50 protein-coding genes (2 of these 50 cut by a window edge) are annotated in these 57,671 nt (G+C 63.4%); 18 read left to right on the forward strand and 32 right to left on the reverse strand.

Going from position 1 to position 57,671, the window contains the following annotated elements; all coding sequences use genetic code 11:
• The 14 genes from ureC to BMX61_RS18545 form a co-directional block, all read right to left on the reverse strand.
• On the reverse strand, positions 1-110 hold the start of the coding sequence (gene ureC, locus BMX61_RS18480; protein WP_075625641.1) for an urease subunit alpha. The gene continues 1,603 nt to the left of window position 1, outside the view; 110 of the gene's 1,713 nt are visible here — the first part of the coding sequence; it begins with the start codon at positions 108-110; the stop codon falls past the left edge of the window.
• Between the two features lie 8 nt (positions 111-118).
• Positions 119-529 carry a PIN domain-containing protein gene (locus BMX61_RS18485; RefSeq protein ID WP_075625642.1) on the reverse strand — a complete coding sequence of 137 codons (411 nt, stop codon included), beginning with the start codon at positions 527-529 and terminating at the stop codon, positions 119-121.
• On the reverse strand, positions 526-783 hold the full coding sequence (locus BMX61_RS18490; RefSeq protein ID WP_075625643.1) for an AbrB/MazE/SpoVT family DNA-binding domain-containing protein: 258 nt from the start codon (positions 781-783) through the stop codon (positions 526-528). Before BMX61_RS18490 ends, BMX61_RS18485 begins: the two co-directional genes overlap by 4 nt.
• A 145-nt stretch (positions 784-928) precedes the next feature.
• Positions 929-1,315, reverse strand: coding sequence for a lysozyme inhibitor LprI family protein (locus tag BMX61_RS18495; protein ID WP_075625701.1), 387 nt, complete (start codon positions 1,313-1,315; stop codon positions 929-931).
• A gap of 89 nt (positions 1,316-1,404) precedes the next feature.
• Positions 1,405-1,710, reverse strand: a complete 306-nt coding sequence (locus BMX61_RS18500; protein ID WP_075625644.1) for an urease subunit beta — start codon at positions 1,708-1,710, stop codon at positions 1,405-1,407.
• Between the two features lie 96 nt (positions 1,711-1,806).
• The gene (locus BMX61_RS18505; protein ID WP_075625645.1) at positions 1,807-2,055 is read right to left on the reverse strand and encodes a DUF1272 domain-containing protein; all 249 of its coding nucleotides are present in this window, start codon (positions 2,053-2,055) and stop codon (positions 1,807-1,809) included.
• Positions 2,056-2,063: 8 nt separating this feature from the next.
• Positions 2,064-2,366 carry an urease subunit gamma gene (locus BMX61_RS18510; protein WP_075625646.1) on the reverse strand — a complete coding sequence of 101 codons (303 nt, stop codon included), beginning with the start codon at positions 2,364-2,366 and terminating at the stop codon, positions 2,064-2,066.
• 24 nt (positions 2,367-2,390) lie between these two features.
• Complete coding sequence (locus BMX61_RS18515) at positions 2,391-3,290, reverse strand: urease accessory protein UreD (RefSeq protein WP_083639201.1); 900 nt, start codon at positions 3,288-3,290, stop codon at positions 2,391-2,393.
• 23 nt (positions 3,291-3,313) lie between these two features.
• The gene (gene urtE / locus BMX61_RS18520) at positions 3,314-4,009 is read right to left on the reverse strand and encodes an urea ABC transporter ATP-binding subunit UrtE (protein ID WP_075625647.1); all 696 of its coding nucleotides are present in this window, start codon (positions 4,007-4,009) and stop codon (positions 3,314-3,316) included.
• Between the two features lie 41 nt (positions 4,010-4,050).
• Positions 4,051-4,803, reverse strand: a complete 753-nt coding sequence (urtD, locus tag BMX61_RS18525) for an urea ABC transporter ATP-binding protein UrtD (RefSeq protein WP_075625648.1) — start codon at positions 4,801-4,803, stop codon at positions 4,051-4,053.
• 5 nt (positions 4,804-4,808) lie between these two features.
• Positions 4,809-5,993: an urea ABC transporter permease subunit UrtC gene (gene urtC / locus BMX61_RS18530; RefSeq protein WP_075625649.1), complete on the reverse strand. Its 1,185-nt coding sequence runs from the start codon at positions 5,991-5,993 to the stop codon at positions 4,809-4,811.
• Positions 5,990-7,558 carry an urea ABC transporter permease subunit UrtB gene (gene urtB / locus BMX61_RS18535; protein WP_092742921.1) on the reverse strand — a complete coding sequence of 523 codons (1,569 nt, stop codon included), beginning with the start codon at positions 7,556-7,558 and terminating at the stop codon, positions 5,990-5,992. The genes urtC and urtB overlap by 4 nt, the downstream gene beginning before the upstream one ends.
• Positions 7,559-7,962: 404 nt before the next feature.
• A complete protein-coding gene (gene urtA / locus BMX61_RS18540; protein WP_075625650.1) occupies positions 7,963-9,252 on the reverse strand; it encodes an urea ABC transporter substrate-binding protein in 1,290 nt (429 codons plus the stop codon).
• A gap of 232 nt (positions 9,253-9,484) precedes the next feature.
• Positions 9,485-10,822, reverse strand: coding sequence for an MFS transporter (locus BMX61_RS18545; protein ID WP_075625651.1), 1,338 nt, complete (start codon positions 10,820-10,822; stop codon positions 9,485-9,487).
• Between the two features lie 184 nt (positions 10,823-11,006).
• On the opposite strand from BMX61_RS18545, the gene BMX61_RS18550 reads away from it, so the two are divergent.
• The 3 genes from BMX61_RS18550 (at position 11,007) to BMX61_RS18560 (ending at position 16,305) form a co-directional block, all read left to right on the forward strand.
• Positions 11,007-11,894, forward strand: a complete 888-nt coding sequence (locus BMX61_RS18550; RefSeq protein WP_075625652.1) for a LysR substrate-binding domain-containing protein — start codon at positions 11,007-11,009, stop codon at positions 11,892-11,894.
• A gap of 81 nt (positions 11,895-11,975) precedes the next feature.
• Entirely contained in the window at positions 11,976-15,392 is a 3,417-nt protein-coding gene (locus BMX61_RS18555; RefSeq protein ID WP_075625653.1) for a hybrid sensor histidine kinase/response regulator, read from the forward strand.
• Complete coding sequence (locus tag BMX61_RS18560) at positions 15,385-16,305, forward strand: response regulator transcription factor (RefSeq protein WP_075625654.1); 921 nt, start codon at positions 15,385-15,387, stop codon at positions 16,303-16,305. The genes BMX61_RS18555 and BMX61_RS18560 overlap by 8 nt, the downstream gene beginning before the upstream one ends.
• Before the next feature lie 89 nt (positions 16,306-16,394).
• Here BMX61_RS18560 and BMX61_RS18565 read toward each other — a convergent pair whose 3' ends face one another.
• The 12 genes from BMX61_RS18565 to BMX61_RS18620 form a co-directional block, all read right to left on the reverse strand.
• Positions 16,395-16,934 carry an MOSC domain-containing protein gene (locus BMX61_RS18565; RefSeq protein ID WP_075625655.1) on the reverse strand — a complete coding sequence of 180 codons (540 nt, stop codon included), beginning with the start codon at positions 16,932-16,934 and terminating at the stop codon, positions 16,395-16,397.
• Between the two features lie 229 nt (positions 16,935-17,163).
• Positions 17,164-19,488 (reverse strand): nidogen-like domain-containing protein, encoded by a 2,325-nt coding sequence (locus tag BMX61_RS18570; RefSeq protein WP_075625656.1) that lies wholly within the window; start codon positions 19,486-19,488, stop codon positions 17,164-17,166.
• Positions 19,489-19,872: 384 nt separating this feature from the next.
• Entirely contained in the window at positions 19,873-20,991 is a 1,119-nt protein-coding gene (locus BMX61_RS18575) for a branched-chain amino acid ABC transporter substrate-binding protein (protein WP_075625657.1), read from the reverse strand.
• A gap of 126 nt (positions 20,992-21,117) precedes the next feature.
• A complete protein-coding gene (locus BMX61_RS18580; protein ID WP_075625658.1) occupies positions 21,118-21,462 on the reverse strand; it encodes a DUF6867 family protein in 345 nt (114 codons plus the stop codon).
• Between the two features lie 34 nt (positions 21,463-21,496).
• Positions 21,497-22,219 (reverse strand): ABC transporter ATP-binding protein, encoded by a 723-nt coding sequence (locus BMX61_RS18585; RefSeq protein ID WP_075625659.1) that lies wholly within the window; start codon positions 22,217-22,219, stop codon positions 21,497-21,499.
• Entirely contained in the window at positions 22,216-23,121 is a 906-nt protein-coding gene (locus BMX61_RS18590; RefSeq protein WP_075625660.1) for an ABC transporter ATP-binding protein, read from the reverse strand. The genes BMX61_RS18585 and BMX61_RS18590 overlap by 4 nt, the downstream gene beginning before the upstream one ends.
• Entirely contained in the window at positions 23,121-24,512 is a 1,392-nt protein-coding gene (gene livM / locus BMX61_RS18595) for a high-affinity branched-chain amino acid ABC transporter permease LivM (protein WP_075625661.1), read from the reverse strand. The genes BMX61_RS18590 and livM overlap by 1 nt, the downstream gene beginning before the upstream one ends.
• A gap of 4 nt (positions 24,513-24,516) precedes the next feature.
• Positions 24,517-25,419: a branched-chain amino acid ABC transporter permease gene (locus BMX61_RS18600; protein WP_075625662.1), complete on the reverse strand. Its 903-nt coding sequence runs from the start codon at positions 25,417-25,419 to the stop codon at positions 24,517-24,519.
• Between the two features lie 324 nt (positions 25,420-25,743).
• On the reverse strand, positions 25,744-26,295 hold the full coding sequence (locus BMX61_RS18605; protein ID WP_075625663.1) for a sarcosine oxidase subunit gamma: 552 nt from the start codon (positions 26,293-26,295) through the stop codon (positions 25,744-25,746).
• On the reverse strand, positions 26,292-29,279 hold the full coding sequence (locus BMX61_RS18610) for a sarcosine oxidase subunit alpha family protein (RefSeq protein ID WP_075625664.1): 2,988 nt from the start codon (positions 29,277-29,279) through the stop codon (positions 26,292-26,294). Before BMX61_RS18610 ends, BMX61_RS18605 begins: the two co-directional genes overlap by 4 nt.
• Positions 29,276-29,554, reverse strand: a complete 279-nt coding sequence (locus BMX61_RS18615; protein WP_075625665.1) for a sarcosine oxidase subunit delta — start codon at positions 29,552-29,554, stop codon at positions 29,276-29,278. Before BMX61_RS18615 ends, BMX61_RS18610 begins: the two co-directional genes overlap by 4 nt.
• A 57-nt stretch (positions 29,555-29,611) precedes the next feature.
• Entirely contained in the window at positions 29,612-30,862 is a 1,251-nt protein-coding gene (locus BMX61_RS18620; protein WP_075625666.1) for a sarcosine oxidase subunit beta family protein, read from the reverse strand.
• A 370-nt stretch (positions 30,863-31,232) separates the two neighbouring features.
• Between BMX61_RS18620 and BMX61_RS18625 the strand changes: the two genes are divergently transcribed.
• Entirely contained in the window at positions 31,233-32,261 is a 1,029-nt protein-coding gene (locus tag BMX61_RS18625; protein WP_075625667.1) for a DUF2793 domain-containing protein, read from the forward strand.
• A 55-nt stretch (positions 32,262-32,316) separates the two neighbouring features.
• On the opposite strand, the gene BMX61_RS18630 is transcribed toward BMX61_RS18625, so the two are convergent.
• Both BMX61_RS18630 and BMX61_RS18635 read right to left on the reverse strand, forming a co-directional pair.
• Positions 32,317-32,697, reverse strand: a complete 381-nt coding sequence (locus BMX61_RS18630) for a response regulator (protein WP_170854975.1) — start codon at positions 32,695-32,697, stop codon at positions 32,317-32,319.
• A 380-nt stretch (positions 32,698-33,077) separates the two neighbouring features.
• Positions 33,078-33,833, reverse strand: a complete 756-nt coding sequence (locus BMX61_RS18635) for a Crp/Fnr family transcriptional regulator (protein WP_075625669.1) — start codon at positions 33,831-33,833, stop codon at positions 33,078-33,080.
• 299 nt (positions 33,834-34,132) lie between these two features.
• On the opposite strand from BMX61_RS18635, the gene BMX61_RS18640 reads away from it, so the two are divergent.
• Both BMX61_RS18640 and BMX61_RS18645 read left to right on the forward strand, forming a co-directional pair.
• Positions 34,133-34,999, forward strand: a complete 867-nt coding sequence (locus BMX61_RS18640) for an SDR family NAD(P)-dependent oxidoreductase (protein WP_075625704.1) — start codon at positions 34,133-34,135, stop codon at positions 34,997-34,999.
• A gap of 14 nt (positions 35,000-35,013) precedes the next feature.
• On the forward strand, positions 35,014-36,621 hold the full coding sequence (locus tag BMX61_RS18645) for a VOC family protein (protein WP_075625705.1): 1,608 nt from the start codon (positions 35,014-35,016) through the stop codon (positions 36,619-36,621).
• 6 nt (positions 36,622-36,627) lie between these two features.
• Here the strand turns inward: BMX61_RS18645 and BMX61_RS18650 are convergent, their stop codons facing one another.
• The gene (locus tag BMX61_RS18650; RefSeq protein ID WP_075625670.1) at positions 36,628-37,146 is read right to left on the reverse strand and encodes a DUF3833 family protein; all 519 of its coding nucleotides are present in this window, start codon (positions 37,144-37,146) and stop codon (positions 36,628-36,630) included.
• 277 nt (positions 37,147-37,423) lie between these two features.
• On the opposite strand from BMX61_RS18650, the gene BMX61_RS18655 reads away from it, so the two are divergent.
• Both BMX61_RS18655 and BMX61_RS18660 read left to right on the forward strand, forming a co-directional pair.
• On the forward strand, positions 37,424-38,602 hold the full coding sequence (locus tag BMX61_RS18655) for an aminotransferase (protein WP_075625671.1): 1,179 nt from the start codon (positions 37,424-37,426) through the stop codon (positions 38,600-38,602).
• Positions 38,603-39,359: 757 nt separating this feature from the next.
• Positions 39,360-41,207, forward strand: a complete 1,848-nt coding sequence (locus tag BMX61_RS18660; RefSeq protein ID WP_075625672.1) for a sensor histidine kinase — start codon at positions 39,360-39,362, stop codon at positions 41,205-41,207.
• Between the two features lie 70 nt (positions 41,208-41,277).
• On the opposite strand, the gene BMX61_RS18665 is transcribed toward BMX61_RS18660, so the two are convergent.
• Entirely contained in the window at positions 41,278-41,724 is a 447-nt protein-coding gene (locus BMX61_RS18665; protein WP_234794738.1) for a response regulator, read from the reverse strand.
• A gap of 245 nt (positions 41,725-41,969) precedes the next feature.
• On the opposite strand from BMX61_RS18665, the gene BMX61_RS18670 reads away from it, so the two are divergent.
• Positions 41,970-42,827 (forward strand): FkbM family methyltransferase, encoded by an 858-nt coding sequence (locus BMX61_RS18670; RefSeq protein WP_075625706.1) that lies wholly within the window; start codon positions 41,970-41,972, stop codon positions 42,825-42,827.
• A gap of 65 nt (positions 42,828-42,892) precedes the next feature.
• On the opposite strand, the gene BMX61_RS18675 is transcribed toward BMX61_RS18670, so the two are convergent.
• Positions 42,893-43,375: a class I SAM-dependent methyltransferase gene (locus tag BMX61_RS18675; protein WP_075625674.1), complete on the reverse strand. Its 483-nt coding sequence runs from the start codon at positions 43,373-43,375 to the stop codon at positions 42,893-42,895.
• Positions 43,376-43,659: 284 nt separating this feature from the next.
• Between BMX61_RS18675 and BMX61_RS18680 the strand changes: the two genes are divergently transcribed.
• Positions 43,660-44,823 carry a DUF3095 domain-containing protein gene (locus tag BMX61_RS18680; RefSeq protein ID WP_075625675.1) on the forward strand — a complete coding sequence of 388 codons (1,164 nt, stop codon included), beginning with the start codon at positions 43,660-43,662 and terminating at the stop codon, positions 44,821-44,823.
• A 41-nt stretch (positions 44,824-44,864) separates the two neighbouring features.
• Here the strand turns inward: BMX61_RS18680 and BMX61_RS18685 are convergent, their stop codons facing one another.
• The gene (locus BMX61_RS18685; RefSeq protein ID WP_075625707.1) at positions 44,865-46,172 is read right to left on the reverse strand and encodes a nucleotide sugar dehydrogenase; all 1,308 of its coding nucleotides are present in this window, start codon (positions 46,170-46,172) and stop codon (positions 44,865-44,867) included.
• A 514-nt stretch (positions 46,173-46,686) separates the two neighbouring features.
• Here BMX61_RS18685 and BMX61_RS18690 point away from each other — a divergent pair.
• The 8 genes from BMX61_RS18690 to BMX61_RS18725 all read left to right on the forward strand — a co-directional run.
• A complete protein-coding gene (locus tag BMX61_RS18690) occupies positions 46,687-48,033 on the forward strand; it encodes an adenylate/guanylate cyclase domain-containing protein (RefSeq protein ID WP_075625676.1) in 1,347 nt (448 codons plus the stop codon).
• Between the two features lie 126 nt (positions 48,034-48,159).
• Entirely contained in the window at positions 48,160-50,079 is a 1,920-nt protein-coding gene (locus BMX61_RS18695; protein ID WP_075625677.1) for an ABC transporter ATP-binding protein, read from the forward strand.
• Complete coding sequence (locus BMX61_RS18700) at positions 50,076-52,001, forward strand: ABC transporter substrate-binding protein (RefSeq protein WP_075625678.1); 1,926 nt, start codon at positions 50,076-50,078, stop codon at positions 51,999-52,001. The genes BMX61_RS18695 and BMX61_RS18700 overlap by 4 nt, the downstream gene beginning before the upstream one ends.
• A 3-nt stretch (positions 52,002-52,004) precedes the next feature.
• Positions 52,005-53,003: an ABC transporter permease gene (locus tag BMX61_RS18705; RefSeq protein ID WP_075625679.1), complete on the forward strand. Its 999-nt coding sequence runs from the start codon at positions 52,005-52,007 to the stop codon at positions 53,001-53,003.
• Positions 53,000-54,175: an ABC transporter permease gene (locus tag BMX61_RS18710; RefSeq protein ID WP_075625680.1), complete on the forward strand. Its 1,176-nt coding sequence runs from the start codon at positions 53,000-53,002 to the stop codon at positions 54,173-54,175. The genes BMX61_RS18705 and BMX61_RS18710 overlap by 4 nt, the downstream gene beginning before the upstream one ends.
• A gap of 98 nt (positions 54,176-54,273) precedes the next feature.
• Complete coding sequence (locus BMX61_RS18715; protein ID WP_075625681.1) at positions 54,274-55,485, forward strand: glycosyltransferase family protein; 1,212 nt, start codon at positions 54,274-54,276, stop codon at positions 55,483-55,485.
• A gap of 7 nt (positions 55,486-55,492) precedes the next feature.
• The gene (locus BMX61_RS18720) at positions 55,493-56,737 is read left to right on the forward strand and encodes a glycosyltransferase (protein ID WP_075625682.1); all 1,245 of its coding nucleotides are present in this window, start codon (positions 55,493-55,495) and stop codon (positions 56,735-56,737) included.
• Positions 56,734-57,671, forward strand: the 5' portion of a protein-coding gene (locus tag BMX61_RS18725; RefSeq protein WP_075625683.1) for a glycosyltransferase family protein. It continues 271 nt past the right edge of the window; 938 of the gene's 1,209 nt are visible here — the first part of the coding sequence; it begins with the start codon at positions 56,734-56,736; its stop codon lies off the right edge, out of view. Before BMX61_RS18720 ends, BMX61_RS18725 begins: the two co-directional genes overlap by 4 nt.

The following is a 57,671-nucleotide window of genomic DNA, read 5'->3' on the forward strand; positions in this document are numbered from 1 at the left end:
AAATCCTTTTCCACCTCAATGAACAGCTCGGTATCGGCCAGGCGCACCTTGTCGCCGGTGGTCGGGCCAAACATGCCGGCATAGGCCGCGCGGGACATTTTATAGGGCATAAGGCTGTCTACCTTCCGAGCTCTGTAAAGTAGGGGGACTTGGCGGCCGCGCGGTCGAAAGTCAAAGTCGTTCGGCATCCGGATCGCCGATTGATTTCACCGATCAGATGATCCGCGAAACCACCCGGCGAATGCACGTAGCTGTTGACGGCGGTTAGCAGCGCATCACGTTCTTCAACGATCACGCCGGATGCATGAAGCAACCGCAACACCACCTCAGCCACACGTTCCTTGGCGAGCTTGGCACGCTGACTCAGCACCAAAACCAATTCGACAACGACGATGCGGTTGACAAAGATATCTTCGCCGGCATGGGCAACATGCTGCTCGATCAACGCCACCTGCTCACGAGCTTCTTCACCGGCAAGCACATCCATGGCAATCCAGCGAAGGAGCACATTGGTATCAATGCCGATCATGACGTTTCGTCCTGATAGGCAGCATCACGTGCCTCCGCCACCCATCGGTCGAGATCATCGACGGAGACGTGTCGGTCGAGCTTCACCATGCCCCGCAAGGCCGAAAAGTTTTCCCGGCGCGCCCTCACCTCGAAGACACCAGCCGAGGTCTCTATGATGTCGATCTCATCGCCAGCAGTGACGCCGAGACCATGACGCACTTCAGGCGGCAGGGTGATCTGATTTTTCGAGGTGATGCGAACAGTGCTCGACATGACACCATCTCCCAATTCCTCAGTAGGCTAGCGCAAGAGAAAGCGACGCACACCAGCCTTGCGTAGTCCACCGTTCATCGCTCGACGCGACAATCTGCATTCTGGCAATCGCACATGGATCAGCAGCCTTAGTTTGGCGTCGCGCTCACTGATCCAGTGCGCGTATCGTCGCCTTGAGCTCTTCCGTCCGCTTGCGCGTCAGATCAGCCTGACAACCGGCCACCAGCATAGGCTCCAACGTGCCGCCGCGCACAGGAAAGCCGGCGAGAACGCATTGGCCGTCGCGATAGCTTATCCAGGCGCGCTGGGCCGTCTTCAAGGCCTCTACAGCGCCGGGCGGATAGCCCGGCATATCCGCGAGGTCGGCGTCGGCCTTGCGCATCCGTGTCATCGCCTGACGATAGGTGGCGTTCAGCGCGTCATCGGCCTCCTGATAGTCGCGCTGGGCGCAAATGGTCATATCGGTCTGCTGCTCGGCCTTGGCGCAGTCGATCTCAGGCTGATCCTGCGCCAAGACCGACTGAAAGGTCATGACGACGGCCGATAGCGCCGACAGCAAAGCACCGCGCCATAAAGAGCTCAAACGGGCTGCATACCCTCTTCGACGCATCCGACATCCGATCAAAGCGCGCCCATCACCTTCTGGCGGAAGCCATAGATCGCGCGCTTGCCCTGGAAGGGGATCAGCGTCACCTCGCGCGTCTGGCCCGGCTCGAAGCGCACGGCGGTGCCGGCCGGAATGTCCAGCCGCCGCCCATGCGCGGCCTGCCGGTCGAAGGAGAGGCCGGCATTGGTTTCGGCGAAATGGTAATGGCTGCCGACCTGCACAGGGCGGTCGCCCGTGTTCGACACGGTGACGGTCACCGTATCCAGGCCTTGGTTCAGCTCGATTTCGCCAGGTGCGGCAATGATTTCACCGGGGATCATGGCGCGTTCCTCCTTGTTGTTCCTCGACCGGCTGGCAAGGACCGGCCAGGCATGTCTCTTGCCTGCACATTCATTCCGGCCTCTGCCGGGGTCTGGTCAGGCGGCAGGCGAACATGGCACCTTGCGTCGCACCCGCAGAGTCGATGCCGGATGGGCCGCGAGCTTCGCGGCTGGGCGCACGGGCCGTCGCACCAGCTCGCCGCCGCAATTCGGGCAGCAGCCCCTCAGCACGGCCTCCGCGCAATCGGCGCAAAAGGTGCACTCGAAGCTGCAGATCATCGCCCCCGCGCTCTCACCCGGCAGATCCCGGTCGCAGCACTCACAATTGGGTCTCAAGGCCAGCATCGCAGACCTCAGCGGATGGGTTCGTGAACGGTCACCAGCTTTGTGCCATCCGGGAAGGTCGCTTCGATCTGGATGTCATGGATCATCTCGGCAATCCCCTCCATCACCTGATCGCGGGTCAGCACATGGGCGCCGGCCTCCATCAGTTCGGCGACCGAGCGTCCGTCACGCGCGCCTTCGACGACGAAATCGCTGATCAGGGCGATGGCTTCGGGATGGTTGAGCTTGACGCCGCGCTCCAGACGACGGCGCGCCACCATCGCAGCCATCGAGATCAGCAGCTTGTCTTTTTCCCTGGGCGTGAGGTTCATGCGGTCCCCGTCTTCATGATGCGGTCACAGGTTCCAGACTTTCGGCAGGCTGGCGCCCAGACGCAAGTGCGAAATCACCGGAACCAGGGTTTTTCTCAGCGAAAAGCCGTCCTTGGCGATCAGCCGGATCACCAGCTTCTCCATTCCACCGACCGTGACATGGCTGACACCGCCCTGTGTGCCCGCCAAAAGCCGGCGCAACGGCGCGAGATGATGGGCGCAATCCCCGGCACAAAAGACCAGGCTGGCAAAGGCAACGCCGCCGCCCAACACCGCAGATCGACTGGCAAGCGCGGCGATCTCCCCTTCCAGCGCCAGGTGATCGGCATGGAGAAGTCGGCCCGCGCGTCGGATGCGCCAGCGATCACGGAAGGAACCCGATAGTACCGTCTCACCCATGGCCTTGCGGCCCAGCAGCACGGCTTCGACGGCCAGAAAGGTGGCATCGTCTGCCAGCTCCACCTCCAGCGAGCGGCGAAGCGCGGCGCGGTCGAAGAGAATGGTTTCCTGCGGCAGCCAGTCGAGCCGCGCGCCTGCGCCCACCGTAAGGCGCGTATCGATCTCCGCCACACCGGCGCTCGCCTTGTATATACGCTCGCAGGCCTGCGTGGTCAGCGTCAGGGCGGTTTGCGGCCCGGCGGAAAAACGCCATTCCATTCGGTCGCCGCCCGTCAGCCCGCCGGAACTGTTGATCAGAACGGCCTCCATCGTGCCGTCGAACATCTCGGGCAGGCGCAGCTTGGCGCAGCCTTCCTGATAGAAGGTGTCGAGCCGGGTGCGTCCCTGCCCGGGCTTGGTGGAAAGCCGGCCCGAGCCCCAGGCGCGCTGCGCCCGTCCGCCCGGAGGCGAAAAGCCTTGCGCGCGTGGCGTCACGTCCGCAGCGAGGATCGGTTCCGGTTGCACCGCAGCCAAGGCGTCAGCCATGCAGGCACTCCATAGCCTTAGCATCAGACCGTAAGGTGACGGCGCGCCTCCGGCGTATCCAGCGTCTCGGCCGGTCCTTCATGCACGATCTCCCCACGGTCCATGATATAGACATGGTCGGCAAGCTCACGGCAGAAGTCAAGATATTGTTCCACAAGCAAAATTGCCATGCCGGTCGAATCCCGCAGATAGCGGATCGCCCGGCCGATATCCTTGATGATCGACGGCTGGATGCCCTCGGTCGGCTCGTCCAGCACCAAAATCTTCGGTCGTGTCACCAGCGCCCGGCCGATGGCGAGCTGCTGCTGCTGGCCGCCCGAAAGATCGCCGCCGCGCCGGCCGAGCATGGTCTGCAGGATCGGGAACAGCGAGAAGATGTCGTCGGGAATGAAGCGGTCTTTGCGGGCCACAGGCGCATAGCCGGTTTCCAGGTTTTCCTTCACCGTGAGCAAGGGAAAGATCTCGCGCCCCTGCGGCACGAAGCCGACACCGAGCTTGGCGCGCCTGTAGGGCGCCAGCCCGCCGAGGTCGGCACCGTTGAAGGCGATCGACCCGGCACTGGTTGCCTGCTGGCCGGTGATCGCCCGCAGCAGGCTGGTCTTGCCGACGCCATTGCGGCCGAGCACGCAGGTGATTTTGCCCATCGGCGCGGCAATCGAAACCCCGCGCAGCGCCTGGGCGGCGCCATAATGCAGATTGACCTTATCGACGGTCAGCATGGCCAAGTCCTTTTCGAACCGAATTGCGCAAGGTTTATCCCTCACCGCCCCAGATAGTTCTCGATGACCTTAGGGTCGTTCGAGACGAAATCGATCGAGCCTTCGGCCAGGACGGAGCCTTCCGCGAGGCAGGTGACCTTGACGCCGAGATCACGGATGAAGCCCATATCGTGTTCGACCACGACGACGGAGCGGGTCTTGGCGATGTCTTTCAAGAGCAGCGCCGTCTCGCTGGTTTCGGCATCGGTCATGCCGGCCACGGGCTCGTCCACCAGCAGGAGTTTGGGCTCCTGGGCAAGCAGCATGCCGATCTCAAGCCACTGCTTCTGGCCGTGGGAGAGATTGGCGGCATAGTCGTCCTTGCGCGCGGTCAGCCTGACAGTGGCGAGAATCTCCTCGATGCGGGCCTTGTCCTCAGCCGTCAGCCGATAGAACAGGGTGGAGAAGACGCCGCGCTTGCGGTTCAGCGCCAGTTCCAGATTGTCCCAGACCGTGTGGCTTTCGAACACGGTCGGCTTCTGGAATTTGCGGCCGATGCCGAGCTGGGCGATCTCAGCCTCGTCCTTGCGTGTCAGATCGACGGCGCCGTCGAAATAGACCTCGCCCTGGTCCGGCCGGGTCTTGCCGGTGATGATGTCCATCATCGTCGTCTTGCCGGCGCCATTCGGGCCGATGATGGCGCGCAGTTCGCCCGGCTCCACCACGAAGGACAACGCATTCAGCGCCCTGAAACCGTCGAAGGAGACGGAGACATTGTCGAGATAGAGAATGCTGTTGGTGATCTTGGCATCCATGATGGCTACTCCGCGGCCTGAGGTTCTGGCGTGCCGACGGTGGCGGGCGCCGGGGATACAGCGCGGCCTTTTTCGGCCGCCACAGCCTTCTGCCGTTCCGCCCGGTTCTTGGCGCCCTGCATCACCGTGCCGACGATGCCCTTTGGCAGGAACAGCGTGGTGGCGATGAACAGCGCGCCAAGCGCGAAGAGCCAGAATTCCGGGAAGGCGGCGGTGAAGATGCTCTTGCCGAAATTGACCAGGATCGCGCCGATGATCGGGCCGATCAGCGTGCCGCGCCCGCCGACCGCCGTCCAGATGACGACTTCGATGGAGTTGGCCGGAGCGAATTCGCCGGGATTGATGATGCCCACCTGCGGTACGTAGAGTGCGCCGGCAATGCCTGCCATCATCGCCGAGACCGTAAAGATGAAGAGCTTCATGTTCTCGACGCGATAGCCGAGAAAGCGGGTGCGGCTTTCGGCATCGCGCACACCGATCAGCACCTTGCCGTATTTAGAGCGGACGACGGCGGAGGCGAAGATCAGCGCAAGCGCCAGCATCAGCGCAGTGCTCGCGAAGAGCGCGGCGCGGGTCTCGGGCGCCTGGATGTTGGCCCCGAGAATGTCCTTGAAATCGGTCAGGCCGTTATTGCCGCCAAAGCCCATTTCGTTGCGGAAGAAGGCGAGCAGCAGCGCATAGGTCATCGCCTGGGTGATGATCGAGAGATAGACGCCTGTCACCCGCGAGCGGAAGGCGAACCAGCCGAAGACGAAAGCGAGCAGGCCGGGCACGAGGAGCACCATGAGCGCCGCGAACCAGAACTGATCGAAGCCCGTCCAATACCAGGGCAGCTCCTTCCAGTTGAGGAAGACCATGAAATCCGGCAACAGCGGATTGGCATAGACGCCGCGCGCGCCGATCTGGCGCATCAGATACATGCCCATGGCATAGCCACCGAGCGCGAAGAAGGCGCCATGGCCGAGCGAGAGAATGCCGCAATAGCCCCAGACAAGATCCAGCGCCAGCGCCAAGAGCGCATAGCAGAGATATTTGCCCATCAGCGGCACGAGATGGTCGGGCACATGCAGAATGCTGCCAACAGGCGTCAGAAGATTGGCGAGCGGCACCAGAATGGCGGCGGCGAGGATCAGCGCGGCGACGATGAGCGTCTTCTTCTCGTGCCGGGAAAGGAGAAAGTCTGTGATCATTGTTCGATCGCCCGTCCCTTGAGCGCGAACAGCCCGCGCGGCCGCCGCTGGATGAAGAGGATGATGAGCACCAGGATCAGGATCTTGCCGAGCACGGCGCCGGCATAGGGCTCCAAGAACTTATTGGCGATGCCGAGCGAAAGCGCACCCACCAGCGTGCCCCAGAGATTGCCAACGCCGCCGAAGACCACGACCATGAAACTGTCGATGATGTAGTTCTGGCCGAGATTGGGCGAGACATTGTCGATCTGGCTGAGCGCCACGCCGGCCATGCCGGCAATGCCGGAGCCGAGCCCGAAGGTCAGCGCATCGACATAAGGCGTGCGGATGCCCATGGAGGAGGCCATGCGCCGGTTCTGGGTCACCGCGCGCATCTGCAGGCCCAGCCGCGAGCGCTTGAGCAGCGTCAGGAGCGCGAAGAACACGGCGAGCGAAAAGACGATGATCCAAAGCCGGTTCCAGGTCACCGCCAGCCCGCCGACATCGACCGTGCCGGACATCCAGGAGGGATTGTCGACCTGACGGTTGGTGGGGCCGAAAATGGTGCGGATCGCCTGCTGTAGGATCAGCGACAGGCCCCAGGTGGCGAGCAGCGTTTCCAGCGGGCGGCCATAGAGGAAGCGGATGATGCCGCGCTCGATGGCAATCCCGATCAGCGCGGTAACCAGGAAGGCGGTGGGCACGGCAATGGCAAGGCCAAAGGTGGCGAAACCGGGCGCATAGGTCGCCACGGCCTGCTGCACCACATAGGTGGTGTAAGCGCCGAGCATCACCATTTCGCCATGCGCCATGTTGATGACGCCCATGACGCCGAAGGTGATGGCCAGCCCGATGGCGGCGAGCAGCAGAACGGAGCCGAGCGACAGGCCATACCAGATGTTCTGCGCCACATCCCAGAGCGCCAGCTGGCGCGCGATGCCGTCGATCTTGCCTTGGATCAGCGGCGCGAGATCGGCGGGCGCGCCTGCGAGTGCGGTCTGGAGAATGGTCAGCGCCTCGCGATTGCCGCGCGCGGCCACGGTATCGATCGCCGCCTTCTTGTCCTCGATCGAGTGGTCCGACTTCAGCACCATCACGGCGCGGGCAGACTCAAGCAGGCTTTTGATCGCGCCGTCTTTTTCTTGTGCCAAGGCACCATCCACCAGCGACAGCTGCGCGGGGTCAGCGCTTTTCAGAATATCCTGCGCGGCGGAAAAACGCTTGTTCCGGTCGGGGCTGAGCAGCGTCAGCTGGCTCATGGCGGTCGTGATCGCACCGCGCAACGTGTTGTTCAGCCGGATCTTCTGCAAGCTTCCGGCGGAAACGCCCTCGGACGGTGTCCCGGTCAGGGGATCGGTAACGGCATTGCCGGCGCCGACGCGATAAACCGCACCGCCCGCCTTGGGCGCATAAAGCTCGCCATCGGAGAGATAGGTCAGGATCTCCGGCACCTTGGGATCGCCGGTCGCCGCCAGCGTCTTAACGGCCTCGGCGCGCTCGGGAAAGCCGCCGGTTCCGAGCGCATTGATCAGCGGGCGCAGCGCCTCCTGCGCGGCGGCCGGAGACAGGCCAAAACTGGCCATCATGACGAGGGCGGCCAGAGCGAGACGAAGCGCAGCCCAAGGCCGGAGCAATGCCATCAGACGAAGTTCGGATCTGGCGCGCGTCATGGAGCGATCTTTCCTGCTTTTCCCGGCCTGCCTGCTTTGCGCGGGCCAAAGCCAGTCTGCCTGCTTTTTGAAACAACCGGGCCGGTTTGGGGTGGCCAGGGAAGGCTGAGCGAGGCCGCAGCGCCGCATCAGGCCCTTGCGCATGGCAAAGCCATCACCCGTCTCGAAGAAGCATCAACCGTGCCAAGTCGATCTCAGCCCGCCATCCCGCCAGGAGAAAGCGGCCGGATGGCGGAACCGAGCGCCGCGACCGCTGGCAGCCGCAGCGCTGGCGGGGGAAGCGGACGGCGCCCCCGCCATGGCATGTCACAGGATCGGGATCAGCTGCCCTTGCCGCCGCACTTGCCGGTCTTGACGTTGAAGTTGCCGCAGGACATCGGCTTGCGCCAGTCGGAGATCAGGTCCTTGGAGTCGGGCAGATAATCCGACCATTCGTCACCGACGACGGCAGGCGTCTGCTGGACGATTTCGAACTGGCCGTCCTCCTGGATTTCCCCGATCAGCACCGGCTTGGTGATGTGGTGGTTCGGCATGACGGTGGCATAGCCGCCGGACAGGTTCGGCACGGTGGTGCCGATGATGCTGTCGAGCACGGCGTCGGTATCGGTGGTGCCGGCGGCCTCGACGGCCTTCACCCAGGCATTGAAGCCGATATAGGCGGCTTCCATCGGGTCGTTGGTCACGCGCTTGTCGTTCTTGGTAAAGGCGTGCCAGGTCTTGATGAACTCGGCATTGGCGGGCGCATCGACGGACTGGAAGTAGTTCCAGGCGGCGAGATGGCCGACCAGCGGCTTGGTGTCGAGACCGGCAAGTTCTTCCTCACCGACCGAGAAGGCGACGACAGGGATATCCGTGGCCTTGACGCCCTGATTGCCCAATTCCTTGTAGAAGGGCACGTTGGCGTCGCCGTTGATGGTCGAGACCACGGCGGTCTTCTTGCCGGCCGAGCCGAAGTCCTTGATCTTGGCCACTTCGGTCTGCCAGTCGGAGAAGCCGAACGGGGTGTAGTTGATTAGGATGTCTTCCTTCGGAATGCCCTTGGCGATCAGATAGGCTTCCAGGATCTTGTTGGTCGTGCGCGGATAGACGTAATCCGTACCCTCGAGCACGAAGCGCTTCACGCCTTCGGTGTTCATGAGGTAATCGACGGCTGGAATGGCCTGCTGGTTCGGCGCGGCACCGGTGTAGAAGATGTTGCGCGAGGATTCCTCGCCTTCATACTGCACGGGGTAGAACAGGATCGAGTTCAGCTCCTCGAAAACCGGGAGCACGGATTTGCGGGAGGACGAGGTCCAGCAGCCGAAGACGGCGGCGACCTTGTCAACCGAGATCAGCTCACGCGCCTTTTCGGCAAAGAGCGGCCAGTCGGAGGCCGGGTCGACCACGACGGCTTCGAGCTTTTTGCCCAGCAGGCCGCCCTTCTTGTTCTGCTCGTCGATGAGCATCAGCATGGCGTCCTTCAGCGTCGTTTCCGAGATCGCCATGGTGCCGGAGAGCGAATGGAGAACACCGACCTTGATCGTATCGTCAGCGGCGAAGGCGCCGTGGAAAGCGGTGGTCGCCAGCATGCCGGCGATCAGGGCGCTCGTAAGCAAGCTCCTGCGATTCATTGTGTTTTCCCCTCTTGTTGCGTGAGCCAGCCGGTAAACGAAGTCTTAAACCTCGGCTGTCTGTGGCGACTATCGGGCGGAATTGTGCAGCGCGACATACGTCATTTGACGTAAGCCCGGGGGGAAAGCCTGCGCAGATGGGGGATCGATGGCGGGCCATCGCGCAGGCGAAACGAAAAAAGGGCCGACGCGAAGGCCGACCCTTTCCCCTTTTGCGTGCTGGCGGGCGCGCCTAAGCCTTGTGCGGCTGCAGGGCTTCGCCGTTCGGCGTCTTTCGATCGAGCGAGAAGGCGATCACCGCCGAAAGCGCCATGAACCCGCCGACGACGAACATCGGCGCCTGATAAAGCCCTGTCGCGTCCTTGAGCAAGCCGGTGATGTAGGGCGCAGCGAAGCCGGCAATATTGCCGATGGTATTGATAAGCGCGATGCCCGCAGCCGCAGCCGGACCGACGAGAAAGCGCGAGGGAATCGCCCAGAAATTCGGCAGGGCGGCGAAGATCGCGCAGGCGGTGATGGTGATCATCAGGATCGTGGTCTCGGGCGAGCCCATCAGCAAGGCAGCGGGAATGCTCAAAGCGCCGATCATGGCCGGCAGGCCGATATGCCAGCCCTGGACACCGCGCTTGGCGACGAACCGGCTCCAGACATAAATGGCGACCGCCGCCGGCAAATAGGGGATGGCCGTGATCAGGCCCTTGTCGAAGACGTCGAACTTGGTGCCGAACTTGCCTTCGAAGCCCGCGATGATGGTGGGCAGGAAAAAGGCGATGGCATAGAGCCCGTAGATCAGCCCGAAGTAGAGTGTGGACAGCAGCCAGACCCGCTTATCGGACAAGGCCAGGCCATTGATGCGGCCATGGGCGACAATCTTGGCCTTGTCTTCGCGCGCCAGCTCGTCGGTCAGCCAGCTGCGCTCCTGAGGGGTGAGCCACTTGGCATCGGCCGGCTTGTCAGACAGGTAGAACCAGCTGATAATGCCGACGACGATGGCCGGCAGCGCAACGCCGAAGAACATGATGCGCCAGCCTTCCAGGCCGAACAGGCCATGGGCCTGGATCAGAGAGGCGGCGAGAGGCGCGCCGAGCACGGTGGTCAATGGCTGGGCGAGATAGAACAGCGCCAGGACCGTGTTACGGTGGCGCAGCGGCACCCAGGAACTCAGAAACAGGATGGCGCCGGGGAAGAACCCGGCCTCGGCCACGCCGAGAAGAAAACGCAGCACATAAAGCTGCGGCACGCTGCTGACCCAGGTGAACAGCAGCGCCACAATGCCCCAGCTCACCATGATCCGGGCCAGCCAGCGGCGCGCGCCGTATTTGTGCAGCGCCAGATTGCTCGGCACTTCCAGAACGATATAGCCGAAGAAGAAAATGCCCGCGGCAAAACCGAATTGGGCTGCCGTCATCGCCAGATCGTTCGTCATCCCGTTCGGCCCGGCAAAGGAAATTGCCGTTCGATCGAGGAAGTTGATGAAGAACATCAGGCCGATGAACGGCACGAGCCGCCTCGTCACCTTGCGAACCGCCGAGCGCTCGATTGCGCCCGTATCCAAACTTTGCACTGCCATGGCCTCTCCTCCCGTCTGATGCCGCTAGCCCTCCCTCCGGGCTAAGGCGGGTCCGCCATCCGGTCGACAGGCTCCTCCAGCCCGACCGTGCAACCCCTTCCCCGGTTTATGAAGCTTGGTGAGGTCTCCGCAATCGATTAAAACGAATCTGCTTGTGAGGAAAACTCACAGAGAAGGAAGCCAGATGTCCAGCATGCCATCGCTCAATGCTTTACGGGCCTTCGAAGCCGCAGCCCGGCACCGCTCCGTGACCCTGGCGTCCAGTGAGCTTTTCGTTACGCACGGCGCTGTGAGCCGACAGGTCAAAGCGCTTGAAGAGGCGCTTGGTGTAACCCTTCTGGCCAAGACTGCGCGAGGCATGGAGCCGACACCGGAGGGCCAGCGGCTGGCGGAAGGGCTGGCCAGCGCCTTCAAGCTGATCCAGGAAAGTGTCGCGCGGGTCAGACCGGAACCGTTGACCCTCTCCTGCTCCTCCTCGATCATGATGGGTTGGATCATCCCACGCATCGGGCAGTTCCACGAGCTGCATCCGCAAATCGAGCTGCAGTTCAATCTCAATTTCAGCCGCATCGACTTCGTGCGCGACAAGATCGGCATGGCGATCCGGTCCAGCATCATCGAACCGCCGCAGGACGCGGTGATCCGCGAATTGGGGGTGGAGGCGATCGGGCCTGTCTGCGCGCCCGATTATCTTGAACAGGCCGGCATCCGCCAGCAAACGGACCTGCCGGCCGCCACGCTTCTGGCAAGCCGCACCCGCCCGGAGGCCTGGCGGGACTGGCAGGGCGTGGCCGGGCTTGGCGGTGAGGCACTGGCGGCCAAAACCAGCTTCGACCATTTTTATCTGCTGATCCAGGCGGCAGCCTGTGGCCTGGGCATGGCGGTGGTGCCGCGCATGCTGGTGATGGAACAGCTTTCCGCCGGACGGCTGGTGGCACCCTTCGGCTTCAAGCCCGGGCCACGGCGCATTGTGCTGTGGGTTGCGCGCCATCTTGCCGGACGGCCTGACGCGGTCGCGTTGGAACGATGGCTGATAGCGGAAATGCGCGCGACCTCAGACGCGCTTTCCTGATCCTGGCCGCTTGCCAAGGCGCCGATTCTCATGAACATGCCCAGGAGATGGTCAGGCCCCGAGGAAGGATAATTTTTAGGCATGTCCGCACGCCAGCGCATCATCCCCATTCGGCGCGACTATAATCGTTGGGTCGCCGACCAGACGCTGGAAGATTATGCTCTGCGTTTCACTGCCAAGAGCGCCCGGCGCTTCTCCTCCAGCCGCATTTCGCAGACGGCGATCGGGGCGATTTCCTTCCTGGCGCTGGAAGCCATCGGCGGCACGATCACGCTCTCCTATGGCACGACCAACGCCGCTCTCGCCATCCTCGTCGCAGCGCTCGCCATGCTCATCATTGGCCTGCCGATCAGCCGCTACGCCATTCGCCACGGAGTGGACATCGACCTACTGACCCGGGGGGCAGGCTTCGGCTACATCGGCTCCACGGTCACCTCGCTGATCTATGCCAGCTTCACCTTCATGCTCTTCGCCATCGAGGCCTCGATCATGACCGGCGCGCTGGAACTGACCTTCGGCATTCCGCCCTGGCTCGGCTATATCATCAGTGCTGTCGTGGTCATTCCGCTCGTCATCTATGGCGTTCGGCTGATCTCGCGCTTCCAGCTTCTGACCCAGCCTTTCTGGATCACGCTCAACATCCTGCCGTTCGTTTTCATCGCCTTCGCCGATTGGGAAAAGGTCGATCTCTGGCGCGCCTTTGCCGGCATCGGTCATTCCAATGCTCAGGTAGGCGGCGCCGCGCCTTTCAATCTGCTGGAGTTCGGCGCGGCCTCGGCGGTGATCCTGGCCTTGATGCCGCAGATCGGCGAGCAGGTGGATTTCCTGCGCTTCCTGCCGCCCGAAGGCGGTCGCAAATGGCGCCATCGGCTCGCCGTCTTCCTCGCGGGGCCCGGCTGGGTGGTGGTCGGCGTGCCAAAGCTCCTCGCCGGTTCCTTCCTGGCGGTGCTCACTCTTTCCGCAGGCGTGCCCGCCGGCCAGGCCGCCGATCCCGCCCATATGTATGTCACCGCCTTCGGCTATATGATCCCCAACGAAACGGCTGCTCTGCTTCTGATGTCGGCCTTCGTCGTGGTCTCGCAGCTAAAGATCAATGTGATGAACGCCTATGCCGGGTCGCTGGCCTGGTCGAATTTCTTCTCACGGCTGACCCACAGCCATCCCGGCCGCGTGGTCTGGCTGGTCTTCAACGTCTCCATCGCGCTGCTTTTGATGGAACTGGGCATCTACCGGCTCCTGGAGGCGACGCTCGGCATCTTCTCCATCATCGCCATGGCCTGGCTCTGCACCATCTCGGCCGATCTCTTCATCAACAAGCCGCTGGGGCTTGCGCCTGAAGGCATCGAGTTCAAGCGCGCCCATCTCTACGATATCAATCCGGTCGGCACCGGAAGCATGCTGCTGTCGGCCGGCATTGCGCTCTCGGCACATTTCGGCCTCTTCGGTCCGGTCGCGGCCTCTCTCTCGACCTATGTGACACTGGCCGCCTTCCTGATCTCGCCCGCGCTCGCCTGGGCAACCGGGGGGCGCTATTATCTGGCCCGCAAGCCGCGCGCCAGCTGGAAAGCCAGGCAGGCGATCACATGCTCGATCTGCGAACATCCGTTCGAGCCCGAGGACATGGCCTGGTGCCCGGCCTATGCCGCCCCGATCTGTTCGCTCTGCTGCTCGCTCGACAGCCGCTGCCACGACATCTGCAAGCCGCATGCGCGGATCAATGCGCAGACCGCCGTCCTTGCCCGCCGGCTGCTGCCGGCGCGGCTGGTGGAAAGCCTGTCGAGCCGGCTCGGGCGCTATGCGATTGCGGTGGTGCTGTCCGTCAGCGGGCTCGGCGCGATCCTCATGCTGATCGCCCATCAGATCGGCGCGGTCTCGCCCGAGGCAGCGGCGATGATCGATCGCACCGTCGGCGTCGTCTTCTTCGTCTTCGCCGTCATCGCCGGCATTGTCTGCTGGTTCTATGTCTTGGCGCATGACAGCCGCGTGGTGGCGGAAGAGGAATCCTCTCGCCAGACGACGCTGCTCTTGAAAGAGATAGCCGCACACAAAAAGACCGACGCCGCCCTGCAAAAGGCCAAGGAGACGGCCGAGGCCGCCAACCGGGCGAAGAGCCGCTATGTCGTCGGCTTGTCGCATGAACTACGCACGCCGCTCAATGCCGTGCTTGGCTATGCGCAGATCCTGGAGCGCGACGCGACAATACCGAAGGAACGGCAATCGGCCATCAAGGTCATCCGCCGCTCGGCCGAGCATCTCTCCGGCCTGATCGACGGGCTTCTCGATATTTCCAAGATCGAGGCCGGGCGGCTGCAGGTCTATTCCAACGAGATCCATCTTGGCGATTTTCTCGACCAGATCGTCGACATGGTTCGCCCGCAGGCGGAAGCCAAGGGACTGGCCTTTCTCCATCGCCGCGCCGCAAGCCTGCCGGCCTATGTGCGCACCGACGAGAAAAGGCTGCGTCAGATCCTCGTCAACCTCCTGACCAATGCCATCAAATTCACCGAAACTGGCGAGGTTCGTTTTGAAATCGGCTATCGCAGCCAGGTGGCGAGCTTTACCGTGGCCGATACCGGGCGCGGCATTGCTGTGGACGAACTGCCACGGATCTTCGAGCCCTTCCAGCGGGGCAAGGCCGAGCACGTGCGGCGCCAGCCGGGCCTCGGCCTCGGCCTCACCATCACGCGGCTTCTGACCCAGACGCTGGGCGGCGAGATCGCGGTGGAGAGCTCCCGCGATATCGGCTCGACATTCCGCGTCCGCTTGATGCTGTCGGCCGTCGACAGGCCGGCCATCGCCAGCCGCCCCGCCCAACGGACCGTAACGGGCTATAAGGGCGCACGGCGCACCGTCGTGGTCGTGGACGACAATGAAGACCATCTCGACCTCATGCGCGAGCTGTTGACCCCGCTCGACTTCGTCGTTCTTACTGCGAATGGCGGGCCGGACTGCCTGGCCCTGATCGAAGGCATCAAGCCGGATCTGTTCTTCGTCGATATCTCCATGCCCGACATGGATGGCTGGCAGCTTGTAACGCGCCTGCGCGCGGCCGGACAGCTCGCCCCGATCATCATGCTGTCCGCCAATATCGGCGACGGCTCGGCCGCCGCCGGCGAGGATGGACATACGGACACGCTGGCCAAGCCCTTCGACATCAGACGCGTGCTGGACAAGCTGGCACTTCATCTGAAGCTGGAATGGATCTACGAGGATCCCGCAGCCGCACAAACCGCCCTGCCGCCTGCGCCGCTCGTTCCGCCTGCCGCCGATCATTTGGCCGAGCTGATGCGCCTTGGCGAGATCGGCTATATCAGAGGCATCGAAGCGAAACTCACCGAGCTTGCCCGCGACGCGGCGTATCAACCCTTTGCCGAGGCCGTGCGGACTTATATCAAGGCCTTCGACATGGAGGGCTATGCCGGATTCCTGGCTGGCCTCGATAGCGCCGAGGCGGAAACATCCTCGCCCAAATCAGAGGAGAGCCGTTCTCATGGCTGACGCGAGCCCACGCGACATCATCCTGATCGTCGATGACAGTCCGGAGACGCTGGGCTTCCTCACCGATGCGCTGGAGCAATCCGGCTTTTCCGTGCTGATCGCAACCTCCGGCCGGGCCGCCATCAATGTGGTCGACCGGATCACGCCCGATCTGATCCTGATGGATGCAGTGATGCCCGGCATGGACGGCTTCGACACCTGCCGGACGCTGAAGCGCCAACCGGCCATCGCCCCCGTGCCAGTGATCTTCATGACCGGGCTGACCGAAACCGAGCATGTCGTTCACGCCCTCGAGTCCGGCGGGGTCGATTATCTGACCAAGCCGATCAACATCGACGAGTTGCGCGCCCGCATCCGCGTCCATCTCTCCAACGCACGCTCGGCCCAGAGCGCGCGGGCGGCGCTGGATGCTGCCGGGCGCCATCTGCTGGCCGTGCGGGGGGACGGATCCCTGCACTGGTCGACCCCGCAAGCCAACCGGCTCGTCAATGCAGCGATCGAAAGCGACGACGGCATGGACGCGCTGAGCGGCGATCTCAAAGGCTGGATGCGCGCGCGCAGCGATGGCGATGCTGAACCGGGCCTGACCATCGAGCGCAAGGGCGCCCCGGTGCTTCAGCTCGCCTTTGTCGGCGCCATCGGCCCGGATGAATATCTCTTCCGCCTGACCAGTATCCGCACCGCAAGCGACGACGCCCTGCTGCGCGGCCACTTCGGCCTGACGCAGCGTGAGGCCGAAGTGCTGGCCTGGATTGCCAAGGGCAAGGCCAACCGCGACATTGCCGAGATTCTCGGCCTGTCCGCCCGCACGGTCAACAAGCATCTGGAACAGATCTATGTGAAACTCGGCGTGGAAAACCGCGCCTCCGCTGCCGTCAAGGCAGTGGAGGTGTTGCATGAAGGGCAGGCCTAGAGCGGGCTTTCAGGCGAAAAGCGTGAGCGGTTTTCGCCTGAAGGTCCGCTTTGACTTGTTGATATCAATCCTGATGATCCAGGGGCAGCTCAGACCCGTTCCAGCGGATGATGCGGCAGCGGCGGCAGGATGATCGTGATCGGATCACCTGGTCGCACCGTGCCGCTCTTCAACACAACGGTCATGATGCCGGCCTTGCGCACCAGCCTGTCCTGGTCGTCCTTGTAGACCAGCGCCTTGAGCAGGCCGCTGCGAAAAGCCTCGATCTGCGGACAAGGATTGCGCAAGCCCGTGACCCGCAGCACGGCATCCGGGCCGATCTGCAGCAGCGTATCGCGCGGAAGATCCAGAAGCGCGATGCCCTCCGTCACGATGTTTTCGCCAAGATCGCCGGGCCGAATGGAAAAGCCCTGACTTTCCAGTTCGGCAAAGAGTTCGCCTTGGATCAGATGAACCTGGCGGAGATTGGGCTGGGTCGGATCGACCGCCACGCGTGACCGATGCTTGACCGTCACGCCCGCATGCGCATCGCCGCGCACACCGAAATTCTCGACGATGTCGATCGCCTCGACCAGCGTCTTGGAGAAGGCATGTTCGGATTTCAGGGCGACGGATGTGACGGTTGGCATGATGGTCTCCGAGACTGGGGATGCGCCCTGTTCGCAAGTCCTCGTGACGTCTCGCAAGACCGCACGTCAGGGCTCGGCGGTTCGGTCATAAAACCTTCCTGCCGCAAAACATAGAGACCTTGTCGATGACGCGTCGGAATGGCCTGCCTTCCTCCCTTCACGGGAAGGCCCCCTGTCGCTTCTGCAACAAGGGGCCCTATCCCGGCTGGAAGGAAATTTTCTCCAAACCTCAAACGATCAGGAAATCATGCGCATCGATCACGCCATGGCCGGCGATCTTAGCAAACAGAACGGGCGCTCCCTTTCCAGACCCATCGGCGTCATAGAAAAGACCGCCCGTCTTGCTGTTATAGAGGATGCGATCGTCGGCCTCATGCGCAATGCCCTTCACATTCGACGCGAATGCACCATCCGGCAGCACGCCGACCGTGAGCTTCTTGAAGATCGTGTGATCGAGAACGATGTGATCGAGCCCGGATTGGAAGTCGGTGATGACATCGACATTCTTGGCCTTGTCGAGTTTCGTGTTGAAAACGAAGCGATCGGCACCGGCGCCGCCTGTCAGAACGTCATTGCCGAGCCCGCCAGAGAGCGTATCGTCGCCATCGGAGCCCACCAGCTTGTCATTTCCTTTGGCCCCGATGATCGTATCCGCCTCCTGCGAGCCAAGAAGCGTATATCCGCCGTTCTTATTGGCGACCGACAGCTTCACCTGGCCCGTTGCCGTCGCGCCGTCACTGTCCGAAACCGTGTAGGTGAACGTCGCCGGACCGGAGTAGCCCTTCGTCGGGGTGAAATAGACGTCCTTTCCTTTCAGCTCGACCTTTCCGTGCGTCGCACCGGAAACGGCGACGATCTTCAAGGGCTGAGCAAGCTCGGGATCGCCGTCATCATCATTGCCGAGAAGGCTGTGAGCCGCGATCTTGAATGGCTTGCCGCTACCTGGAATTTTCAAGCCGACATCGGCATGCGCGATCGGCGCATCATTGACGGGCGTGATATCGATCGACACGGTGACGGGGTCCGAATTCAGGCCGCCATCGACAGCCTTGTAAACGAAACTGTCCTGACCGTTGTAATCCGCGAAGGGCTTGTAGATGAACCCGCCATCGATATCGATGCTCAAGGCGCCATGCTGCGGCCCGGAAACGAGGCTTGCGGCAATCGTGGCCGCACCATTGTCATTGTGCAAAACACCTGAGACCGGCGCGACGACGAGCGGCGTATCTTCGGCCGTGATGTAGTGATCGGCCTGGGCGCTCGGCGTCGTGTGCTGCGTCGGCATCAGCCGCTGAAGGGCAAAATTATAGGTGCCGTCGTTAAAGCGCGCGAACTCGATATTGACGAGTTTGTCGCCACCATCCGATCCACCTGTGACGCTGTAACCGGCGCGGCCGTCATCGAGCGTGATCGCCTGAATCTGGTAATCGGCAAAGTTGCCGCTATAGATCGCCGTATCGCGACCGCCAGCCCCGTCTATGAAGTCGGCCCCGCGCCAACCGTTCAGTTCATTGTCGCCATTCGAGCCGATGATCCGGTCATCGCCGCTGCCGCCCACGACGTTTTCGATTCCGGTCAGGGTGTCGTGATCGATCTCGGCTCCATCGGCCGTTCCGGCCGTGAGGTCGACGACCACACCCTGCGTCGTGCTCATATAGGTGATCGTATCCGTATCGGCGCCGCCATCATAGACGTCATTGCCACGCCCATGACCCGCGATCAACGTATCGTTGCCCGCGCCGCCGAGCACGACATCGTCACCATCGCCACCGTAGAGGATATCGTCGCCGGCGCCGCCATCGAGCCGATCGTTGCCGGCGCCACCATCGAGGAAATCGTTTCCGTCGGTGCCATGCAGGTCGTCATTGCCGGTCGTACCGATCCCCGACACCTCGCCGTTGCGAACGGCAAAACGCCAGACACCAGTCCCGGCTGTGCCCTGGATCCCATCCAGGCCGAGCATCAGGCTCTCGACGCCGGATTGCGGCAGTTCGAAATAGTGAACGCCGTCACCCGCAGAAAACCCGGCGCGCGCGACATGCCCGCCAAGGCCGTTCGTGCCGCCCGATGCATCGCCGGTCACCCAATTGATGCCATTGTAACGGAAAATAATATCGAAATCGCCGTGGCCCTGATCGACGAGTTCGAGCTGGAAAGAGTCGAACTTCGACTGATGATCCGCGTTTGTCGCATTATAATAATCGACATTCTGCCAAGTCGCGATGAACGAATGCCGCGATGCATCAAATCCGTAATGAGTCAGAGAGCCGGCACCGCGTGTGTCGACGTCTGCCCAGAACGGCGCGATGATCGAAAGATTGCTGTCGCCGCCAATATCATTGGGCGTATATCGATAGAGTGAATTACCGAACGTCACATTGCCATTATTATTGACGTAGAGGCCATTGAATTGATGGCCGAAGAAGTTGATGCCACCTGTGAAGATGGATCTGACGTCAATGAAGTTGCTGCTTCCGTCGTCATTGGCTGAAATTGTATTGCTGCCGATGGGAGCGAACGTGTTATCCAAAGAGCCGTTATTGATGTCGACCATGTCGAATCCTCGCCGTGCTGCGAATTGGGGACGCATTCCGGCGCCTTTTATGGCAACGACCTGAATTTGAGTCAATACTTGAAAACGAATGTCTTATTTACGGGGCTTACGATATCGCGTTTTCTCAAATGCGCTCAAGCCGCCGTACTCATTCGTCACGGGCACGCGCCTCTCTGACAGGCCTCGACCCGCGGACTTCTCCAGCGCTGCGACGGCCTTCATGGATCGATCGCAGGGCGCTTTCGACTATGGGCTGGGCTTGCTGCGCGCGCATCATGTTCGCGTCGCATTTGCCCATTTGATCTGTCGCTCAAACCCGCTGAACAACGAAAAAAGCCCGGCGCGTGCGCACCGGGCTCCTCACTTCGCACAAGGTGCGAAAGCTTACATCTGCTGGAAGTAGCTGTACTTGCCGTCCGGGCCCTTCTTCCACTCGTACATGACGTAGCCGGGAAGCTTCGGGTCGCCCTTGGCGTCGAAGGACATGTCACCGAGAACCGTCTTGAACGGGCCCTTGGCCTTCATCGCTTCGGCAACCTTTTCCGCTTCGAGCGAGCCTGCGGCCTTGGCGGCTTCGGCAATCGACTGAAGAGCGGCGTAGGAATAAAGCGTGTAGGCTTCCGGGTTGAAGCCGGCGGCCTTGAACTTCTCAACCAGTTCCTTGTTTTCCGGGCGCAGCGTCGGGTCCGGGCCGAAGGTGTTGAGCGTTCCGGCGACGGCGTCGCCCGCGATCGAGGCCAGTTCGTTGGAGACGATGCCATCGCCCGAAACGAGGGTTGCCTTCAGGCCCTGATCGGCGGCCTGGCGGATGATCAGGCCGGCTTCGGTGTGCAGGCCGCCCCAGTAGATGATCGAAACGCCCGACTGCTTCATCTTGGCGATCAGCGCCGAGAAGTCCTTGTCGCCGGTGTTGACGCCTTCATAGAGCACTTCCTTGACGCCGGCGGCGTTCATCGCCTTCTTGGTTTCGTCGGCGAGGCCCTGGCCATACGGCGTCTTGTCGTGGATGACGGCGATCTTGGCGTCCTTGAACTTCTCAGCCAGATACTTGCCGGCAACGCCGCCCTGCTGGTCGTCACGGCCGCAGGTGCGGAAGGTGTTCCACAGGCCGCGTTCGGTGAACTTCGGGTTGGTGGCCGCAGGGGTGATTTCCAGGATGCCGCTTTCGGCATAGACTTCCGACGCCGGGATCGAGACGCCCGAGTTGAAGTGGCCGATCACGAACTTGACGCCATCAGCGGCAAACTTGTTGGCGACCGAGATGCCCTGCTTCGGGTCGGAAACGTCGTCGCCGAGAACGATCTTGATCTGCTCGCCATTGATGCCGCCGGCAGCGTTGATATCGGCGGCGGCCTGCTCGGCGCCCTTCTGCAGCTGTGCGCCGAATGCGGCGTTCGGGCCGGTCAGCGGGCCGCCGACACCGATCAGGATCTCAGCCTGGGCGTAACCGCCAAAGGCCGCCATGGCGCTGAAGGCCACGGCCGACAAAAGTACCTTTTTCATCCTGTAACTCCCAAAGTGTTCGAGCGGGTCTGTTGGCAATCCGGCATCGTCCCCACTATGACGCCGCCGGAAACTTTTAAGATCGGCATGCCGGGCTTGCCGCCCGATCCGCCGTCCGTTCCCTTGTTATTTTGCCTTCCAGGAAAAGGGCGAAGCCTTCTCGTAGAGCCAGTAGTAGCTCGTGGTCATCTGCTTCGTGCGATAGAAGCGGAAGCCAGCGGTAGAAAACAGCAAAAGCACGATCGTGTCCACGATGTAGTATTGCAGCGTGAACATCGTGCCGCCAAACAATGCGTGATGAACGAAGCGGATCGCCACGCCGAGCAGCGCCGTGTAAAACACCACCAGACCGTAGTCCTTCCAGCTGTCGGCGACGCTCTTGCCGGTGCGCCAGGCGGTCCAGCCGCCGATGATGCAGGTGATCATCACGAACTGCGCGAAGGAGGCTTCTTCGTAGAGAATGCCTTGCATGGGGTTCGTCTCCTTGAAAGACCGGGAGGCGGCGTTAGTGACGCCCGCCCTCCAGATAGGCCGCGCGCACTTCCGGATTGGCGAGCAGCTCGCGTCCGCCACCCGTCATCGTCACCTGGCCGTTGACCATGACATAGGCGCGGTGCGACAGCTTCAGTGCGGCAAAGGCGTTTTGCTCCACCAGGAACACGGTCAGTCCTTCGGTTTCGTTCAGCTTGCGGATCGCCTCGAAGATGCCCTTGACGATCAGCGGCGCGAGGCCGAGCGACGGCTCGTCCAGAAGCAGGAGCTTAGGCCGGGCCATCAGCGCGCGGGCGATCGACAGCATCTGCTGCTCGCCGCCCGACAGCGTGCCGCCGCGCTGGCTCTGGCGCTCCTTCAGCCGCGGGAAGAGCGTGAACATCTTCTCCACGTCCTCATCGAAATACTTCAGATTGTCGAGGCTGGCGCCCATCTGAAGGTTTTCATAAACCGTCATGCGCGGGAAGATCCGCCGTCCCTCCGGCGATTGCGCGATGCGCAGCCGGGCGATCTCATGGGTCGGCATGCGGGTGATGTCACGGCCCTCGAACAGGATCTGCCCGGTGCGCGCCTGCGGGCTGCCGCAGATCGTCATCATCAGCGTCGATTTGCCGGCACCGTTGGCGCCGATCAGGCAGACGATTTCGCCCTTCTGCACCTCGACATCGACGCCGGCGAGCGCGCGGATATTGCCGTAATAGGTCTCGACGGCCTTGACCTGAAGGATCGGCGTCATTTCTGGCCTCCCTCCACTTCGTGGGCCACCTCTTCCACTTCCGCGATCACCTCTTCGACCTCATCATCCTCGACGCCCAGATAGGCCGCGATGACCTTCGGATCGTTCTTTACGAAATCGGGTGTCCCGTCGGAGATCTTTTGCCCATATTCGAGCACGACCACATGGTCCGAGATCTCCATGACGACGGACATGTCATGCTCGATCAGCAGGATCGACGTGCCGGTATCGGCGCGGATGCCCTGCAGCAACGTATTGAGCGCTAGGGATTCCCGCGGGTTGAGACCGGCGGCCGGCTCGTCCAGGCAGAGGAGCTCCGGCCCGGTGCACATGGCGCGGGCAATTTCCAGCCGGCGCTGAGCGCCATAGGGCAGATCGCCTGCCGGATCGTCGGCCCGCTCGGTGAGCGAAGCCTTGTCCAGCCAGTATCGGGCGAGCTCGATCGATTCCTTGGAGGCCTTGCGATAGGCGGGAAAGCCGAAAAGCCCCAGGATCGTGTAGCCCGACGCGCGCATCAGCGCATTGTGCTGAGCGACGAGCAGATTTTCCAGAACGGTCAGGCCGGTGAACAGACGGATGTTCTGGAAGGTACGGGCCACCTTGGCGCGCTTGGTGATCTCGAAATCCGCCAGACGCTCCAGGAGATAGTCCTGCCCGCCTTTCTGGCGCAGCGTCATCATGCCCATGGTCGGCTTGTAAAAGCCGGTGATGCAGTTGAACACCGTCGTCTTTCCGGCCCCGTTGGGGCCGATCAGCGCGGTGATGTCGCCGCGCCGGCATTCGAACGACAGGTCGTTGATGGCCATGAGGCCACCGAAGCGCATCGAGAGATGCTCGACCTTGAGGATCGGGTCTTGCGCTGCGGCGCCCGCTGCCGCCTTTGTCGTCGGAGCGGAAGCCATCAGCCGTGCCCTTCCTTGGTAAAGCTCGAGGAAACGCTCTTGCGTTCGTGGAGAAAGGCGCTGGGCTCACGCGAGCCCACGAAACCGCGGGGTTTGAGCACCATGACCACGACCATGGCCAGGCCGAAGATCAGCATGCGGTAGAGCTCGGGCGTGAAATCGGGCCCGAACACCGCCTTGAGGAAGGTGAGTTCGCGCAGGATTTCCGTTCCGCCGATCATCAGCACGGCCGCAACGGCGATCCCGACCAGCGACCCCATGCCGCCCAGAACGACGATCGCCAGGATGACGGCCGATTCCAGGAAGACGAAGGATTCCGGCGAGACGAAGCCCTGGCGGGCCGCGAAGAAGGACCCGGCGAAGCCACCGAACATGGCGCCTGTCGCAAAGGCCGTCAGCTTCGTCGTCACCGTATTGATGCCGAGCGAGCGGCAGGCGATTTCGTCCTCGCGCAGAGCCTCCCAGGCGCGGCCGACCGGCATGCGCCGCAGGCGGATCGTCACGAAGGCGGTCAGCAGCGCCAGCGCCAGGATCACGTAGAACAGGAAGATCTTGTAATAGGCGGCCGACATCGGCAGCCCCCAGACCTTGGCAAAATTGTTCGCCGCACCGACATCGAAGGAATAGATGCCGAAGATCGAGGCCTTGGCCACGCCCGACACACCGAACGTGCCTTGCGTCACATCCGTCCAGTTGATGAGGACGAGGCGGATGATTTCGCCGAAGGCGAGCGTGACGATCGCCAGATAGTCCCCCCGCAGGCGCAGGACGGGAAAGCCCAGCACCATGCCCCAGACGGCGGCCAGCAGGCCCGAGAGCGGCAACAACACCCAGAAGGACAGGCCGAGATGGGTGGACAGCAGCGCATAGGAATAGGCGCCGACCGCGTAGAAGGCGACATAACCGAGATCGAGCAGGCCGGCGAGGCCGACGACGATGTTCAGACCCCAGGCCAGCATCACATAGATGAGGATCTGGATGCCGAAATTGTCGACCCACTTCAGCGAGCCCTGCGTGCCGAACAGCGCCACCATCAGCGGCGGATAGAGCACCAGCGCGATGATCGCGATGGTGGAAAAATTGCGTCTGAAATAGCTTGGCTGCAGTTCCAGATCCGAGGCTTCGGACTTGGCCGTGCGCCGGCGCTTCAGGAAGGGCTGTACATAGAGCACGCCGATGAAGCGCGCGACCATGGCCACGCCGACGAAGATGGCGAGCAGTCCCCAGCGCTGGACTAGGATCAGCTCGTTGGAAATGTTCTGATCGGTCTTCAGACCGACATAGAGAACGAAGAGGCCGAAGGCGATGATGCCGGCAAAGACGGCCTCGCGCAGGGCCCGCGCCGTCGATGAAGCTTCGGCACGTGCGGGATTGGCGGAAACAGTGGCCATCTCTTTAAACCTTCTCGACCTCGGGGCGTCCGAGAATGCCGGACGGCTTGAAGATCAGCACGATCGCCAGGATCGAGAATGTCGCCACGTCCTTGTAATCGATGGTGAAATAGGCGGACCAGAGCGACTCGATCAACCCGATGAGCAGACCGCCGAGCACCGCGCCCGGAAGCGAGCCGATGCCGCCGAGAACGGCTGCGGTAAAGGCCTTGACCCCGGGAATAAAGCCATCCGTGAAGACCACGACACCATAATACATCAGATACATGGTGCCGGCGACGGCAGCCAGCGCCGCGCCCATGATGAAGGTCACGGAAATCGTGCGATCGACGTCGATGCCGAGCAGCGCCGCCATCTTGCGATCCTGCTCGGTGGCGCGCTGGGCGCGGCCAAGCGGCGTCCTGTGGACGATGTACCAGAAGACCGAGAGCAGGATGGCGGTGATCAGGATGATGATGATCTGCTTCAGCGAGATCGAGATGCCGGCGATGTTATAGACCGAGGAGACCAGCGGCGGGATCGGCTTGTTGCGCGGGCCCTGGGTCACCTGGATGAAATTCGACAAGGCGATCGACATGCCGATGGCGGTGATCAGCGGCGCCAGGCGGAAGGAGCCGCGCAGCGGGCGATAGGCCACACGCTCGATCGTCCAGTTCCACAAGGATGCCATGATCATGGCGACGATCATCATGATGAGAAGCGCAAGGACAACAGGAATGCCGGCAAACAGACTGGTCAAAGCCAGGAAGACGATGAGGGCGGCGAAACCGCCCAGCATGAAGATGTCGCCATGGGCGAAGTTGATCATGCCGATGATGCCGTAGACCATCGTATAGCCGATGGCGATCATTCCATAGATCGAGCCGAGAGTCAGCCCGTTGACGAGCTGCTGGACGAAATATTCCATCAATTTTTCCCCGGGGGCCGACGTGACGGAAAGCCGGCCTATTGTTCTTATTGTCTCCCGCTTTTGCGGTTGAAGGCATTCCATACCGCTTTCGATCGAAAAGGAAAGCACAAAAAATCATCGCGCACATTTTCGTCGCGATCGCCTAAAATTGTGGCGATTGCACCGTCCAAAGCGCTAAAAACCATGCAGGATTGTCTATTCTCGACGGCTTTTCCGCAGAATCGACCGCTGGCTATGGTTTTGAAAGCCATACCAGTCCACAGGATCTTCGCATGTGAGCAAGGGCTCACACGCTCAGGCTGCTGGCTCTGCGCGCAGCGATCAGGCGGAAAAGCCGGTCGACAGATCGAACTCGCGGCCCATCCGCTTGAGCGCATCCATCAACGACTGCGCGTAGGATCGCGGCACGAGGATTTCGAAACTGGTGTCGGCCATACGTGCCAGATGAAGACGGATGCCATGGCATAGCGTGTAACCGGCTGCGCCGATGCCGAAGACATCGGGATGAAGATCGATGCCGATGCCCTTTGCCAGGATGCGCCGGCTATTGGGGCCGGATAGCCGCAGGCAGATATCCGCGTCGCTGGCATCGAGCACGAAAGCGAGGTCGCCCAGCCGCTCCGCCAGGTCGAGCGCGAGGGAGCCGTCGGTCCCGGCGTCAACGACCAGCCATTCCTCGACACCGGCAGTCCGAACGCCCTCGATCTGAGCCAGGATGGCCGCCACGGCCGCCCCTTCGCCCGGCGCGGCCAGCACGCGGCCGACCGCCTGCCGCCGGCAGATGTCGAGATGATCGACCGCACGCACGGGCGAGCTTGCCATACCGGCCAGAGGATGATGCCAATCGGCCTCAGCGGTCAAAGGCGCATTCATGCGAGATCCTCCGGATCGATCCTGCTGTTGTCGGGGTCGACGAAGACGGGCGAGACGACCTCGGCGAGGACCTCTTCATTGTGGAGCTTGTCCCAGACGATCACCCGCTCGCCCAGCCGCTCGCGCCCGGACTTCAGAAGGGCGAGCGCAATGGCATGGCCGAGCGTTGGCGAGACGCAGGCCGAGGTGACATGACCCTGGTCGTTGAGCGTCGAGGGCTTCGCACCCTCGCGCAGGAGATGCGCGCCGGCGCGCATGGTGCGGGACCGGTCGACCGGAACGAGACCGACGAGCTGGGCGCGATCGGCGGCCGTCAGCCCATAGCGCTCGGACATGCGCTTGCCGATAAAATCGGCCTTCTGCTGCGACAGCATCCGCCCGAGGCCGACATCATCCGGCGTCGTGCGGCCATCGAGCTCGGAATGGGTCACATGGCCCTTTTCGATGCGCAGCACATTGAGCGCCTCAAGCCCGTAGGCCGTGATGCCATGAGGCTGCCCGGCCGCCATCAACGCCCGCGCCACGGCCGGTCCATGGCCTGCCGGCACAGCCAGCTCGTAAGCCAGCTCACCGGAAAAGGAGATCCGGAACAGCCGGCCCTTCACACCGCTGCGCAGGCGCACCGTCTGCGCAGCGAGCGGCGGGACGGCGGCGCGCCCGATATCGTCCTCGACCACCGCCTGCAGCACCGCGCGCGCCTTCGGCCCGGCGAGCGACATCTGCGCCCATTGCTCCGTCACCGAAACGAAGCGCACATTGAGGAACGGCCAGAGAACCTGCGCCGCATGCTCCATGTGCGACATGACCTTGGCCGCCATGCCGGTCGTCGTGGTGATCAGATAATGCTGGTGACCGAGCCGGCTCACGGTTCCGTCGTCGAAGACCATGCCGTCTTCGCGCAACATCAGACCGTAGCGTGCCTTGCCGACCGGCAGCTTCAACATAGGATTGCAATAGAGTCGGTTCAGGAATTCGGCAGCGTCCGGGCCGAACAATTCGATCTTGCCCAATGTCGAGACATCGCAGAGGCCGACTGCCTGCCGGACGGTCGTCACCTCGCGCTCGACGCTGGCGCGCCAGCCGTTTTCCCCGGGCCTGGCGAAATAGGCGGGTCGATGCCACAGCCCCGCCTCGACAAACACGGCCCCTTCGCTCTTCGCCCAGCCATGCAGCGGCGAATGGCGGTGGGCGACCGCCTCCTCGTCGCGTCCCGCCCCGGCCAAGGCGCCGAAGGAGACCGGCGTGTAGAAGGGGCGGTAGGTGGTGATGCCGACCTTGTCGGGCGAAAGGCCCTTCATCGCCGCCAGAAGGCCGGAAGCATTGACGCCGGAGAGCTTGCCCTGGTCGGTCGCCATGGCATTGGTCGTGTAGCGCTTGGCATGCTCGACATGGCCGAAACCTTCACGCAAGGCGAGCGCCAGATCGCCCGCATGCACATCGTTCTGGAAATCGACGAACGCCTTGGAGCGCGCGCCCGGCATCAGCCAGACCGGCGCCGCCGGCGTGCTGTCGGACGCTTCGTCATCCACCACGGGCAGATCGGGCAGGCTTGCGCGCCGGCCCAGTTCGTCTGCAAGGGCGAGGGCTTTTTCGGCGCCGTCGCGCAGGCAGTCGGACAGGGTCCAGACGCCCGCCGCCGCACCGGCTGCCTGGAAAGCCGGGCCGACATCCGGCGGAAGGAAAGCCTGCAGGGGTTCGGACCAGGATGGCTTGGCGCCACGCTGGCAGGCGAGATGAACGCGAGGATTGAAGCCGCCGGCGATTGCTACGGCGTCGCAGTCGATCCGCTCCTCGTAGCCGGCGCGCTCGATCACCAGGCCTTCGACCCGCAGCCGCCCCAGCGTATCCACCACCTGCGCACCCGCCAGCTGCCGCATGCCCTCGGGCAGGACAAGGCCGGGCGGCGCCACCGCACCGGGCCGCGCGTCAATGAGCGTGCTGACCTGGACGCCGCAGCGGGCAAGCGCGGCAGCGCTGTGCCAGCCGGAATCGGACGCGGTGACGACAGCCACGCGCCGGCCGACGGCCACGCCGAAACGGGCGGCATAGGCGACGGCGGCGCTCGCCATCATCACGCCCGGCCGGTCATTGCCGCCGAAGACCAGTGGCCGCTCCTCGGCCCCCGTCGCCAGCAGCGCCCGCTTGGCGACGATGCGCCAGAGCCGCTCGACCGGCAGCTTGTCCAAGGGAATGGCGACATGCTTCTGCACGCGTTCGACCGCACCGAAGACATTGTCGTCATACCAGCCGAAAACGGTGGTACGCGGCAACAGCGTCACATTCGGCAGCGCCGACAGCTCTTCCAGAAGATCCTGCGCAAAGACGCTGGCCGGACGTCCGTCGAGCATCTGCGTCTCGCAGAGGAAACTGCCGCCCAGACGAAAATCCTCGTCCGCCAGCACGACGCGCAGGCCCGCGCGCCCCGCCGTCAGCGCGGCCATCAGCCCTGTTGGACCAGCGCCGATGACCAGGAGGTCGCAAAAGTGCCAGACCTTCTCATAGGTGTCGGGGTCACGCTTCAGCGTGGTGCGGCCAAGGCCGGCGGCGCGGCGGATCACCGGCTCGTAAAGCTTTTCCCAGAAAGCGGACGGCCACATGAAGGTCTTGTAGTAGAAGCCGGCCGAAAACAGCGGCGACATCAGATTGTTGATCGCGCCGAGATCATGCTTCAGCGAGGGCCAGCGGTTCTGGCTGATTGCCGTCAGCCCCTCATGCAGCTCCACCATGGTGGCACGGGCGTTGGGTTCGCGCCGCGTGCCGCTGCCTGTCGTCACCAGGGCGTTTGGCTCGGCCGATCCTGAAGTGAAGACGCCGCGCGGCCGGTGATATTTGAAGCTGCGGCCCATCAGCAGCTGGTCGTTGGCAAGCATCGCCGAAGCCAGCGTGTCCCCTGCAAAGCCTGAGAGGCCGGCCTTGTCGAAGGTGAAATTCAGCGGCGCGCCCCGGTCGATCAGGCCGCCGGAGGTCAGGCGATAGGCGCTCATGCCGCCCCTCCCCGTGCAAGCTCCGCCGCATCGGCAACGGACAGCACGTCATGCGTGGCCGTGTTGCGCTCCACCACCAGAAAGCGGCGGCAGCCGCCGACATGCTGCCAATGTTCCAGATGCACGCCCTTCGGGTTGGCGCGCAGATAGACATAGGCGTGCCAGGCCTCATCAGAGGCATCGGAAGCCGGCCGCAGGCGCGTGGCGTCACCGGTCACGGAAAATTCCTCCTTCGGCCTTGGGCCGCAATGAGGACAGGAAATCAGACTTGCCATGGATCAGGGTTCCCGGTCGGTGGGACTGGAAGGTCGGGTGAGACGTGGTCGCGCATCTCAATGGAGATTGGGCTGCGGCCCGGCGCCGGCCTCGTCGATCATGTGGCCACGCTCGAAACGGTCGAGCCGGAAGAAGCGGGCGACGGGGTGCGTCTCTCCCTTGGCGATCAGATGGGCGAAGCAGAAGCCGGACGCCGGCGTGGCCTTGAAGCCGCCATAGCACCACCCGGCGTTGAGATAGAGATTGTCGATCGGCGTCGGGCTGATGATCGGCGAACCATCCATCGACATGTCCATCACACCGCCCCAGGACCGCAGGACGCGCACGCGCGAAAGCCCAGGAATCATCGCCACGCCCTCCTCCATCACATGCTCGGCGGTCGCGAGATTGCCGCGCTGGGCATAGGAGCCGAAACCGTCGATCTCGCCCCCGAACACCAAGCCGCCCTTGTCGGACTGGGAAATGTAGAAATGGCCAGCGCCGTAGATGATCACATGGTCGATGCAGGGCTTCAGCCCCTCGGTGACGAAGGCCTGAAGCACGTGGCTTTCGATCGGCAGGGACAGATCGGCCATCTGCGCCACATGCGAGGAATGGCCGGCCGCCGCCAGGCCGAGCTTGCCGCAGCCGATGAAGCCGCACGTGGTCTCGACACCAGTAACGCGGCCCGCCTCGCGGCGAATGCCGGTGACCTCGCAATTCTGGATGAGATCGACACCCAGCCGGTCGGCGCCGCGGGCATAGCCCCAGGCCACCGCATCGTGGCGCGCCGTGCCGCCCCGCCGCTGCAACAGACCTCCGAGAATGGGGAAGCGGGCATGGTCGAAATTCAGGAACGGCATCATCCGGCGCACGCCTTCGCGGTCGATCAGCTCAGCCGCCACGCCTTCCATCCACATGCCGTTGCCGCGCCGGATCAAGGCATCGCGCTCGCCGTCGCTGTGATAGAGGATCATCACGCCGCGCTGGGACAGCATGACATTGTAGTTCAGCTCCCGCTCCAGCCCTTCCCAGAGCTTCATCGAGAATTCGTAGAAGGGCTCGTTTCCCGGCAGCATGTAATTGGAGCGCACGATCGTCGTGTTACGGCCGACATTGCCGGAGCCGAGATAGCCTTTCTCCAGCACCGCCACATTGCGGATGCCGAATTCCCTGGCGAGATAATAGGCCGTGGCCAGCCCATGTCCGCCGCCGCCGACGATCACCACGTCATAATGCGGCCTGGGCTCCGGCTCGCGCCAGACGGGTGCCCAACCGAGATTGCGGCCAAGGGCATTCTTCACAAGCGACAGAGCGGAGTAGCGCATAGAGGCGATGTTTCCATCTTCTTCATCGGCCTGAGCGAAGAGGCGGCTCCGCCGCTCTCCCAGACCTTCATTCCAACCGGCCGGCGCCTCGAAAAGGCTTCGACCCTTCAGCGGACTGGCAAAGCCAGGGTCCGGTCGCCATGGCGACGCAGCACAGCTTGGCAATATGCCGCAGGGCAGACAAGGGCAACTCTGCCACACCCGAACGGAGTTTTGCGTTCACGCCGACTGACGCTTCTGTCGAACCGGCAAAGACGGCGCAGATAAGGCGGAAAGCCGGCTTTTGGCCTTTTTCCTCCCCGCATCGCGCCGCACGGCGACAATCCCGCTCACGGCTTTTCCCGCCGTCGAGAACAGGAGACATCGACCGATGAGCGACCGCAGCAGCAATCTCGACATGCCCTTCATCCTGCCATCCCAAGCGCAAAAACATGTGACGCACAATGCGGCGCTCCAGGTGCTGGACGTCGTGACGCAGCTCGTCGTGGCCGATAGTCTTACAGTCCCGCCGGCCAGCCCTGCCGACGGCGCTGTCTTTGCCGTGCTCGCTTCCGCCACGGAAAGCTTTGCCGGCCGCTCGGGCCGTCTCGCGGTCTATCAGGACGAAGGCTGGTCCTTCCTGACGCCACGCGCGGGCTGGCGTGCCTGGTTTCTCACGGAAAGGAGGCTGAAGGTCTATACCGGCGCCACATGGGAGGATGCCGAGACGCTGGGCGCTGCGCCCATGCTCGGCATCCACACGACAGCCGACAGCACGAACAGATTGGCGGTCGCCGCCGCTGCCAGCCTGTTCTCTCATGATGGGCAAGGCCATCAGATGAAGATCAACAAGGCCGGTCCGGCCGACACCGCGTCGCTCTTGTTCCAGAGCGGCTGGTCGGGCCGCGCGGAAATGGGCTTGTCAGGCAATGACGGATTTTCGCTCAAGGTCAGCGCGGACGGCGCCAATTGGGTGACGGCATTGCAATCGGACGGGGCCGGCCATGTTCGCATGCCCGCCCGTCCCCTGGTGCGCGCCTCGCTGGGCACGGGCGTCAAGGCTATTGCCGACGGTGCACGCACCGGCTTCGCCGCGCCGGCCCTGAATCAAGGCGGCTTTACGCTGGGGACGCCGCTTCCCGCCAATGGCGCGCCGCTCGTCGTTCCTGCCACAGGCATCTATCTGCTGGCGCTTTCCGTGGATGCAGCGCCCTCCAGCAGCTTTTCCGTTTCGGTCGAAGCCAATGCCACGAAGACGCTTGCGACCTATCGCAACACCAGCCCGCCGGCCCAGGTCGATGGCAGCGCGCTTGGTCTTGCGGCCCTGTCGGCTGGCGACGAATTGACGCTGCACCATGGCGGCAACGCCAGCGTCGATTTCTCGATCGACCGGACGGACCTCATCGTGATCATGCTATAGGCGCATCGAGGCCGCCAGCCATTCGCCGTGCAGCAAAGGGCCTGCTTCCGAGGCTTCAGCGGCGGTTGGCGGAGACGGCGGCGAGCAGCGTCGCCATCATATCCTCGTTGAATGGCTTGGTGATGCGCGGCAGGCTGCGGAGCGCCGGCGGAAAGACGGCGCTTTCACCATAACCGGTGACGAAGCCGAAGGGGGTGCCTCGCGCCGAAAGCTCGTCGGCAAAGGCAAAGCTCGTCTCGCTGCCGAGATTGACGTCCAGGAGCGCGAAATCAAAAGCATGCTCGCCGGCCAGTTGGCGGGCCTGCTGCGCATTGGTGGCGATTTCCACATGCTCAACACCCAGAGAGCGCAGAATGTCCTCGGCTTCCATGGCAATAATAAAATTGTCCTCGAGCACGAGAATGCGCTTGATTGGAGCCACGTCTGAAGGCGTCACGAATGTGTCTTCCTGTATCCAATGCATGCGGTGCCCCTCGTCAGAGCGGCAATATGGGGGCGTCTTACGACAGGTTCGAGTGGGCACGCATTTAAATATGACACATCCCCGTGAAGGAACAGTCAAGCCCTGCCCGCGTTGCCGCCACAGACAGCCAAGGGACAGGATCAGACAGCATGACTGCAGCGGCACCTCTAACAACGGACGATCCGATGGCGCACAGCAAGGCGTTGGCCGGGCGGCAGTGCCCTCGTGTGAGGCCCGCTCAGGCCCCATCAGACAGGCCGGAAGAGCGCGCCAGTTGGGCATGCCCGACCGCCCCAGAATTTCCGGCTTGGGGATCCGCCGGCTGATCCTGACAACCGGTGGGCGGGCCCGTGTCAGACGAATCGCCGCTTGGACTCCGTCAGACCGTCCCAGCCCGCGACCCTCAAAAGCCCGCTTTCGTCCATGATCTCGCAGCCACGTTCACCCCAGCGCAGAAGCCCGCGCTCCGCCAGCTTCTTCAGCGTCTTGTTGGTATGGACGATCGACAGGCCCAGCGTATCGGCCACGTGCTGCTGGGTCAGCGGAACGACGATCGGCTGATCGCGAAACAGGCCCGAGGCCCGGCCGCGCTGAGCCAGAAAGGCCAGCAGATAGGCCGCCCGCTCCATGGCGGTCCGCCGGCCGATGCTGAGCAGATGCTCGTCGAGGATCCGCTCCTCTTGCGCTGCGATCCAGGTAATGTCGAAGGCGAGGTCCGGCTGCTCGCGATAAACCTGGCCCAGCCGCTCGCGCTCGAAGACACAAAGGGTCATCGAGGAGAGCGCTTCCACCGAATGCTGCATTTCCGCCATCAGCGTGGCCTGCAGGCCGATCAGATCGCCCGGCATGGCAAAATTCAGGATCTGCCGTCGACCGTCGTCGAGCATCTTGTAGCGGAAGGCCCAGCCCGAAAGCACCGTGAAGAGGTGCGCGCTCTGGGCGCCTTCCGACAATACGGTGGTGCCGGCGTTGAGCGTCAGCTCCCCGGTCTTGAAGGATGAAACGAAGTCGAGCTCCTCGGGTGTGAAGTCGCGGAACGTCGGCATCTGGCGCAGCGGGCATTGCTCGCACGGGGTTTGCCGGCTGGAGGAAATTTTCGGAAACGGCATGGAAGACCTTGAAGCCGCCTGATGGCGTGGAAGTGACACAAACGAACATCGACCCGACACGAAAGACACGCTCGCCTCCCGACCGCAGGACCTTGCACCGGGGCAAAAGACGTCACGCGGCGGGAACCAGACGCGCAGCGATTCGCCACGTGGTGGTTAAGTTGTTCCTATCCTATCGATATTCGGAAAGACGGCATTAAAATTTCACAAGCGGTTCCCTCCTTCTTGGCTCTGCCCTATCGTTCTGCAAGGCGCGCATGCCATGGGCGATGCGACCGCATGGGATCGAGGAGGACAGCATGATCAAGACCATTCTTGCGGAAGGCCGCGTGGCAGTAATTACCGGCGCGGCCTCAGGCATCGGCCTTGCAGCCGCCTGCCGCTTTGCCGAGGCCGGCATGAAGGTGGTTCTGGCGGATCTGGAAGATCCCCGGCTCGAACATGCGGCCGAAAAAGTGGCAAGCCGCGCACCATCAGGTACGAGCGCCGTTCTGGCGGTGCCGACCGATGTCTCCGACGTCACCTCTCTCCAGGCTTTGCGCGAGGATGTGGAGGCGCGTTTCGGCGCCGTCCATCTGCTGATGAACAATGCCGGCATCGGGCCAGGCAGTTCGATTTTCGGGCCGATCCAGGCATGGGAGCGGGTCCTGGCCACCAATCTTGGTGGGGTCATCAATGGCACGCGTGTTTTCGGCGAGGCGATGATCGCCCATGGCGATCCGGCCGTCATCATCAACACCGGCTCCAAGCAGGGCATCACCACGCCGCCGGGCGATCCGGCTTATAATGTCGCTAAGGCCGGCGTGAAAGTCTTCACCGAGGCGCTTCAACACGAGCTTCGCAACCGCGAAGGTTGCGCCGTCAGCGCCCATTTGCTCATTCCCGGCTTCGTCTTCACCGGCATGACGGCGGGCAGCCGGACGGACAAGCCCGACGCCGCCTGGACGCCCGAGCAGACGGTCGACTTCATGATCGAGAGCCTTGATCGCGGCGATTTCTACATCCTCTGCCCCGACAACGACGTGCCGCGCGCGCTGGACGAAAAGCGCATTCTCTGGGCGGCGGCCGATATCGTCGAGAACCGCCCGCCCCTGTCGCGCTGGCATCCCGACTATGGCGCAGCCTTTGCCGATTATCTCAAGCGCGACCGGCCGGTGCTCGGCTGATGAGCGCCAAGAGCATGACCGGCGGACTGCATCACGTCACGCTGATCACCCGCCGGATCCAGGACAATGTCGATTTCTATGTCTGCTTCCTCGGCCTCCGACTGGTCAAGCGCACGGCCGGCTTCGAGGATGCCGAGCAGCTGCACCTCTTTTATGGCGACCGCACGGGACGGCCCGGCTCGCTGGTGACCTTCCTGGCCTGGGAGGATGGCGGCCAAGGCCGTGTCGGGCGCGGCGCACCGAGCGAAATTGCTTTGGCGATTGCCCCCGATGCTATCGGGAGCTGGATGACGCGCGCATTGAGCTTCCAGATCGCGGTAACCGGACCATCGAGCGAATTCGGCGAGCCGGTGCTCAGGTTGAAGGACCCGGATGGTGTTATCGTCAAGCTGGTGGGCACCGATGCGCTGCGCGAACGCAACGCCGTCTGGGCGCCCGTGCCCGAAGAGCCTACGCCCGGCCTCCCGCCACCCGTCGAGCCGGCCATGGCCATTCAGGGCCTGCGGGCCGTCACGCTGCTGACCGAGCGCGCGAAGGAAACGACGGACTTCCTGGCGCGCCATTTCGGTCTCGCGCCGGCTGGCGAAGACGGGACGATCCATAGGCTTGTCTCGTCTTGCGGCGATGCGCTGGATATTCGCGATGCCAGCGGCTTCTGGGAGGCGGCGCCAGGAACCGGCACGATCGACCATGTGGCGCTGCGCGCACAGGATGTTGCGGCCATCCGCGCTACGCGGCTGGATCTGGCGGCCGAAGAGGCGGGTCCGACGCCGGTCCATGACCGGCGCTATTTCACGTCGCTCTATGTGCGCGAACCGGGCGGCACGCTGATCGAATTCGCCACTGATGCGCCCGGCATGACCGTGGACGAGCCCGAAGAGAGACTCGGCAGCCGCCTCTTCGTGCCCGGCCACGAGGCCGATACGCCACCGATGGAAATGACAGTGGTGCTGCCGCAGTTTTCGCTGCCCGGCGCGCCGCGACGGGTGCCCCGCGCCCTGCCCTTCGTCCACCGGCTGAACGCGCCCGAAGAAGAGGACGGGACGACGCTGTTCCTGCTGCACGGCAGCGGCGCCAACGAGCTGAGCCTGCTGCCGCTTGGCCGCGGCATCGCGCCGCGCGCGCTGCTGGTGGCGCTGCGCGGCCGGGCGCTGGAGGAAGGCAGCCCGCGCTTCTATCGCCGGCTGACGCGCTATGCCTTCGACCAGGCCGACGTCCGCGCGGAGGCAGAAGCGTTCGCGGCCTTTATGACGGACAGCGTGCCCGCCTACGGCATCGATCTCGACCGCGCCGCCTTCCTTGGCTATTCGAACGGCGCCAACATGATCGCCGCGACGATGCTGCTGCATCCGGGGCTCATCCGCCGCGCCATTTTGCTGCGGGCGATGAGCGCGCTCGACGTGCCGCCCATGCCCGATCTTCAAGGCACATCGGTGCTGGTGATTTCGGGTGAGGACGATGCCTATGGCGCTCATGCGCCCGCGCTCGAGGAAACGCTTCGCGCGACCGGCGCCGATGTCACCGCTGAGACGATCAAGGCCGGCCATATGCTGACCGACGATGATGGCAGGCGCGCGCGTGCCTGGCTTCGCGAGCACGGTTTTTCCGTTGGCGCGGCTTGAGATGCGCTATTTGCGGAAATCGATATGGACGGAGGCGACCGGGAACAGCGCCTTGAACACGGTCGCGCTGTTGGAGAGCGACCGGCCATCGGGCGCCATCTCCAGCCGGTCGTAGAAGCGATAGATCGACTGTTTCGGGCCGGGATCGAGATCGACATCATAGCTGAAACGCGCGACATTGCCGGTGACCCGCACCGTTGCATAGCCAATCACGTCTTCACGGGTGCCGCGATAGGTATCCGGGCCAGTTCGGCGAAAGTGCCAGGTCTTCGTTTCGCGCGCGCCGTCGTCATAGGCGATGCGTTCGGTCAGCTTCAGTCCCTGTGCATGCACGCGCCCGTCGACCGTGATGGTCAGCTTTCGCTTGAGACCGTTGATGGCGCTGAACGTGCCGGTGGCCGTTGTCCGTCCGGCGAAGAAGCGCTCCATCATCGTGCGGTCATAAGCCTGCGCCGGTACGGCCAGCGCGGCGAGAAGACCTGCGGCAAGGGCAAAACGCCCGGCCAAGGTGCGAAACTGAGACATGGCGGCATCTCCCGATCGACTGGCTTGATTTTTCAAAGGCTGAAGACCTGTACGCCGCTGCAGTCGCATCGGTTCATCCAACGTTTTGGCCGCAAGGGCGCAAGTTTTTCCTGAATTCGTCGTGAACGGCCATAGGAATTTCGCCCGGCTGCGATAACGTCCCTGACCTTGACGGGGGCGCGCGGTTTCGCGCGGAGCCCCGCCATCATCGTCCTCCCACCGCCGGGTCGCCAATCGGGCGCTCCGGGGTTCCGCCGCCAAACCCGCCGGTTGCTCCATGCTGAAATTCAATCCGCTCGTCACCGATCTGCCCGCTCCGCCCATCCCCGAAATCGGCGCCTGGGCACGCGCATACGAAGGGACGCAAGGTCCGCTCATCGATCTCAGCCAGGCTGCACCCGGCTTTGCGCCGCATCCCGATCTCCTGGCGGCGCTGGGTGAGGCCGCTGCCTCGAAGAAGGCGGCGGGCTATGGGCCGATCGCCGGAGAGCCCCGGCTGCGCAGCCTCTATGCCGCCGAGATCTGCGCGCTTTACGGCGCGGATATCGGCGCGCAGAATGTCCAGATTACGGCCGGCTGCAACCAGGCCTTCGTTGCCTGCGCGATCGCCCTGCTGGCACCGGGCGAGACGATGCTGATGACCAATCCCTACTATTTCAACCATCAGACGACACTGTCCATGCTCGGCATGCAGGTCGATCTCGTGCCTTGCGATGCCGCCTCCGGCTTTCTGCCGGATCTCGACGCGCTGGAGCAGGCGATGCGTCCCGGTGTGCGGGCGCTGGCGCTGGTGTCGCCCAACAATCCGACCGGTGCGATCTACCCGCCCGACAGGCTGGCCGCGATTTTCGATCTCTGCCGGCGCAAGCGCATCTGGCTGATCCTGGACGAGACCTATCGCGATTTTCTGCCCGAAGGCGCCGGCGCGCCGCACGGGCTCTTCGCCGAGCATGGCTGGCAGAACCATCTGGTCGGCCTCTACAGCTTTTCCAAGTCCTGCTGCATTCCTGGCCACCGCCTGGGCGCAATCACGGCCGGCGTGAACCTGCTGGCGCAGGTCGAAAAGGTGATGGACAATCTGCAGATCTGCGCGCCGCGTGCCGCACAGATCGGTCTCGCCCGGATGCTGCCCGCGCTGAAGCCGTGGCAGGCCGAAAACCGGCGTGAGATCATGCAGCGCGGCCAAGCCATGGCGGCGGCGCTCGCCGGGCTGGAAGACTGGGAAATCGTGTCGCTCGGCGCCTATTTCGCCTATGTGCGCCATCCCTATCCCGATATTGCCGCCTCCTTCGTCGCCGAGAAGCTGGCCCAGATCGGCGGCGTCTTGACCGTGCCAGGCGATGTCTTCGGCGCAGCGCAGGAGGCCTATCTCCGCTTCGCCTTCGCCAATGTGGATGCGCAGACGATCGCAACGCTCGAAGGCAGGCTCAGCGGATTCGCGCTGCCGGGTATTTGACCGGGAACGGCATGCCTCGATGTCGCTCGGCGGAACTCCGTTCGAAAAAAACCGCGCCATGGACGGCTCCAGGGCGCGGCGAGGACAGAGGGGATCGAAAGATTGATCGTCAGCCGATCAGGCCGCAGACCATGGCCGCCACGAAGGCGAATGACCCGAGAAGCGCAGCCGTACGCGTGACATCCCCAAGGGTCGGGCCCTCCCCTGAGGATGATGCGATCACAGATCGATGAAGCGGAAGCAATTGCCTGACGCTGTTCATGAGAACCTCCTGAGCACCCATGCTGCCCGTAGGGAAGCAGGTCTTGATCACGCCCTTAGGATTTCCGAAAATCCATCGATTAAATAGAAAACAGAATCCAAAGTTCCGTCTGCGCGGGAAAAAATCACCCGCGCCGAGCGAAAGCACATGTGAACATGGAAACGATGCCAGAAGCGCCAGAGCCGCCAAGGCTGATGGAGCCCGCGACCCTATCGACTTACGGTGTCCGGCCAGCCCCCAGGGATCTCGCTGCCGGCTTCGTTCGCGAGAAGATGTAAGGTGTTGCGCACCTGAAAATCGAGCATCGCCACCTGTCAGATGGGACACCGCGCCTATATGCTCGGCCACGCGCGCGCGACCAATGTGGAAAGACATGCGCCATCGGCAGGATGGACGGTCCCTTCGTTTCGCGAATCGGATTGCTGAAAGGGCTCTATGACATCGTCTTCGCTTCTGTTTCCCAGGGCCAGGGGAAGCCTTCCCGAGCGGCTGGCCATGAGCGAATGTCGCGCGCTCTTCGACCGGCACGACTGGGCTGCCACAGCCCTCGGCCCGATCGAAGCTTGGCCGGAAGCCCTGCGGGTGGCTGCGCGGATCGTACTGTCGGCTTCGGGCGCGATGGCGCTATTGGCCGGGCCCAAGGGTGTGACGATCTATAACGATGCCTATGCGGTGATCGCCGGCAAGCGCCATCCACAAGCCTTCGGCGGCGAGATCTGCGCCACTTGGCCGGAAGCCGCCGAATTCAACCGCATGGTGCTGGCGCGCAGTTTCGCCCATGAAACGCTGCATTTTGCCGAGGAAGCCATGACGGTGATGCGCAATGGCGCACCCGAGCAGGTCTGGTTCGATCTCGATTATACGCCCGTCATCGACGAGGACGGGTCGGTTCTCGCCGCGCTGGCTGTGGTTTCGGAAACCACCCGCAGCGTGCTCAACGCCCGCGCGCTCTCCGCCAGCCGGGAGCAGCTGGCGCTGGCGCTCAGCGCTTCGGCAATCGTCGGCATCTGGGATTGGCGGCTGGACCAGAACCGCGTCTTCACCGATGCGCAGTTTGCCGAGCTTTACGGCGTGCCGCCGGTGGATGCGCTGCAGGGAGCGCCGATCGATGCCTTCCTCCAGGGCATCGAGCCGCAAGACAAGCCCCGGCTCGTCGCCGCCATCGAGCGCGCGGTCGAGACCGGGGAGCATTTTTCTGCCGAGTATCGGATCCACTTGCCCGATGACACGGTGCGCTGGGTCCTGGCGGAAGGACGGCCAATCATGGATGCGAATGGCGTTTGCCAACGCTTTCCCGGCATCGCCGTCGACATCACAGCGCAGAAGCGCGCGGTGGAAGAAGCCGCCCGATCGGAAGCGGGTTTTCGCATTCTCGCCGACACCATGCCGCAGATCGTCTGGTCGACCCGGCCGGACGGCTATCACGACTATTTCAATGCTCGCTGGTACGAGTTCACCGGCACAGCTCCGGGCTTTACCGAGGGCGATGGCTGGAACGGCGTGTTCCACGAGGACGACCAGGCGCGCGCCTGGGCCCTCTGGCGCCATTGCCTTGACACGGGCGAGCCCTATCAGATCGAATACCGGCTGCGCCACCATTCCGGGGTCTATCGCTGGGTGCTCGGGCGCGCTTTGCCAATGCAGGATGAGAATGGGCGGATCCTGCGCTGGTACGGCACCTGCACCGATATTCACGAGGCCAAGCTCGCCGAGGCCGAGCGGGAGGTGGTGACGCATGAGCTCAGCCACCGCATCAAGAATATTTTCTCGGTCCTCAGCAGCATCATCAGCCTGTCGGCGCGGGCAACGCCCGAATCCCGGCCTTTTGCCGACCAGCTGCGCCGCCGGATCGACGCCATGGGCCGGGCCCATGATTTCGTACGGCCGAACAGCGCCGCCTCTGCCGCTCAGGACATCACGATTTTCGGGCTGATCCGCCTGCTTCTGGAGCCCTATGGAGAGGCGGATAGGCCGCTGCCGGTGCGCTTCGAGGGCGAAGATGCGCCGATCGGCGACGCCGCCGCCACACCGCTGGCCCTGCTTATTCATGAACTGGGCACCAATTCCGCCAAATATGGCGCGCTTTCGGAAGATGGCGGCGACCTGCTCGTGCATGGCACGCGCATCGACGGGCGCTATCGTCTGATCTGGGCGGAAAAGCTGCCGCGCAGTGGGCTGGAGGCGCCGCAACATCAAGGCTTCGGCTCGCGCCTGATGTCGATCAGCGTCGAGGGCCAGTTGTCCGGCACGCTGACGCGCGAATGGAGTTCCGACGGTGTCACTGTTTCGGCCGAATTTCCGCTGACCGCATTGGCACGCAACAGCCAGCTGGCCAAGCGCTGACACGTCTCGCGTGTCGGCGTACCAAAGGTCCGTGCTTGAGGCGCGGCCTGGTGCGCAAGGTTTTGCGATTTCAGTTGAAAATCTTCAGACCCCTTGGCGGGCGTGCCGACTGTGCTTGGCGTCGCGCCACCGTATATTCCACCGCCTGCTTCAGCTGATCCTCGCCTACCGGCTTCGGTAGCACCCCGATCGTGCCAGGCACGCCATTGCCAAGGAGGCCGGGATTGGCGGTCATGAACAAAACGGTCAGCCCATGCTGCTCGGCAAGCATGCGGCCAATTTCAGGTCCGGTCGGGCCATCCAGCAGGTTCAGGTCGACAAAGGCAACATCGGCGAAGGGAGCGAGCCTCAGGGCCGTGGTCTTATCGGCAGCGATGCCAACTGCATGATGCCCGAGTTCTTCGACCACATATTCAATTTCCGTGGCCACGAAGACTTCATCTTCTACCACCAAGATCCGACAGCCCATGATTTTACACTCTTGATACGCTGGATGTGACCATGCCCATGGTGCCATCCATCAACCCCACGAGTTTCGCAAACGCAGCATGCTCCAAATGGTTCCGCGCTTTCCTTCGCCATCGGCTTTGGCCAGCGCAGCGATCAGGAAGCGCTAGGATGCCGGTCTCTCCCATGGCAGAAGAGCGCCAGGGCGTGGATCGGGATAAGACCTGCGCCAACAACGGCCTGTCGGGCTGGATTACAGCCCGATCAAATGCGGCCTGCCTTAAACGCAATGCAGATGACAAATCGGACGAGACGATGAAAAGCTTCAAGCGGCGCTTACGAAAATGGCGCAACCGGCTGGCTCGGCGCCTTTTCGACACGCGCTATGGGCGGGAGCTTCTGGTCCAATCCATCAGCCCGCGCGTCCTGACCATGACGGCCGACTGCGGCGATCACCGGATGACCTTTTCGCCGCACGACTATATCGGCCGGAAGATCTATCGAAAGGGCCATTTCGAGCGCGAGCATGTCGACCGGCTGCTGGCCATTCTCGGTCAGCGCGGGCTTCTGGAGGAGGGTCGCGCGCTGCTCGAACTTGGCGGCAATATCGGCACCCAGACGATCTATTTCGCCCTGTCGAACTGCTTTTCCCGCATTCTCACCGTGGAGCCGGACCCGCGAAACCTGATCCTGCTGCGCGAAAACATCCGCCAGAACGGGCTTGAGACCCGCGTGACCGTGGCGCCTTGCGCGGCCGGGGCCGAAGGGGGAACGTTGGACTTCTTCCAGCATGAGACGAACTCCGGCAAGAGCAGCGCCCTTCCGGCCGGCGGCGGCACGCGGCGCATCGCCGTGCCGGTCAAACCCGTCTCCGACATTTTGGCCCAAGCCGGGCTGACGCCCGACGACATCGGCCTCGTCTGGATGGACATCGAAGGCTACGAGCCTGCCGCCATCGCCTCGATGGACGTGCTGATGGCGCGGCGCACGCTGATCTATATGGAGTTCTCGCCGGTCTTTTATGGCGAGGCCGGCGCGCGCGCATTGAGGGATACGCTCGCGCATCATTATGCGCGCGCGCTGGTGTTCTACGAGGATGGACGCGAGGTCGAGATGCCGCTGGCCGAGCTTCCGGTGAGTGAGCCGCAATTCGACGTGCTGCTGCTGCCCTGATCGCCTAGAATCCCGCTCTCATTCTCTGATTTAAATCATAACAACCTAGTCGCTCGATGCGCGTGTCAGCGGCGGCGATAGAGATGGTAGCGGCCGGGCCGGATGCCGTCCGGCAGCGGCAGGGGCGCAAGGGCCTCATGGGCGAGCGGCAGGCCGCTGGCAGCAATTCCGCCTGGCGCAAGCGCATCGGCCACGGCCTGCGGCAGCCAGGTGATCGTGTCGGCATCCACTTCCGGATAGGCGGTGCCGATATCGGCATGGACAAAGGCTGCGCCCGCTCCGGCCGCCTGGCCGATCGTATCCCTGATTTCGCCCAGAACGAGATCGCCCGGCGCCGGCGTCGAGGCGGGATGCGCGCCCAGTGCCCGGTCGAAGGCGAGAATGCGGCAGCCCGGAAAATTCTCGCGCAGATGATCATAGGTGCGGCCATTGCCGAGCCCGATCTCCAGGATCAGGCCATTGGCATGCGGCAGACCGAGATCGCGCACATGGTTGAGAATGTCGCGCTGCGCCTGGACGCGGTGGATGAAACTGTCGAGACGGCTCATGCGGGTCTTCCTTCGCGGTTCAAGCCTTGAGGCAGGTCGGACAAGGCCGGGCGGCGGCGCTGGCCATGCGGTCCCACGTTAGAAGAACGGGGCGCACGGCATGGCAGCAAATCCAAGGCCAGGCGCATGCTTCGAGACGCCGGCCGTGGTGGTAAACGATCCCGGCAGATCGGTCCATGGGCCCATGGCGCCCTGGCTGTACGGGACCACGTCTGTCGGATCGGGCGCGCACTATGACAAAGAGGGCGGCAGTTTCGTAAATCTGCGCTATCTTTCTCTATACCATGTCCAGCGAATCCTTCTTTTCGACCCTGCCGGTCTTCACCCAGTTTTCCGGGGTGACGGATGCTGCCAATTATCATCCGCTGCCGGATGACTGGTGGATTGCCACGGCCGATATCGTCGATTCCACCGGGGCGATCGAGGCAGGGCGCTACAAGACGGTCAACATGGCCGGCGCCAGTGTGATCTCGGCCGTGCTCAACGCGCTCGACCGGCACGACCTGCCTTTCGTCTTTGGCGGCGATGGCGCGCTGGTTGCGGTGCCGCCATCCGGCCACGCGCAGGCCAGCGCCGCACTGTCGGCCTGCGCCACCTGGGCGCGCGAGGAACTGGATCTGATCCTGCGCGTCGCCATGATGCCGGTCCTGGCCATTCGCGCCGCCGGGCAGGATGTGCGCGTCGCCCGCTTCCAGGCGAGCGACATCGTCTCTTATGCGATGTTTTCCGGCGGCGGCGCGCATTATGCCGAAGAGCGAATGAAGGCAGGCGAAAACACGCTGACCTCAGCGCCTTCGGGCACGCGGCCGGATCTGTCCGGCCTTTCCTGCCGCTGGAACCCGATCCGCGCCCGCCACGGCCGGATCGTCTCGATCATCGCGGTGCCAGGCGTAGGCGGCGATGCGAAAGCCTTCGAGCAGCTGGTGGCCGAGATCATCGCCATTGCCGCCATGCTGGAGCGCGATGGCCACCCGATTGCCCCGGAAGGACCGCCGCTGGGCCTGTCAGCCGAGGGCGTGGCCGCAGAGGTCAAGGCCCGGCCTTCAGACGAGCCGGCCTGGCGCCGTCGCCTGCGCGTAACGGGCGAATATCTGCTCAGTTCAACGCTGGTGCGGCTCGACCGCAATCTCGGCCGCTTCAATGCCCGCCGCTACCGACGCGATGTCGGCGACAATTCCGACTTCCGCAAATTCGATGACGGGCTGAAAATGACCATCGATATCGATGCGGCGCGACTGGAACGCATCGAAACCCGACTGCGCCAGGCGCAGGCCGATGGCACCTGCCGTTATGGCCTGCACGCGCAGGACGAGGCGCTGATCACCTGCTTCGTGCCCACGCCGCTCCAGCGCGACCACATGCATTTCATCGACGGAGCCGCCGGCGGCTATGCCAGAGCGGCAAGCCGGCTGAAGGACAGCGTCTCAACTTTTCCAGGCGCGGCATAATGGGCAACCGCTGAAGAGATCAGCGGGCCGAAGCCTCAGCTTCATGCCTTGACGATCCGCTGATCCGCCAGGCCTCTCCGACCGAAGGCGTTGCGGGTATCGACAACAAGGGGGGCTGCCAGCAGCGCCTGATAGTCGATGGCGTCATGGTCCGTGGCCACCAGCACGGCGTCGAAGCCGGCCAGCGTCTCGGCCGTCAACGGCACAGAGCGGCGGCCTTTCAGCGCCATATATTCGCGTGTTCGCGGAATTTCCGCGACATGCGGATCGTGGTAGGCCGCCTGCCCGCCTCGTTCCTCGATCAGCTCGATCAGCTTGAGCGACGGGCTTTCGCGGATGTCGGGCACATTCTTCTTATAGGCAAGCCCGATCACCAGCACCCGCGAACGGCTGAGCGCCTTGCCGCATTTGATGTCAAGCGCCTCGGCGAGCCGGCCGACGACATGGCGGGGCATGGCGGAATTGATTTCGCCGGCCAGTTCGATGAAGCGGGTCGGCAATTCGTATTCGCGCGATTTCCAGGTGAGATAGAAGGGATCGATCGGGATGCAGTGCCCGCCGAGCCCGGGACCGGGATAAAAGGGCATATAGCCGAAGGGCTTGGTCTTCGCCGCATCCACCACTTCCCAGATATCGATACCCATGGCGTCGAACAGGATTTTCAGCTCGTTGACCAGCGCGATATTGACGGCGCGGAAGATGTTTTCGGTGAGCTTGACGGCCTCGGCCGTCTGGGTGGTGGAAACCGGCACGACCTGTTCGACCACCGCGCCATAAAAGGCCGCAAGCGCATCGCGCGCCGCCTCCCCCTCGCCCGCGACGATCTTGGGGATCACCGCCGTGTGGTAGTCGCGATTGCCGGGATCTTCACGCTCCGGCGAGAACCCCAGGAGAAAATCACGCCCCGACACCAGGCCCGTCTCCTCCAGGATCGGCCGGACGATCTCGGCCGTCGTCCCGGGAAAGGTGGTGGATTCCAGCACGATGACCTGGCCGGGCCGCAACGTGCGGGCGATCTCGCGCGTGGTCGCCGTCACAAAGGAGAGGTCCGGGTCGCGGTGGCGCGTCAGTGGCGTCGGCACGCAGATGATCACGAGATCGCATGCATCGAGCCGTGTGAAATCGCCGGTGGCTTCGAAACGACCCGCGCCGGTTTGCGCCTTCAGGGCTGCATCGCTCACCGCTTCGATATAGGAGCGGCCGGCTGCGATCGCTTCGATCTTCGGCGGGTCGATATCGAAGCCGATAACCGGAAATCCCTTGGCAGCCGTGGCGATGGCCAGCGGCAGGCCGACATAGCCAAGCCCGATGACGCCGGCGCGGGCCGTGCGCGCGTCAATGGCCTGCATCAGCCGTGCGATATCGAAGGTCGGCAGATGCGGTGCGCTCTGAGAGGTGACGGCGGACGGCGGCAGAGCGGACATAAAGCGTTCCTGACATCAGGGGTTCACGAAGACGGCGGCGGGGGATGAGCCCGGCGTCGGCAGGCACGTCTGACCTGCAGCGGCCGGACAGGCATATCGAAACGGAAAACGTTTCGGCAGTCTGGCCGAAGATTGCGGCGATCAGTTGGAAGCTTGGCTGGACGCTGTCAAGGCATGCGGACGGTCTTGCATCGAGGCTCCTTGGTTTTCCGGGATCGGCTGCTTATATCCTTCGCGACGCCGGCTATCGAGATGTGCCCGATCCGCTTTGGGGGACGAAGCCTCACGCGAGCGCCCATGAGGAGGAGGCTCACGCGGGATGGCGAAGCGCCTCAGCGGGTTTCGCCCCGATTCCGCTCTCATCCTATGATGGCGATCATGATCCAGATTTGGACCGGCCGGATCTCACTTATCCTCAGGCAGGAGACGACAAGAGCAGATGACAGCCCAGCACGCGACCGTCTCCGTCCATCTGCTTGCCCGCGTTTCGCACTGGCTGCAGCAATCGGCCCTGAAGGGCGAAAATCTCGAAACCCTGGTCACCGGCTTTTGCGAACGGCTGGCAGCCTCCGGCCTGCCCTTGAACCGCGTGCACTTGAGCTTCTCCATGCTGCACCCGCTTTATGATGCGCTGGGTTTTACCTGGGTGCGCGGCGAAGGCGTGACGGTGGAAGGCTATCGCGCCGGTTCGAATGCGGAGGACGCGGAGCGCTTCCTCAAGAGCCCCTATTATCACTTGCTCTTCAATCGGCTGCAGCATCTGCGCCGGCATATCGATCCGTTGATCCCGTCGGAATTTCCGATCTTCGACACGCTGAAGGCTACGGGCACGACCGACTACATCGCCTTCACCCGTTCCTTCGGCGAAACCCAGAGCCAGGGCATGATCGGCTCCTGGGCGACGGATAGCGCCGGCGGTTTTTCCGATCCGATGATCGAGGCCCTTTTGAAGATCGAGGACGACCTCGCCGTCGCCGCCAAGATGGCCGTGCTCGGCAAGCTCGCCGACAACATGCTCTCCACCTATCTCGGATCGAGCGCGGGGCAGAGCGTGCTGTCCGGGCGTGTTCGCCGTGGCGATGGCGAAACGATCCGCGCCGTTCTGGTCGTGGCCGACATGCGCCAGTCCACGGTGCTGGCCGAGAAGGAAGGGCGGCAGGCCTATATCGAGACGCTCAACGATTTCTTCGACGCCATTGCCACACCCTTCAATCGGCAGGGCGGAGAGATCCTGAGCTTTCTCGGCGATGGATTCCTTGCGGTCTATCCCTGCGGACGCCACCGCGAACCATCGCAAAAGGCGGCGCGCATGGCCATGTCGGCCACCCGCCAGGCCCGACTGCGCATGCAGGCGCTGAACGACATCAGGGCGAAGAAGCGCCTGGCGCCGGTCGGCTATGGTATCGGGCTGCACGTCGGCAACGTGCTGTTCGGCAATGTCGGTCTGCGTGACCGCTTGACCTTTTCCGCCTTTGGCTCCGCGGTCAACGAGGTGCAGCGGCTGCAGATGCTGACCAAGAAATATGATGAGCCCGTCATCGCCAGTCAGGCCTTCGCCAACTACTGCGGCGGCGACTGGATCGAACTGGCCGAGGAAAAGCTGCGCGGCGTGCGCCAGAAGCTCGTCGTCTGCCGCCCCGGCGAAAGCCAGCTCAAGGTCGACAAGGCCGAGGAGATGATGAACCGGGCGCTGGACACGCGCTCGGAGGCCGAGGAAGTCATGCTGCTCTATCGAAAGAGCCTCAATCGCGGCGCGGAAGACAGCTGGAACAAAATGCTGCAGTAAAGCCTTGTGGCGAAAACGTGGCGGTGTGGACACTGTCATAGTGCTCGGCTAGTCTCCGGCCTGCCTGAAGGACGCTGCACAGACAGAAGCAGCGCCGGTGCGCCGCTCGTGAAGGAAGGCCTCAGCATGACGCAAGGTGCGGATCTCCTGCGCATCGAAGATCTGACCGTGTCTTTCGCCATGTTCGGCGGCGCACTGGACGCCGTGAGAGGAGCCAGCCTGCGCGTGCTTCCGGGCAAGGTCACGGCCCTGGTGGGAGAATCCGGCTCAGGGAAATCGGTGATCAGCCAGGCGGTCATGGGCATTCTGCCCAATATGGCCAAGGCAGGCGGCCGCATTCTCTTCAACGATCCCGCACTAGGCACCGGTCCCGTGGACCTTCTGTCGCTGCCGCGAGATGGCGAAACGATCCGGACCTTGCGCGGCAACCGCATGGGCATGATCTTTCAAGAGCCCATGACCTCGCTGTCGCCGCTGCACACGATTGGCAATCAGATCGGCGAGAGCCTGGCGCTGCACAAGGGCGCGACAAAGGCCGAGCAGCGCGAACGTACCGAGGATATGCTATCGCTGGTCGGCTTTCCCGATCCCAAGCGCGCCATCGACATGTATCCGTTCGAGCTGTCGGGCGGCATGCGCCAGCGCGCCATGATTGCCATGGCGCTGATCTGCGGCCCGTCGCTGCTGATCGCCGACGAACCGACCACGGCGCTCGACGTCACCATTCAGGCGCAGATCCTGCATCTGCTGCGCGGCCTGCAGCAGCAGTTCGACATGGCGATGCTGCTCATCACCCATGATCTCGGCGTGGTCGCCAATATGGCCGATGAGGTGGTGGTGATCTATCACGGCGAGATCATGGAGGCCGGCCCGGTCGATGCGATCTTTCGCCGGCCGAGCCATCCCTATCTCAAGGGCCTGATGGCGGCCGTTCCGCATTTCGACATGAAGCCGGGCGAGCGCCTGAAGGCGCTGCGCGAGGTGCCGGTCAAGGCCGATATCCTGCTGGGTCGCACCATGCCGGCGACCAAGCCCAAGGCGCCGGCGGCGTCCCCTCTCGGCAGGGATGACGTTCTTCTCTCCGTACGAGGCCTGACCAAGACCTATACCACGCGCAAATCCGGCTGGTTCGGCAAGGGCGAGACAAGGGCGATGCGCGCGGTCGACGATGTCGGCTTCGACATTCGCCGGGGTGAATGTCTGGGTCTCGTCGGCGAATCCGGCTGCGGCAAGACTACGGTCAGCAAGATTCTGATGCGCGCGGTGACACCCGATGCAGGCTCGGTGACGCTCAACAGCCAAGATGGACCGATCGACATGCTGGCCGCGCGCGGGAGCGCACTCGACCGGCTGCGCACGCGCGTGCAGATGGTATTTCAGGATCCGGTTTCATCGCTCTCGCCGCGCATGACGGTACAGAATATCCTGGCCGAGCCGCTGGAGATCCACCGTCGCGGCAATGCCGAATCCCGCCGGGAGGCCGCCAAGGCGCTGCTCAAGGCCATCGGCCTCGACAAGCGTCACCTCAACCGCTACCCGCACAGCTTCTCGGGAGGCCAGCGCCAGCGCATCGGCATTGCCCGCGCGCTCGCCCTCGGGCCGGAACTGCTGATCTGCGACGAGCCGGTCTCCGCGCTCGATGTCTCGGTTCAGGCGCAGATCCTCAATCTTTTGAAGGATCTTCAGGCCGAGCTGGGTCTGACCTACCTCTTCATCTCGCACAACCTGGCGGTGGTCGATTATATGGCCGACCGAATCGCCGTGATGTGTGCCGGCCGGATCGTCGAGCTTGCGCCGCGCGAACGGCTGATGCGTGCGCCCGTCCATCCCTATACAAAGGCCCTTCTCGCCGCAGTCCCCTTCCCCGATCTCGACCGCCCGCTGGACTTCACGCTTCTGTCGAAAGGCGGTGCGGCCAGCCAGAAGCGCTGGGCCAAGGCCTTTTCCAGCGAGGGCGAAGAGGGCGCCCTGAAGAAGGTCGAGGTCGCCGAGGGGCATTGGGTGCTGGCCCGGCAGAATGCCGATGCCACGGAGATTTGCGCATGATCACGCGCCGCCTCACCCTCAGCCTCCTGGCCGGCGCAGCGGCGGCGCCGTTTCTTGCCCCGGCCGCGCGCGCGAATGCCGGGCTCGGTGAAGAGCCGGAACCCTTGGCCAGCGCCGTGGCAAAAGGCGATCTTCCGCCCATGGCCGAGCGCGTGCCGAAGACCCCGCGCGTGATCGATCTCGCATCCATGAACCGCAAGCCCGGCGCTTATGGCGGCACCGCGCGGATGATCATCGGCAGCCAGAAAGACATCCGCTTCATGACGATCAACGGCTATGCCAGGCTGATCGGCTATACGCAGAAGCTGGAATTCCAGGCCGATATTCTCGAACGCTACACCGTGGAAGAGGCGCGGATCTACACCTTCACGCTGCGCGAGGGCCATCGCTGGTCGGATGGCCATCCGCTGACTTCGGAGGATTTCCGCTATACCTGGGAGGACGTGATCCTCAACGAGGATCTGCGCAAGGGCGGCGTTCAGCGCGAACTGCTGGCCGAGGGCAATCCGCCACGCTTCGAGGTGGTCGACGAACGCACCGTGCGCTATAGCTGGGATGCGCCGAACCCGGACTTTTTACCGGCAATCGCCGCCGCCTCGCCCGTCACCCTGCTTCTGCCCGCCCATTACATGAAGCAGTTCCACAAGAAATATGTGAGCGAAGACGATCTCAAGGCGAAGATGAAGGCCGCCCGCGTCAAGAAATGGGCCGATCTTCACATCAAGATGTCGCGCCAGTACCGGCCGGAAAACCCGGATCTGCCGACCCTCGACCCCTGGCGCAACACCACCGCGCTGCCGGCCGAGCAGTACATCTTCGACCGCAACCCCTATTTTCACCGCGTGGACGAGACGGGGCGGCAATTGCCCTATATCGACCGCTTCGTGCTGAACATCTCCTCGCCTGGCATCATCGCCGCCAAGGCTGGCGCCGGCGAGGCCGACCTGCAGGCCTCCGGCATCGATTTCGTCGACTATGCCTTTCTGAAGGATGCCGAGACGCGCTATCCCGTGAAGGTGAAGCTCTGGAAGCGCACGCTCGGCTCGCGCGTGGCGCTTTTGCCCAATCTCAATTGCAGCGATCCGGTCTGGCAGAAGCTGTTGCGCGATGTGCGCATGCGTCGGGCACTGTCGCTCGCCATCAACCGGCACGAGATCAACATGGCGGCCTTTTACGGCCTGGGCAAGGAAAGCGCCGACACGATCCTGCCGGACAGCCCGCTGTTCAAGCCCAGCTATTCGGCGGCTTGGTCGGCCTTCGATCCGGCCGCCGCCAACCGGCTTCTGGACGAGCTGGGCCTGACGGAACGGGATGGCGAGGGCATGCGGCTTCTGCCAGACGGCCGCGTGGCGCGCATCGTGGTGGAAACGCCCGGCGAAGGCACGCTGGACACGGATGTGCTCGAACTGATCACCGATCATTGGGCCAAGGTCGGCATTCCCCTGTTCATCAAGACCTCCCAGCGTGAGGTTTTCCGCAATCGCGCCATGGGCGGCGACATCATCATGGCCATGTGGCTTGGCCTCGACAATGGCGTGCCCACCGCGGACATGAACCCCGGCGAGCTGGCGCCCAGCGCGGACTCGCAGCTGCAATGGCCGGTCTGGGGCATGCATCATCTCTCGCTCGGCCAGTTCGGCCATGCGCCGGAGCTGCCAGAAGCGCAGCGCCTGGTGGACCTTCTGAAACAGTGGAAGCTGACGACGACGACGCCGGAGCGCGCGGCGATCTGGCAGCAGATGCTGGCGATCTACACCGACCAGGTCTTCTCGATCGGCATCGTCAACGGCACGCTGCAGCCGCTGCTGCATTCGGCGCGCATGCACAATGTGCCGGAGGAAGGCCTCTATGGTTTCGAGCCGACCTGCTATCTCGGCATCTACATGACGGACACCTTCTGGTTTGGCGACAGTGTGAGCTGATCGATGCTTCGATATATCTGCTGGCGCGTCGCCGCCATGATCCCCACCCTTCTCATCATCTCAGCCCTCGTCTTCACCATCATCGAATTGCCGCCCGGCGATTATTTCGAGAGCTACGTCTCGGAAATGCGCGCCCAGGGCGAGGGTGTCGACATGGCCGAGATCGAGGCGCTGAAGGCCGAATATGGCTTCGACCAACCGCCCGTCATCCGCTATTTCCATTGGGTCGCCGGCATGCTGCACGGCGATTTCGGCTATTCCTTCGAATATCAGCTTCCGGTCAACGAGGTGGTTGGCGACAGGCTGTGGCTGACGGTGATGGTCTCCTTCGTCACCATCCTCGTCACCTGGCTGATCGCCTTCCCGATCGGCATCTATTCCGCCACTCATCAATATAGCTGGGGCGATTATGGGCTGACCTTCCTGGGTCTCCTGGGTCTTGCCATTCCCAACTTTCTGATGGCGCTGATCCTGATGTATTTCGCCAATATCTGGTTCGGCACCTCGATCGGCCATCTGATGGATCAGAAATATCTGTCCGAGCCGATGAGCTGGGAGAAGGCCAAGTCGATCCTGGAGCACCTCTGGATCCCCGTCATCATCATCGGCACGGCCGGCACGGCGGGCATGATCCGGCGCCTACGCGCCAATCTCCTGGACGAGCTGCAGCGTCAATACGTCGTCACCGCCCGCGCCAAGGGTCTGCATCCTTTTCGCGCGCTGGTGAAATATCCGCTGCGCATGGCGCTCAATTTCTTCATCTCCGATATCGGCTCGATCCTGCCCGCCATCATCTCCGGCGCCGAGATCACCGCGATCGTGCTCTCGCTGGAAACCACCGGGCCGATGCTGATCAAGGCGCTGCAAAGCCAGGACATGTATCTGGCGGGGTCCTTCCTGATGTTCCTCGCCTTCCTTACCGTGATCGGCGTGCTGATCTCCGATATCGCGCTGGCCTTTCTCGATCCGCGCATCCGCCTGCAGGGAGGCAGCCGCAAATGACGATGTTGCTGCCCGAACCCGGCGCGCCGCTTGCCCATTATGTCTCCGACAAGCCCTTCGATCCCATGTCGATCGAAGCGATGACGCAGAAGCAATCCGATATCTACGAGGCCTCCCAGCTTCGTCTGATGTGGTGGAAGTTCAAGAAGCACCGGATCGCCTTGGCCTCCCTGTTCTTCCTCGCCGTCGCCTATGCGATGATTGCCGTGGTGGAGTTTCTGGCGCCCTATAACCTGCAGACCCGCAATGTCGAAAACATCTATGCGCCGCCGCAAGCCGTGCATCTCTTTCACGAAGGATCCCTTGTCGGGCCCTTCGTCTATGGCCGGACGATGACGCTGGACATGGCGACGCTGCGCCGTGTCTATACCGAGGATCGCAACAGGATCGAGCCGCTACGCTTCTTCTGTCGCGGGGACAGCTATCGCTTCTGGGGTCTGTTCGAGGCCGACCGCCATCTTGTCTGCCCGGCCGAGGGCGGCACGTTCTTCCTGTTCGGCACAGACAGGCTGGGGCGCGACGTGCTGTCGCGCATGTTCTACGGCGCGCGCATCTCGCTCACCATCGGCCTGCTCGGCGTCACCATGGCCTTCGTGCTCGGCATCGTCATTGGCGGTCTCGCCGGCTATCACGGCGGCCTGTTCGATCTGATCGTCCAGCGGGTGATCGAGGTGCTGCAATCTATTCCCAGCATTCCCCTGTGGATGGCGCTGGCCGCCATCATGCCGGTGACGTGGAGCCCGATCGTCATCTATCTCGGCATCACCTGCATTCTCGGCCTTCTGGACTGGACAGGCCTGGCACGCGCCGTGCGCTCCAAGCTCTTGGCCCTGCGCGAGGAGGATTATGTGCTCGCCGCCCAATTGATGGGCGCCAAGCCCGCCCGCATCATCGGCCGCCACCTGGTGCCGGGCTTCCTCTCCCATCTCATTGCCAGCGCCACCATGTCGATCCCGGCGATGATCCTCGGCGAGACGGCCCTCAGCTTCCTCGGCCTGGGTCTGCGCCCGCCGATCACGAGCTGGGGCATTCTGCTCACGGAAGCGCGAAGCGTCAGTGTCATCGCATTTTATCCATGGCTGCTTATCCCAACGATTCCCGTGGTCCTCGTCATCCTCGCATTCAATTTTCTGGGTGATGGCCTACGCGACGCAGCCGATCCTTATAAATAACATTGCAGTGCGGCATAGACTGCGGCAGGACGCTCTCCACAAGGGCATCCGGCCAACGGCCTCCGCGCGAACGCCCTTTCTGTCTGGACCCAGAAACCATGACCCGTCGGTTCGAAGATGCCCGCATCCTCATGTACAGCCACGACACGTTCGGGCTCGGCCACCTGCGCCGCTGCCGGACGATCGCCCATTCCTTGGTCGAGCATTATCGTGGCGTCCATATCCTGATCGTCTCCGGCGCCACCATCGCCGGCGCCTTCGACTATCGCGCCCGCGTGGATTTCGTGAAGATCCCGAGCGTCATCAAGCTGCGCAACGGCGAATATACGTCGATGGACCAGCATATCGACCTGCACGACACGCTGAAGATGCGCCGCTCGATCATCCGCCACACGGCCGAGACCTTTAAGCCGCATATCTTCATCGTCGACAAGGAGCCGATGGGCCTGCGCGGCGAAGTGGAGGACACGCTGTCCTATCTGAAATGCCAGGGCACCACGCTGGTTCTGGGTCTGCGCGAGGTGATGGACGCGCCGCATCTTCTGGAAGCCGAATGGGCACGCGGCGACACGATGCGCAAGATCGGCCAGTTCTACGACCAGATCTGGGTCTACGGCCCACCGGATTTCTACGACCCGCTCGATGGCCTCGACGTGCCACCGCCCGTGCGGGCGCGCATGGAGTTCGTCGGCTTCCTTCAACGCTCCGCCTCGGCCGAGGTGCTGTCCGAGCACAAGCCCAAGGGTGACTATATCCTGGTGACGACGGGCGGCGGCGGCGATGGGGAAGATCTCGTCGACGATGTCTTCAACGCCTATCAGGCCGATCCGACATTGACGGAACGGGCGTTGGTGGTGCTCGGTCCCTATATGCCGGCCCAACAGCGGGCAGACCTGCTGAAGCGGTCTGCGGCGATTCCCTATATCGAGGTGATCGAGTTCGACAATCGGATGGAGCAGCTGATCGCCGGCGCGCGCGCCGTCGTCGCCATGGGCGGATACAACACCTATTGCGAGATCCTCTCCTTCGACAAGCCGGCCCTGATCGTGCCCCGCGTGCTGCCGCGCGAGGAGCAGCTGATCCGTGCACGCCGCGCCGCCGAACTGGGGCTGATCGACATGCTGCTGCCCGACGAGGCCCATGACCCGCTGCGCCTGTCGGCGGCGCTGAAAGCTCTGCCCGACCGGCCGCCGCCATCGAAATCGGCAAGCCATCTCTGCCTCGACGGGCTCGGCAATATCGCCCGTCTGGTCGGCGAGGTGTTCGACCGGCGCGGCGACCGCGCGCGGCTGAGCCTGGTCGGTGGCTGAGCCTGCCATGCACCCTCCTCTCATTGTCGTGGTACTGAAGGGCTATCCGCGCCTGTCGGAAACCTTCATCGCCCAGGAACTGCTCGGACTGGAAAAGGCCGGGCTGCAGCTTTCGCTGATCTCCATGCGCAGGCCGACCGATGCGCGCCGGCATCCCGTGCACGACGAGATCCGCGCGCCGGTGCTCTATCTGCCGGAATATCTGCATGAGGAACCTGTCCGCGTGGCCAAGGCCTGGTGGAAAGCGCGGCGGTTACCCGGCTACAAGGCCGCCTTGAAAGCCTTTCTGAGGGATCTGCCGCGCGACGTCTCGCGCAATCGCCTGCGCCGTTTCGGCCAGGCCTGTGTGCTTTCGGCTGAATGGCCCGAGGGCGGCGCCTGGCTGCATGCGCATTTCATCCACACACCTGCCGCCGTCGCCCGCTACACCGCCTTGATGACGGGCACGCCCTTCACCTGTTCCGCCCATGCCAAGGACATCTGGACCTCGCCCGACTGGGAGCTTGCCGACAAGCTTGCCGAGAGCCGCTGGACGGTGACCTGCACCAAGACGGGCCATGACCATCTGCAGAGCCTGGCAGCCGAGCCGCAGCGCGTGCATCTGAGCTATCATGGCCTGGATCTCGACCGCTTTGGTCCGTTTCAGGGCCAGCGCACCCTCAAGGATGGCAGCAATGCTGCCGACCCGGTGATCATCGCCAGTGTTGGCCGCGCCGTGCCGAAAAAGGGCTATGACATCCTGCTGAAAGCGCTCGCCGCCTTGCCGGCGGACATCCACTGGCGCTTCGAGCATGTCGGCGGTGGCACCGAAACCAAGCGGCTGAAGGCGCTGGCCGAAAGCCTCGGCCTGTCCGAGCGCATCACCTGGCATGGCGCGCTGGCACAGGAGGAGGTTCTGGCGCTCTATCGCCGCGCTGATCTCTTCGCGCTGGCCTGCCGCATCACCCCGGATGGCGACCGCGACGGCCTGCCGAATGTGATCGTCGAAGCCTCAAGCCAACGCCTGCCCGTGGTCGCCACCGACATTTCGGGCGTGCCGGAGCTTCTCACGGACGGGCAGAACGGCTATCTCACCCCCTCCGAAAATCCGGATGCCTTTGCCGAAGCGCTGATCCGGGCGATCCGCGATCCGCATAGGCGAGCGCACTTCGGGCTGGCGGCGGAAGCGCGCGTGCGCTCGGCCTTCGACTATCACGCCAGCATCCGCCAGCTGAAAACCCTGTTCGAAACCGAATGGCAGACACACCCATGACCGCAGCAGACGTCCACGCCACCGAAGCCCAGCGCGCCACGCCCCGCTCCTTCCAAAGCGGGCCGGCCCGCGTGCTCTTCTATGTGCAGCACCTGCTCGGCATCGGTCATATCGCCCGCGCCAGCCGTCTGGCCGATGCCTTGTCCAAGGCCGGCTTTGCCGTCACCGTGGTCACCGGCGGCGCGCCTGTCGATGGCTTTCCGGGTCCAGGCGTGGACCATATTGCGCTGCCGCCGGTCAAGGCGAGCGATGTCGGCTTCAAGGGCCTGTTCAAGATGGACGGGACACCCGCCGACGACCGGTTCAAGGCCGACCGCCGCGATCTGCTGCTTGGCATCTTCGACCGCCTCCAGCCGGATGTGCTGATCACCGAGGCCTTCCCCTTCGGCCGGCGGCAGATGCTGTTCGAGCTTCTGCCGCTGATGGAAGCAGCCCTTGCACGCAAGCCGAAGCCGCTGGTGGTCGCTTCGCTTCGCGACATCCTGCAGGAGCGCCCGAAGCCTGCGCGCGACCGCGAGACGGTGGACTTCACCGAGCGCTTCTATGACGAGATCCTCGTCCATGGCGATCCGAGCTTTGCCCGGCTGGAGGAAACCTTTCCCTTCGCCGCCGAAGTGGCCGACAAAGTGCGCTATACCGGCCTGGTCGCGCCACCCAAGCCGACGCCATCCGAGGAACGCTATGAGGTCGTCGTTTCCGCCGGTGGCGGCGCCGTCGGCCGCGACGTGATCGAAGCGGCCCTGAAGGCGTCGCATATCACGCCGCGCAAGGGACCCTGGGCCATCATCACCGGTCCCAACCTGCCCCAGGCCGATTTCGACCGTGTCAGCGCGCAGGCGCCCGCCGATGTCAATGTCTTCCGCTTCCGCCGCGATTTCGGCAGCCTGTTGGCGAGCGCCGCGCTGTCCGTCTCGCAGGCCGGCTATAACACCGC

It is taken from the genome of Xaviernesmea oryzae (assembly GCF_900109605.1).
Classification (GTDB): domain Bacteria; phylum Pseudomonadota; class Alphaproteobacteria; order Rhizobiales; family Rhizobiaceae; genus Xaviernesmea; species Xaviernesmea oryzae.

Excerpts from the sequence above, each read along its gene's own strand:
- BMX61_RS18485 (WP_075625642.1), bottom strand. The coding sequence starts at position 529 with ATGATCGGCATTGATACCAATGTGCTCCTTCGCTGGATTGCCATGGAT.
- BMX61_RS18490 (WP_075625643.1), bottom strand. The coding sequence starts at position 783 with ATGTCGAGCACTGTTCGCATCACCTCGAAAAATCAGATCACCCTGCCG.
- BMX61_RS18495 (WP_075625701.1), bottom strand. The coding sequence starts at position 1,315 with ATGACCTTTCAGTCGGTCTTGGCGCAGGATCAGCCTGAGATCGACTGC.
- BMX61_RS18500 (WP_075625644.1), bottom strand. The coding sequence starts at position 1,710 with ATGATCCCCGGTGAAATCATTGCCGCACCTGGCGAAATCGAGCTGAAC.
- BMX61_RS18505 (WP_075625645.1), bottom strand. The coding sequence starts at position 2,055 with ATGCTGGCCTTGAGACCCAATTGTGAGTGCTGCGACCGGGATCTGCCG.
- BMX61_RS18510 (WP_075625646.1), bottom strand. The coding sequence starts at position 2,366 with ATGAACCTCACGCCCAGGGAAAAAGACAAGCTGCTGATCTCGATGGCT.
- BMX61_RS18515 (WP_083639201.1), bottom strand. The coding sequence starts at position 3,290 with ATGGCTGACGCCTTGGCTGCGGTGCAACCGGAACCGATCCTCGCTGCG.
- urtE (WP_075625647.1), bottom strand. The coding sequence starts at position 4,009 with ATGCTGACCGTCGATAAGGTCAATCTGCATTATGGCGCCGCCCAGGCG.
- urtD (WP_075625648.1), bottom strand. The coding sequence starts at position 4,803 with ATGGATGCCAAGATCACCAACAGCATTCTCTATCTCGACAATGTCTCC.
- urtC (WP_075625649.1), bottom strand. The coding sequence starts at position 5,993 with ATGATCACAGACTTTCTCCTTTCCCGGCACGAGAAGAAGACGCTCATC.
- urtB (WP_092742921.1), bottom strand. The coding sequence starts at position 7,558 with ATGATGGCCAGTTTTGGCCTGTCTCCGGCCGCCGCGCAGGAGGCGCTG.
- urtA (WP_075625650.1), bottom strand. The coding sequence starts at position 9,252 with ATGAATCGCAGGAGCTTGCTTACGAGCGCCCTGATCGCCGGCATGCTG.
- BMX61_RS18545 (WP_075625651.1), bottom strand. The coding sequence starts at position 10,822 with ATGGCAGTGCAAAGTTTGGATACGGGCGCAATCGAGCGCTCGGCGGTT.
- BMX61_RS18550 (WP_075625652.1), top strand. The coding sequence starts at position 11,007 with ATGTCCAGCATGCCATCGCTCAATGCTTTACGGGCCTTCGAAGCCGCA.
- BMX61_RS18555 (WP_075625653.1), top strand. The coding sequence starts at position 11,976 with ATGTCCGCACGCCAGCGCATCATCCCCATTCGGCGCGACTATAATCGT.
- BMX61_RS18560 (WP_075625654.1), top strand. The coding sequence starts at position 15,385 with ATGGCTGACGCGAGCCCACGCGACATCATCCTGATCGTCGATGACAGT.
- BMX61_RS18565 (WP_075625655.1), bottom strand. The coding sequence starts at position 16,934 with ATGCCAACCGTCACATCCGTCGCCCTGAAATCCGAACATGCCTTCTCC.
- BMX61_RS18570 (WP_075625656.1), bottom strand. The coding sequence starts at position 19,488 with ATGGTCGACATCAATAACGGCTCTTTGGATAACACGTTCGCTCCCATC.
- BMX61_RS18575 (WP_075625657.1), bottom strand. The coding sequence starts at position 20,991 with ATGAAAAAGGTACTTTTGTCGGCCGTGGCCTTCAGCGCCATGGCGGCC.
- BMX61_RS18580 (WP_075625658.1), bottom strand. The coding sequence starts at position 21,462 with ATGCAAGGCATTCTCTACGAAGAAGCCTCCTTCGCGCAGTTCGTGATG.
- BMX61_RS18585 (WP_075625659.1), bottom strand. The coding sequence starts at position 22,219 with ATGACGCCGATCCTTCAGGTCAAGGCCGTCGAGACCTATTACGGCAAT.
- BMX61_RS18590 (WP_075625660.1), bottom strand. The coding sequence starts at position 23,121 with ATGGCTTCCGCTCCGACGACAAAGGCGGCAGCGGGCGCCGCAGCGCAA.
- livM (WP_075625661.1), bottom strand. The coding sequence starts at position 24,512 with ATGGCCACTGTTTCCGCCAATCCCGCACGTGCCGAAGCTTCATCGACG.
- BMX61_RS18600 (WP_075625662.1), bottom strand. The coding sequence starts at position 25,419 with ATGGAATATTTCGTCCAGCAGCTCGTCAACGGGCTGACTCTCGGCTCG.
- BMX61_RS18605 (WP_075625663.1), bottom strand. The coding sequence starts at position 26,295 with ATGAATGCGCCTTTGACCGCTGAGGCCGATTGGCATCATCCTCTGGCC.
- BMX61_RS18610 (WP_075625664.1), bottom strand. The coding sequence starts at position 29,279 with ATGAGCGCCTATCGCCTGACCTCCGGCGGCCTGATCGACCGGGGCGCG.
- BMX61_RS18615 (WP_075625665.1), bottom strand. The coding sequence starts at position 29,554 with ATGGCAAGTCTGATTTCCTGTCCTCATTGCGGCCCAAGGCCGAAGGAG.
- BMX61_RS18620 (WP_075625666.1), bottom strand. The coding sequence starts at position 30,862 with ATGCGCTACTCCGCTCTGTCGCTTGTGAAGAATGCCCTTGGCCGCAAT.
- BMX61_RS18625 (WP_075625667.1), top strand. The coding sequence starts at position 31,233 with ATGAGCGACCGCAGCAGCAATCTCGACATGCCCTTCATCCTGCCATCC.
- BMX61_RS18635 (WP_075625669.1), bottom strand. The coding sequence starts at position 33,833 with ATGCCGTTTCCGAAAATTTCCTCCAGCCGGCAAACCCCGTGCGAGCAA.
- BMX61_RS18640 (WP_075625704.1), top strand. The coding sequence starts at position 34,133 with ATGATCAAGACCATTCTTGCGGAAGGCCGCGTGGCAGTAATTACCGGC.
- BMX61_RS18645 (WP_075625705.1), top strand. The coding sequence starts at position 35,014 with ATGACCGGCGGACTGCATCACGTCACGCTGATCACCCGCCGGATCCAG.
- BMX61_RS18650 (WP_075625670.1), bottom strand. The coding sequence starts at position 37,146 with ATGTCTCAGTTTCGCACCTTGGCCGGGCGTTTTGCCCTTGCCGCAGGT.
- BMX61_RS18655 (WP_075625671.1), top strand. The coding sequence starts at position 37,424 with ATGCTGAAATTCAATCCGCTCGTCACCGATCTGCCCGCTCCGCCCATC.
- BMX61_RS18660 (WP_075625672.1), top strand. The coding sequence starts at position 39,360 with ATGAGCGAATGTCGCGCGCTCTTCGACCGGCACGACTGGGCTGCCACA.
- BMX61_RS18665 (WP_234794738.1), bottom strand. The coding sequence starts at position 41,724 with ATGGCACCATGGGCATGGTCACATCCAGCGTATCAAGAGTGTAAAATC.
- BMX61_RS18670 (WP_075625706.1), top strand. The coding sequence starts at position 41,970 with ATGAAAAGCTTCAAGCGGCGCTTACGAAAATGGCGCAACCGGCTGGCT.
- BMX61_RS18675 (WP_075625674.1), bottom strand. The coding sequence starts at position 43,375 with ATGAGCCGTCTCGACAGTTTCATCCACCGCGTCCAGGCGCAGCGCGAC.
- BMX61_RS18680 (WP_075625675.1), top strand. The coding sequence starts at position 43,660 with ATGTCCAGCGAATCCTTCTTTTCGACCCTGCCGGTCTTCACCCAGTTT.
- BMX61_RS18685 (WP_075625707.1), bottom strand. The coding sequence starts at position 46,172 with ATGCAGGCCATTGACGCGCGCACGGCCCGCGCCGGCGTCATCGGGCTT.
- BMX61_RS18690 (WP_075625676.1), top strand. The coding sequence starts at position 46,687 with ATGACAGCCCAGCACGCGACCGTCTCCGTCCATCTGCTTGCCCGCGTT.
- BMX61_RS18695 (WP_075625677.1), top strand. The coding sequence starts at position 48,160 with ATGACGCAAGGTGCGGATCTCCTGCGCATCGAAGATCTGACCGTGTCT.
- BMX61_RS18700 (WP_075625678.1), top strand. The coding sequence starts at position 50,076 with ATGATCACGCGCCGCCTCACCCTCAGCCTCCTGGCCGGCGCAGCGGCG.
- BMX61_RS18705 (WP_075625679.1), top strand. The coding sequence starts at position 52,005 with ATGCTTCGATATATCTGCTGGCGCGTCGCCGCCATGATCCCCACCCTT.
- BMX61_RS18710 (WP_075625680.1), top strand. The coding sequence starts at position 53,000 with ATGACGATGTTGCTGCCCGAACCCGGCGCGCCGCTTGCCCATTATGTC.
- BMX61_RS18715 (WP_075625681.1), top strand. The coding sequence starts at position 54,274 with ATGACCCGTCGGTTCGAAGATGCCCGCATCCTCATGTACAGCCACGAC.
- BMX61_RS18720 (WP_075625682.1), top strand. The coding sequence starts at position 55,493 with ATGCACCCTCCTCTCATTGTCGTGGTACTGAAGGGCTATCCGCGCCTG.